Raw genomic sequence first — 55,477 nt, forward strand, 5'->3', positions numbered from 1 at the left:
GAGCCGGCGCGCCAGCAACGGGCCGCGGCGCAACCCGCGCGCCAGCCGCACGACGCGGCCCCGGCACCGGCGCGCAATCGCCGTCCCGCGCCGCAGGCCGCGCTGCTCGGCGGCAACCGCAAGCCGGCGCGCTGAGCGGGACAGGCTGACAACATGCACGCGTCCGACACCCCGGCCGACCCCGGCGTTCCCTACGCCGGCCTGACGCCGGAGCTGATGCTGGACGCGCTGGAAGGCGCTGGCCTGCGCCCCGACGGGCGCCTGCTGGCGCTCAACAGCTATGAGAACCGCGTCTGGCAGCTGGGCATCGAAGATGCCGCGCCGGTCATCGCCAAGTTCTACCGTCCGGGCCGCTGGACCGATGCGGCCATCCTGGAAGAACACGCCTTCGTGCAGCAGCTGGCCGATGCCGAGATCCCGGCCGTGCCGGCCATGGTGCTGGCACCGGGCGCGGCCGGCACGCTGCTGCATCACGCCGGCTTCCGTTTCGCGGTATTCCCCCGCTGCGGCGGCCGCGAGCCCGCGCTGGACCGTTCCGACACGCTGACCTGGCTCGGCCGCTTCATCGGCCGCATCCACGCGCTGGGGGCGACGCAGCCCTACCAGGCGCGCCCGGCGCTAAATCTTGAAACCTTCGGCGTTGTCCCACGCGACTGGCTGCTCGCCAGCGGCTGCATTCCCGCCGACCTGCTGCCCGCATGGCAATCGGTGACCGACCTGGCGCTGGACGGCGTGCGCTGCTGCTATGAGCGCGCCGGCGAGGTGCGCCTGCTGCGCACCCACGGCGACTGCCATCGCGGCAATGTGCTGTGGATCGGCGAGGACGACGCGCGCGGCGGCACTCATGGCGCACCGGGCCCGCATTTCGTTGACTTCGATGACAGCCGAATGGCGCCGGCGATCCAGGACATCTGGATGCTGCTCGAGGGCGACCGCGCGGCCATGCAGGACCAACTGGCCGACATCGTTGCCGGCTATGAGGACTTCGCCGAATTCCAGCCGCGCGAACTGTGGCTGGTGGAAGCGCTGCGCACGCTGCGGCTGCTCCATTACAGCGCCTGGCTCGCCAGCCGCTGGGCCGACCCGGCCTTTCCGGCCGCGTTCCCTTGGTTCGGCACGGCGCGCTACTGGCAGGATCGCATCCTGGAACTGCGCGAACAGGTGGCGCTGATGGACGAAGCGCCCCTGTGGGGCGCCTGAGGTCTACCGGTCGGCGCCGCCAGGGCGCCGGTTTTCCACTACTTTGCTCAACCCTTCTTTTCCGGCGCCTTGACCAGCAGCACCGGGCACTCGGCCTGCGCCAGCACGCGGCCTGCGACCGAACCGATCACCGCATCGAAGAACGAACCCCGGCCATGCGTGCCCATCACGATGGCTGCGGCGTCGACCGAGCGCGCACAGGCGACGATGCGCTCCGGCGCGAAGCCGTGCAGCGGGTGCCGCTCGAACGGCACCTTGGCTGCGGACAGAATCTCGCAGACCGTCGCCATGGCCTTGTCGCTGGCCTCCTTGTGCCAGTCATCGATGGTCTCCTTGCTGACAAAGGCGCGCACCTGGCCGCTTACTTCCGGCGCGACATGCACGACATGCACGGTGAAGCCGCTCTGCAGCAGCTTGCCTTCGGCGATAAAACGGGCCGCGGCGTCGCTGAAGGCCGAACCGTCGGTGGCGAGCACGATATTGGTCATGTTGGAAATCTCCTGGATGGGGGCTGTCGGCAGGCGGTGCACCATGAGGCGGCACCGCCATCTGGAACCATCATGGCACCTAGTGTCCTGCCAGGACCCGATTTAGATCAAGTCGGATCGGATTTATCCGATTTCGCCGTGCGATAGCCGGCCGGCTGACGGATTCCGTCAAGCCGGCTGAAGCATTTGGCCATTGCCCCGTCAACGCCGTGGCGCGTAGCATGCTCCCGAGCCCCGCGGCAGGCATTGGCACGCCCGCGCTGCCGCAGGCACAGCCCATCCCATACCAATTCAATGCAAGCTGTCCCCCGGCCATGGCCCGGGCGGGCGGCGATTCCGGAGACGACGATCATGAGTGAGCGTGGCAACCTGCTGCCCCTGCGCGGTATCAAGGTAGTGGAATTCGAAGGCATCGGCCCCGGCCCGTTGTGCGGTGCGATGCTGGCCGGCCTGGGCGCCGAGGTCACGCTGGTGACCCGGCCGGTCGCGCCGGATGCCCGCCGCATCCTGCGCGGCCAGCCCGTGCCGCCTGAGATGGAGCTGGAGCACGGCAAGCGCGTGGTGCAACTGAACCTGAAGTCTGCGGACGACGTGGCCGCCGCGCTGGACCTGGTGGCCGGCGCCGACGCGCTGATCGAAGGGCTGCGCCCGGGAGCGATGGAGCGCCTCGGCCTGGGCCCGAAGGCGTGCCATGCACGCAATCCGCGCCTGGTCTACGGGCGCATGACCGGCTGGGGCCAGACCGGCCCGCTGTCGCAGAGCGCCGGCCACGACCTCAACTACATCGCGCTGACCGGCCTCTTGTCGATGGCCGCGCGCGAGGGCGAGCTGCCGATGGTGCCGCCGACCGTGATGGGCGATGCCACCGGCGCGCTTGGCCTGGCATTCGGCATCACCAGCGCCATCCTGAGCGCGCGCGCAAGCGGCGAGGGCTGCGTGGTGGATGCGGCCATCACCGATATCGTCGCCATGCTGGGCTCGCTGGTGCAGGTGTCGCGCGCAGCCGGCACGCTGGGCGGCCCGCAACCGAGCCCCTTCCACGATTCGCCGTTCTATGACGTCTTCCCTTGTGCCGACGGCCGCGCCATCACGCTGGGCGCGCTCGAGCCGCAGTTCTACCGCGAGCTGCTCGAGCGGCTCGAACTGACCGACATCGACCCCGCCACGCAGTATGACCGCGCCCAGTGGCCCGCGGTGAAGGCACGCATTGCCGCTTGCATCGCAGGCAAGCCCAGCACCCACTGGGAGGCGGTGCTGGGCGGCACCGACGTGTGCTTTGCACGCGTGCTGACCCTGGACGAGGCCGCGCGCCATCCGCACAACCAGGCACGCGGCACGTATCGGCTGTACCAGCAGGGCGAGCGCGAGGTGCCGCGTTCGGCGCCGGCGCCGCGCTTCCTGCCCGCGGGCATGGAATGACCTTGGGGCCGCGGCACCGATGCTGCGGCCGCTCGAATCGGCTTGATCGGTTCGGCTACCATGCGGCATCCACCCAAACCGGAGACCCATGCCATGGCCGAACCCAGCCAACTTCCCGCCTACACTCCCACGCCGGCCTTCGAGGCCGGTCTTGACGTGCGCACCGAAGTGCTCGGCCCCGAGCACGTCCGGCGCGCGCTGGACGCCGCCGCACAGCAGGGCGACACCAGCCTGCAGCAACTGGTGACGGAGTTCGCCTGGGGCACGGTCTGGACCCGCGACGGCCTGGACCGCAAGCAGCGCAGCCTGGCCACGGTGTCGATGCTGATTGCGCTGAACCGGCCGCAGGAGCTGGCCGGCCACCTGCGCGGCGCGCTCGCCAATGGCGTTACGCCGCAGGAACTGCGCGAACTGATGGTGCACAGCGCGGTCTACTGCGGGTTCCCCGCGGCGCTGGATGCCAGCCGCAAGCTGACTGAAGTCCTCGACGCTGCCAACGGGTAACGCCGACCGCGGCATCGATACGAAAACAGCCATGCAGAAGAGTCTGACTCTGATGCAGATTTTGCCGCATCTGCGCGGCGAGGATTCGGCGCATCAGGATCTCTCCGGCCCCTTAACCTTGGCACCAGGCCAAGCCATGCAAGTCGTTAAGGAGCCTCAAATTGCATCTCGCGCTGATCGTCGATGAACCCTCCCGGTTCCGCACCACGCTGTCCGCTGAAATCCGCGCTGAGTTGGGCGCCGGTGAAGTACTGGAAATGGACGGCATGCAGGAAGCATTCCGGCTGGTCCGCGAGCAACGGCCGGGGCTGGTGCTGGTCGATATCGAGTGCTTCGGCAATCCCGGCATCGACTTTGTCCGGCGCGTCTCGGCGACGCAGCCCGCCGTGCCCTTGCTGGTACTGTCCGACAGCGACGCCACCCTGGCGTCGGTGCGGGCGCTGCGCGCCGGCGCCCATGGCTTCGTGGTCAAGCAGCGTGGGCTGGCCGAGGTGATGCAGGCCGTACGCGGCGTGCTCAGCGGCTACCTGGTATTTCCCATGCATACGCTGGAAACCGTGCGCCAGATCGGCGAGCAGCGGGAATCCGGCTTTGCGCGGCTGAGCAACCGCGAGATCACCATCCTGCAATACCTGGCGCGCGGCCATTCCAACAAGTCGATCGCGGCGCAACTGCTGATCAGCAGCAAGACGGTCAGCACGCACAAGGCCAACATCATGGCCAAGCTCAATGTCGGCTCCCTGGTCGAAATGGTGGACTACGCGCGGCGGCATCAGCTGGTGTGGTAACGCGCACCCCGGGCGGCTTGCGGCACCATGCCGCCATCGCGGGTAGACTGTTGGCGTGTGTGACGAATCCGAACTTTTCGCCCGATGCCACCGACCCTGAATGCCGCCGCACGCCGCCTGGGCGCTGTCGTGCTTGCCTGTGCCGCCGCATGCCTGGCCACGCCTGCCTTCGCCAACGAACCGATGTGGTTTGCGCAGGGCCGACCGGTGCCGGCGGCCCGCCAGGCCGTCGATGCGCTGGCCGCGGCCGCGGCCGACGGCCTCGACCCGCGCGACTACGATGCCGACGCCTTGCGCCAGGCCGTGGCCCAGGCCGCCAGCGGGCCAGCATTGCCGCCGGACGCGGCCGCACGCGTGGACGCGGCGCTGAGCGCCGCGATGGAGCGGATGCTGGCAGACCTGCACGGCGGGCGCGTCAACCCGCGCGCGGTCCATGCCAACTTTGCCCCGCAGGCGGAACGGCCCTTCGATGCCGCCGTCTGGCTGCGCGATGCCGTCAAGCAGCAGCGGCTGCCCGCCGCCATCCGCCAGGCAGCGCCCACCTTCCCGCTCTACGGCACGCTGCGGGACGCCCTGGCGCGGTACCGCGAGATCGCGAAGCAGCCGGTCTGGGGGCAGCCGCTGCCACCGTTGCCGGCGAGCAAGCTGACGCCGGGCCAGCCCTGGGCCGGTGCCGCGGCGCTGGCTGCACGCCTGGTTGCGCTGGGCGACCTGCCCGCCGGCACCCAGGTGCCGGCCCGCTACGAAGGCGCCCTGGTCGACGGCGTCAAGGCGTTCCAGTCGCGCCACGGCCTGGAGGCCGACGGCGTGATCGGCGCGGCCACGCTGGCACAACTCAACCCGCCCATCGCCAGCCGTGTGCGGCAAATCGAACTGACCATGGAGCGGCTGCGCTGGACGCCGCTGGACGGTCCGCGCATGATCGTGGTCAATGTGCCGGAGTTCATGCTGCGCGCCTATGAGATCCGCGACGGCAAGCTCGACATCAAGCTCGAGATGAAGGTGATCGTCGGCAAGGCACTGGATACGCGCACGCCGCTGTTCGAGGAGGATATGCGCTACATCGAGTTCAGCCCGTACTGGAACATCCCGCCCTCGATCGCGCGCCGCGAGACCGTGCCGCACCTGCGCAGCGATCCGGCCTATTTCAACCGGCAGGGCCTGGAGTTCGTTACCGGCGACGGCAAGGCCGTGACCACGCTGTCCGAGGAAAATCTCGAAGCAGTGCTGAATGGCCGCATGCGCATCCGCCAGCGGCCAGGCCCGCTGAACGCGCTGGGCGATATCAAGTTTGTGTTTCCCAACAACGAGAACATCTACCTGCACCACACGCCCTCGCCGCAGCTGTTCAAGCGCGGCCGGCGCGACTTCAGCCACGGCTGCATCCGCGTGGAATCCCCAGTAGCGTTGGCCCAGTTCGTGTTGCACGATATGCCGGACTGGAACGAAACCCGTATCCGCGAAGCGATGACGCGTGGCAAGTCCAATACGGTGCGCCTGGAGCAGCCCTTGCCGGTGGTGCTGGCCTACGGCACGGTCATTGCGCGCGCCGATGGTCGTGTATCCTTCTTGCCTGACATTTACGGTCACGACAAACTGCTGGACAAGGCACTGCGGCAACGCAACGGACGGCCCCAGCAACCAGCTATCGCAAGCGCCTCCGGCACCACCCGCTGAGGCGCCACTGGGACATTCAGAGGAAGTACCATGACTGATGCGACGCGCAAGGCACGCCGCCGCTTTCTTCATACCACCGGAGGCCTGGCCCTCGCCGCCAGCCTGATGCCGCTGGCACCGCGCCAGGCGCTGGCAAACCTGCCTGCAAACCAGGCCCTGGCAGGCCTGCCGGACGCCCGCACGCTGGCTTTCGACCACACCCATACCGGCGAACGCGTGTCGCTGGTCTATGCCGTTGGCGACCGCTTCGTGCCCGACGCGCTGACTACGCTCAACGGCTTCCTGCGTGACCATTACTCCGGCAAGGTCGGCATGATCGATCCGCAGCTGTTCGACCTCCTGTTCCAGGTCCGCCGCGAGCTTGGCACCGAGCAGCCGTTCCAGGTCATTTCCGGCTACCGCAGCCCGGCCACCAACTCGCGCCTGCGCAACTCGCGCGGCGGCGGCGTGGCCAGGCACAGCCTGCACATGGACGGCAAGGCCATCGACATCCGCCTGGCCGGCGTGCCGCTGGCGGACGTGCGCGACGCGGCCAAGTCATTGCAGGGCGGGGGCGTCGGCTTCTATGAGTCTGACCAGTTCGTGCACATCGATACCGGGCGCGTGCGTTACTGGTAGGCGTTGTCCGTGGCCGCCCGTGATGGGCGGCTCGCTTGCGCGCCCTGGTAATGACCCAAAGAAAAAAGCCGCGAACCCTTACGGGATCGAGGCTTTTAAAATGGATAGTAGCGAATCAGGGATTTGTCCCCATAATCAACCGCGATCGGTCGCCCGCAACCTCTCGATCGCGAGTCAAAAGTGCGCGGCTGGTACGTCGGCCCGCTACAATGCTAGCCAAGGCATGTGCCCGCGTGTGTGCATGGCTCCTCTTTCCTCGCCATGGGATTGCATCAATTGAACGATTTTCTACCGCGCCGCCTTAAAGCCAAAGCTCCGCCGATAAAGATTCAAGGCATCAAAACAAAGCTGGTTCCGTGGATTGCTGACGCCATCAGTTGGAGTGGACGCGGACGGTGGATTGAACCATTCTTGGGCTCGGGCGCTGTCGCGTTGAATATTGCCCCTCCTCGTGCCCTTCTTTGCGACACAAATGAGCACGTAATTCGCTTCTATAGCGCGATTCAGAGCGGGGAAATTTCCGCTGCGTCTGCCCGTCACTTTTTGGAGCAAGAAGGGGGAAAGCTGCTTTCGATCGGCGAGGAGCATTTTTACGCGATACGCGAGCGATTCAATCAGCGTAAGGGTGCTCTCGATCTGCTTTTTCTGAATCGTTCATGTTTCAACGGAATCATGAGATTCAACAAGAAGGGGGCGTTCAACGTACCGTTTTGCAGAAAACCAGAGCGATTCCGTCAAGCTCTCGTAACAAAAATCTGTAATCAAATCGCATGGGCGCAAAAAACCATGCATGGCAAAGATTGGCAATTCAAATGTCAGCCGTGGCGAGAGACCCTGGGAGATGCGCGTTCGGACGACTTTGTTTACCTGGATCCTCCATACTTCGGGCGCCATACTGATTACTACAATCAGTGGTCTGAAAGCGAAGCCGATGAGCTTTCCCACGCGATTAAAGCTTTGCCAGCTGGCTTCGCCTACTCAATGTGGAAGGGAAACAAATATCGGGAAAATAATCATCTGGCAGAACATTTTTCCGATTATCCAATGGAGACGTTCAGCCACTTCTATCACGTTGGCTCTACTGAAAGCCTGCGCGGTGAGATGGAAGAGGCTCTGATTATCAGCCCGCAGAATTTAGTGGATGAGTCGCGCCGACTTTCGCCCCCCGATCTGACTGAGGACGAAAGTGACGCCGAAATTGAGCAAAGGGAACTGTTCCCTGCCTAGATCGTCCTGCCGCGCCATGCGCGGTATTCGCTGATATTTTTGAACGTCGTACCTCGATCGGCTGCCGTGCGTCCGTAGTTGCGCCAATAATCCAAAAACTCGGCTTCATCGCGGAATGGACCATTGCCCGTCACAAATCGGTCCAGGCTTCCAGTGATGCTGCCGATGTTTGTGGTGTTGCCGCTACCCGCGCGGTCACTCGCAATACGCCATTTTTCCTGAACGAACACCCGGACATTTCGGTAAGGAAGTGGAATGTCTTTAATTTGATCGAGCGAGTAGACGGCATGCTCCGCTGCCTTTTTTTCGGCCACGCGTTCATATACGTAGCCGATTACCCAGTGCTCGGAGTAATCGGTGAAGGGAAATACTATGTTCTTGCGTTCATTGCCGGGGCGAATGAACGAGGTATAGCCTCCAAGCGTGAATCCGAAGGTGTCAGTTGGGCGGATGATATATGTAGTCTTAACGTCGACTGCGATCTTTCCTCCGCTGGCAGCATCTCGGCACAGAGTGAAATCAGGGTAATGATTTTGAACGGTCGGTTCAATTAGGTGAAATCCGTGTTCTGACGCCATTTCAAGCATCAACGGGCGCGTGAACAGTTCAAAAATGGTACTCAGGACCTTGGTATCGCTGCCAAGGGGGTAGACAGTTCCGTCGAGCCCCACAGCCCCACCAATCGCATATTTGTGAGTGTTTGCCGCGAGTTTCGCCTGAAGGGCTTCTCCGAAATTCACTTCCTGCTCCTCCTGAAATGGAAGTGTAACTTTATCGTATCGAAGGTGCTTGGTCGATAGGGTTTATTGTGTTCTGCTGATTATCCTGTTTCAGGAGGGCTGGGGAGATGCTGACCCCGAAGCTGGCCGTGTGTCGTTCTGGGAACTCCCCCCTGCGAGTCTGCACGTCCCCGACGCTGGATTGTGCCTCTCCGCTTTGACGCGTTTACTGGTCTGGTCGTGGGCTCTCGCATTCGACGCCAGAGTCTGCAACCGGATCAGATTTTCAGGCTATCTATTTTTGGCAGCAGATCCGCCGAGGTGGCAAAGGAATTTTCAATAGCAGGCGGCGCGCGATCGGCGAGGTGGTGTGCGGGGACGGGAGGGCTTGTGAGCGCCGTCGGGATGGCGGTATTGGCCGCTTCTTGCTCGTTTGGCCCGGCTTGGACGTGGACTCGCCTGGGCCGGCAGAACTCATCGAAGTCGATGGACGTGGTCCGGTCAACAATCTATGCCTCGTCCGGCTTGGCTTTCATCTCGCGCGCAATCCAAAGCAAAAAGCCGCGTTCTCTTGCGAGAACGCGGCTTTTCAAATAAATGGTGGCGAATCAGGGACTCGAACCCCGGACCTGCGGATTATGATTCCGTCGCTCTAACCGACTGAGCTAATTCGCCAACGAAGACTAAGATTATACCTGGGCTTTCGTTGCTGTCAACACCTTCGCGTGAAGATTTTGCACGAAGGGCCCATGCATAAAAAAACGGCAGGCCGGTGGGCCTGCCGTTTCCGTTAGTGCCGGACGACCGCTCAGTCGTTGGCGTAGATGTTCACGTCCTTGGTCTCGCGGATGAACAGCGCGCCGATCACGAAGGTGATGGCTGCGATGATGATCGGGTACCAGAGCCCGTAGTAGATGTTGCCGTTCTGGGCCACCAGCGCGAACGAGATGGTGGGCAGCAGGCCGCCGAACCAGCCGTTGCCGATATGGTAGGGCAGCGACATCGAGGTGTAGCGGATGCGGGTCGGGAACAGCTCCACCAGCATGGCGGCGATCGGGCCGTACACCATGGTGACGTAGATCACCAGGATGACCAGGATCACCAGCACCATGATCGTGTTCATCTGTGCCGGGTCGGCCTTGGTCGGGTAGCCGGCGGAGGCCATCGATTCACCCACCTCCTTCTTGAACGCCGCGATCTGCTTCTTGCTGGCGTCGTCGAAGCTGTGGCCGTTCACCAGCTGCGCGTCGAAGGCCTTGATCTCCTTGTCGCCGATCTTCACCGTGGCCACGGTGCCGGCCGGGGCCTCGACCACTTCATAGCTGGCCGATGCCTGGGCCAGCGTGCGCTTGGCGATGTCGCAGGAGCTGCGGAAGTCGATCTCTCGGGCGATCGGGCTGCCCTGGAACGAGCACTGCTTCGGGTCGGCGGTGACCACGATCTGGGCGCTCTGCTGGGCGCGCTCCAGCGCCGGGTTGGCGTAGTGGGTCATGGCCTTGAACAGCGGGAAGTAGGTCAGCACGGCCAGCGCGCAGCCCGCCATGATGATCCACTTGCGGCCGATCTTGTCCGACAGCGAGCCGAAGAAGATGAAGAACGGCGTGCCGAGCACCAGTGCGCCGGCGATCAGCAGGTTGGCCGTCTTGGCATCGACCTTGAGCACCTGGGTCAGGAAGAACAGCGCATAGAACTGGCCGGTGTACCAGACCACGGCCTGGCCAGCGGTCAGGCCGAGCAGGGCCAGGATCACGATCTTCAGGTTGCGCCACTGGCCGAAGGACTCGGTCAGCGGGGCCTTGGAGGTCTTGCCCTCTGCCTTCATGCGCTGGAACGCCGGCGATTCATTCATCGACAGGCGGATATACACCGACACGCCCAGCAGCAGGATCGACACCAGGAACGGGATGCGCCAGCCCCAGGTCTCGAAGTTGGGCCCGGTCATTTCGCGGCACAGCAGGATCACGATCAGCGACAGGAACAGGCCCAGCGTGGCCGTGGTCTGGATCCACGAGGTATAGGCGCCGCGCTTGCCGTGCGGTGCGTGCTCGGCCACGTAGGTGGCGGCACCGCCGTACTCGCCGCCGAGCGCCAGGCCCTGCAGCATGCGCAGTGCGATCAGGATGATCGGCGCGGCCCAGCCGATGGTGGCGTAGCCCGGCAGCAGGCCGACGATGAAGGTCGACAGGCCCATGAGCAGGATCGTCACCAGGAAGGTGTACTTGCGCCCGATCATGTCGCCCAGGCGGCCGAACACCAGCGCGCCGAACGGCCGCACGATAAAGCCGGCGGCGAATGCGAGCAGCGCGAAGATGAAGGCCGAGGTGGGATCCAGTCCGGCGAAGAACTGCTTGGCAATGATCGCCGCCAGCGAGCCGTAGAGATAAAAGTCGTACCACTCGAACACCGTGCCCAGCGATGAGGCAAAGATCACCTTGCGCTCTTCGGCTGTCATCGGTGCGTTCTGCGCGCCCCCTCCGGGCACCGCAACGTTTTGCACGTTTGCCATATTGTCTCCTCCGTCTGGAATGGATCTCGGGTGGGCGTGGCGCGGGAAAGACCGCGCGGCTGGCCGCTATGCCTGAGTTGCAGAGGATTGTGGGTGGCGAAACTTACTGCGTTCTGACAGAACGGGGGACGGAATCGTCAAAGAATATCGGGGTATACGCTAGCCGTGGGCGGGAGTTTGGATGCTGCGCTGCGGGGCGCAATTCACTTGTGTGGCTGAATGGCGCGCTTTGCAGGGGTGCGGCTATGCAGCATCGGTGCCTGTTCCACGCGAGGCGCCCTGCGAAGGCGCAGGGGCGGGCGCGGCCAGGCTGTCGGCGTCGGCTTCGCCGTCGGCGCGGTTCATGCGCCAGGCGTAGAGCGCGGCCATCAGCACGTAGACCACCAGCGCGCCTTGCGCGCCGACCCAGAACGAAAACGGCCAGCCAAAGAAGTCGAAGCGCAGGTCGCGCGCAAACCATGCCACCACGAAGGTGACGGTGAACCAGATCGCGAGCAGGCCGCAGATCCAGCGCAGGTTGCGCCGCCAGGCCTGGCGCTGGCGGGCTTCGGCACTGTCGGGGGCGGGGCTGTCGTTCATGCGGGCGGGAGGTAGTCGGGCCGGCGCAGCGTCACGCGGAAATGCGCGCCGGCCAGCCGTGGCGATTGCTGGTAGACGTGGTCGGAGATCTGGACGTCGCCGCCGTGCTGCTGCACGATCTCGCGCACGATGGCCAGGCCCAGGCCGCTGCCTTCGGTATTGGTGCCGAGCACGCGGTAGAAGCGCTCCATCACGCGCTCGCGCTCGGCCGGCGCAATGCCCGGGCCGGTGTCTTCCACATCCAGGTAGGCGAACGGCTCGAAGGCATCGGCGCTGACGCGCACCGTGGCGTGCCCGCCGCGCGGCGTGTAGCGGATGGCGTTGTCGAGCAGGTTGTTCAGCATCTCGGTCAGCATCAGGCGGTTGCCCTGCACCATCACCGGATGTTCGTCCGCGTCCAGCCCCAGGTCGATGTCGCGCGCCCAGGCCTGCGGCAGCCAGTCCTTGACCACCTCGCGCGCGAGCGCCGCCAGGTCCAGCGCGGCCATGCCGCCGGTGCCCGCCAGGTTTTCCATGCGTGCCAGCGACAGCAGCTGCGTGACCAGGTGCGCGGTGCGCTCAGAGCTGCCGGCGATCTGCGCCAGCGAGCGCCGCAGCTCTTCCGGCGACTGCTCTCGCTGCGCCAGCTCGGCCTGCATGCGCAGGCCCGCCAGCGGTGTCTTCATCTGATGCGCGGCATCGGCGATAAAGCGCTTCTGGGTCTGCACCGACTGGTCCAGGCGCGCCAGCAGGTCGTTGAACGAACCCACCAGCGGTGTGATCTCCTGCGGCGCGGCGCGTTCGTCGATCGGGCTGGTATCGCCGGGGTTGCGCGCGCGGATGCGCTGCTGGATCGCGGTCAGCGGCGCCAGCCCGCGCGACAGCCCGAACCACACCAGCACCACCGCCAGCGGCAGGATCACGAACTGCGGCAGGATCACGCCCTTGATGATCTCGTTGGCCAGGCGCGCGCGCTTGTCCAGGGTCTCGGCCACCTGCACCAGCACCGGCTGGGTGCCGCTGACCTGCTTCAGGTCGATATAGGTGTAGGCCACGCGCACGTCGTTGCCGGCCACGCGGTCATCGCGCAGGGACACCAGCCCCGCATGGCCCTGGTCTTCCTCGGATGGCAGCGGCAGGTCGTGGTCGCCGGCGATGTATTCGCCGCGCTTGCCGACCACCTGGTAGTAGATGCTGTCGGTCTCGTCGGCGCGCAGGATCTCGCGCGCCGACAGCGGCAGCTGCAGCGTAATGCGCCCGTTGACCTCGCGCACCTGCTGCGAAAGCACAATGGCGCTGGCTTCGAGCGCGCGGTCGAAGGGCCCGTTGGCGATCGACTTGGCCACCAGGTAAGTCACCGCGATGCTCATCGGCCAGAGCAGCAGCAGCGGCGCCAGCATCCAGTCGAGGATCTCGCCGAACAATGAGCGCGGCGACGGATGCGTGGTGCTTTCCTCCAGGTGCGGCAGCGCGTCGGCCAGGTCCTGGTCGGCGGCGTCCGGGCCCGGGGTGGCGGAAGGAGAGGGTGGCGCGGCGCGGGGCGCGCGCCGCCAGGGTAGTCGCAGCAGGCTCATCTCGGCGGTTTGCGCTCAGGTCGGTCGCTTGGCCTGCGGTGGCGTTGGACGGAGGTCAGTCGTGCGCGGCCACCGCCGGCTGGAATTTCTCCAGGCAGTAGCCAAGCCCGCGCACGGTGGCGATGCGGATGCCGCCGACTTCGATCTTCTTGCGCAGCCGGTGCACGTAGACCTCGATGGCGTTGTTGCTGACTTCCTCGCCCCACTCGCACAGGTGGTCCACCAGTTGCTCTTTCGATACCAGGCGGCCGCTGCGTGTGAGCAGGATCTCCAGCAACCCGATCTCGCGCGCGGACAGGTCCAGCATCTGGTCGTTGAGATAGGCGATGCGCCCGACCTGGTCGTAGGCCAGCGGCCCGTGCCGCATCAGCGTGGCGCCGCCGCCGGCGCCGCGCCGCACCAGCGCGCGCACGCGCGCTTCAAGCTCGGACAGGGCAAAGGGCTTGGCCATATAGTCGTCGGCGCCCAGGTCCAGGCCCTTGACGCGCTCGTCGACGCTGTCGGCGGCGGTCAGGATCAGCACCGGCAGCATGGCGCCGCGCGCGCGCAGGCGCTTGAGCACTTCCAGCCCGGACATGCGCGGCAGGCCCAGGTCCAGGATCAGCAGGTCGAAGGTCTGGGTCGACAGCGCGGAATCGGCTTCCAGGCCGTTGGTGACGTGGTCGACGGCATAACCCGAGTGGCGTAGCGAGCGCGTCAGGCCGTCGGCCAGCACGTCGTCATCTTCGGCGATCAGAATGCGCATGGTTGTCTCCACCCTGGCCGGCATAGCCGGCGCCGGCGGAATGGGGCGCGATGGGGCTTGCCAAGCATACTGTTTTTTTATACAGTACCCGCACGTTCCGCTGGGGCTGCCCGGGGAGACCCCCTGGAGAGCGGCCGCGCAGACAGCCGGGCCGGCGCTGGAGCCGGAAAATGCCGGTGCCGCGCCACATGCGGCCTATTTATACACCATTGATTCAAGGACGACCATGGACGACAAGAAGGCAGGTGCCGGCGTGAGCGCCGAGAAGCAGAAGGCGCTTGCCGCCGCGCTCTCCCAGATCGAGAAGCAGTTCGGCAAGGGCTCGATCATGCGCCTGGGCGACGGCGAGGTCGAGAAGGACATTCAGGTGGTATCCACCGGTTCGCTCGGCCTGGACATCGCGCTTGGCGTCGGCGGCCTGCCGCGCGGCCGCGTGGTCGAGATCTATGGTCCGGAATCGTCGGGCAAGACCACGCTGACGCTGCAGGTCGTGGCCGAGATGCAGAAGCTGGGCGGCACCTGCGCCTTTATCGACGCCGAGCACGCGCTGGACGTCAGCTACGCCAACAAGCTGGGCGTCAACGTCGGCGACCTGCTGATCTCGCAGCCGGACACCGGCGAACAGGCGCTGGAAATCACCGATGCGCTGGTGCGCTCGGGCTCGATCGACCTGATCGTGATCGACTCGGTGGCGGCGCTGGTGCCCAAGGCCGAAATCGAAGGCGAAATGGGCGATTCGCTGCCGGGCCTGCAGGCCCGCCTGATGAGCCAGGCGCTGCGCAAGCTGACCGGCACCATCAAGCGCACCAACTGCCTGGTGATCTTCATCAACCAGATCCGCATGAAGATCGGGGTGATGTTCGGCTCGCCGGAAACCACCACCGGCGGCAACGCGCTCAAGTTCTACGCCTCGGTGCGCCTGGATATCCGCCGCATCGGCTCGATCAAGAAGGGCGACGACGTGATCGGCAACGAGACCAAGGTCAAGGTGGTCAAGAACAAGGTCTCGCCGCCGTTCCGCGAAGCCTTCTTCGACATCCTGTACGGCCAGGGCATCTCGCGCCAGGGCGAGATCATCGACCTGGGCGTGGACGCCAAGATCGTCGAGAAGTCCGGCGCCTGGTACAGCTACAACGGCGACAAGATCGGCCAGGGCAAGGACAACGCGCGCGAATACCTGCGCGAGAACCCTGACATCGCCGCCGAGATTGAAAACAAGGTGCGCGCCGCGCTGGGCGTGGTGGCCATGAACCCCACGGCGGCTGCCACGCCGGTAGCGGTCGAAGACTGACCGCGCCAGCGGCCATTGCGCCATCAGGAAGGCCGGGGCATCGCCGATGCCCCGGCCTTTTTGCTTGGCGCGGACCCCTCCATCCACAGATTCCGGCAACCATGGCAACCCGTCCCCCGCTTTCGCTGAAGGCCCGCGCTGTCGGCTACCTGTCGCGCCGCGAGCACAGCCGCGCCGAACTGGCGCGCAAGCTGGCGCCGCATGCCGAGTCGGCCGAGCAGCTGGAGCAGTTGCTGGACGCGCTGGAGCGCGAGAACTGGCTGTCGAACCAGCGCTTTGCCGACAGCCTGGTGCACCGCCGCGGCGCCCGCTACGGCACCGCGCGCGTGATGCAGGAAGCCAAGACCCACAAGCTCGGCAGCGAGCAGCTGGGCGATCTGCAGGAGCGGCTGCGCGCCACGGAAGTGGCGCGCGCCCGTGAGGTCTGGCGCAAGCGCTTCGGCACCCCGCCGGACACGCCCGAGGCGCGGGCCAAGCAGATCCGCTTCATGGTGGCGCGCGGGTTTTCGCGTTCGGTCGTCAGCAAGATCATCCAGGGTGCGGACGAAGACTACGGCGACGACGGTGGCGAGGCCTGATGCGCCATGGTCGGCCGACAATCCCGCTGCGACAGTTGCTGCACAAGGATGTTCCCGGCCAAAGCGGCGCGGCATGTTAAACTCCCCCGGTTTTCGGTGCTCCGGCACCGCCGTTCCCCAGCCCCCCGTATTTCCAGCCTGGCCATGCCTCTGTCCCAGCCCGTCAACCGCTCCCAGCGTCACCGTCGCGCCATTACGGCCGAGGCGTACCAGAGAGAGGACGGCTTGTGGGACATCGAGGTGCGCCTGACCGACACCAAGCCTCGCGACATCGAACTGGCCGGCGACCGCGTCCGCCCGGTAGGCCAGCCCCTGCACGACCTGTGGCTGCGCGTCACCATCAATGAGGAAATGACGGTGCTGGATGCCGAGGCCTGCTCGGACTGGGTGCCGTATCCGTCCCATTGCGACACGATCGGCCCGGCTTACCGCAAGCTGATCGGCCTGAACCTGCGCAAGGGCTTTCGCAAGGCTGTGCGCGAGCGCCTCGGCGGCATGCATGGTTGCTCGCACCTGACCGAGGCCGCTGGCGTGCTGCCCAGCACGGCGATCCAGGCCTTTGCCGGTGAAGTCATCAATATCCGCGACAACGGCGAGGACGACCCGAATCCGGAGCCGCCCTATCAGTTGAACGGCTGCCACGCCCTGCGTTTCGATGGCGAGGTGGTTCGTCAGTTTTACCCGCGCTGGTATGGTCACCAGCCGACGCCCAAGGTACGGGCCGAGGCAGCACCTGCCGTCGCAACTGCGCCTCAGGCGCCGCCCGCGGCCAATGGCGACCGCGGCAATGATGGCAACGACGCTGTCCCAGCCGAGCGGCCGACCGGCACCTCCGGCTGATTCTCAGGATTGGCCAGCCAGACGAGAGAGTTCGTCTTCTTTCAGATTCTTCCCTTCTACCTTTTACGCCTACCCGAAAGGAAACACGCATGAATATCCATGAGTATCAAGGCAAGGAAATCCTGCGCAAATACAATGTGCCGGTTCCGCGCGGCATCCCCGCGTTTTCGGTTGACGAGGCCCTGAAGGCCGCAGAAACGCTCGGCGGCCCGGTGTGGGTCGTCAAGGCCCAGATTCATGCGGGTGGCCGCGGCAAGGGCGGCGGCGTGAAGGTTGCCAAGAGCATCGACGACGTCAAGACCTACGCCTCGAACATCCTGGGCATGCAGCTGGTCACGCACCAGACCGGCCCGGAAGGCAAGAAGGTCAACCGCCTGCTGATCGAAGAAGGCGCCGACATCAAGAAGGAACTGTACGTTTCGCTGGTGGTGGACCGTGTTTCGCAGAAGGTCGCGCTGATGGCCTCGAGCGAAGGCGGCATGGACATCGAAGAAGTCGCTGCCCACAGCCCGGAAAAGATCCACACCCTGATCATCGAGCCGTCGATCGGCCTGACCGACGCTGAAGCCGACGACATCGCCCGCAAGATCGGCGTGCCCGACGCGAGCGTGGCGCAAGCCCGCCAGGCCCTGCAAGGCCTGTACAAGGCGTTCTATGAAACCGACGCTTCGCTGGCCGAAATCAACCCGCTGATCCTGACCGGCGACGGCAAGGTCATCGCGCTGGACGCCAAGTTCAACTTCGACTCGAACGCGCTGTTCCGTCACCCGGAAATCGTCGCCTACCGCGACCTGGATGAAGAAGACGCCAACGAAATCGAAGCCTCGAAGTTCGACCTGGCCTACATCTCGCTGGACGGCAACATCGGCTGCCTGGTGAACGGCGCCGGCCTGGCCATGGCCACCATGGACACCATCAAGCTGTTCGGCGGCGAGCCGGCCAACTTCCTCGACGTGGGCGGCGGTGCCACCACCGAGAAGGTGACCGAAGCCTTCAAGCTGATGCTGAGCAACCCGAACGTGGAGGCCATCCTGGTCAACATCTTCGGCGGCATCATGCGTTGCGACGTGATCGCCGAAGGCGTGATCTCCGCTTCCAAGGCCGTGCACCTGACGGTGCCGCTGGTCGTGCGCATGAAGGGCACCAACGAAGACCTCGGCAAGAAGATGCTGGCCGACTCGGGCCTGCCCATCATCTCGGCCGACACGATGGAAGAAGCCGCCCAGAAGGTGGTGGCCGCTGCCGCTGGCAAGTAAGCCGTCGCACGAACGCAACCATACGCGAACGCGAGCGGTGCGCAGGCGCTCCCTTGAGCCCCTGTGCGCGCCGCTCGTAGCCAAGCAAAGGATTACAGCATGTCGATTCTGATCAACAAAGACACCAAGGTCATCACCCAGGGCATCACCGGCAAGACCGGCCAGTTCCACACCCGTGGCTGCCGCGACTACGCCAACGGCAAGAACGCCTTCGTAGCAGGCGTGAACCCGAAGAAGGCCGGCGAAGACTTCGAAGGCATTCCCATCTACGCCAGCGTCAAGGACGCCAAGGCCCAGACCGGCGCCACCGTGTCGGTCATCTACGTGCCGCCCGCAGGCGCTGCTGCCGCGATCTGGGAAGCCGTTGAGGCCGACCTGGACCTGGTGGTCTGCATCACCGAAGGCATCCCCGTGCGCGACATGATGGAAGTCAAGGACCGCATGCGCCGCGAGAACAAGAAGACCCTGCTGCTGGGACCGAACTGCCCGGGCCTGATCACGCCGGACGAAATCAAGATCGGCATCATGCCGGGCCATATCCACAAGAAAGGCCGCATCGGCGTGGTGTCGCGCTCGGGCACGCTGACGTACGAAGCCGTGGGCCAGCTGACCGCGCTGGGCCTGGGCCAGTCGTCGGCTGTCGGCATCGGTGGCGACCCCATCAACGGCCTGAAGCACATCGACGTGATGAAGATGTTCAACGACGATCCGGAAACGGACGCCGTGGTCATGATCGGTGAGATCGGCGGTCCGGACGAAGCCAACGCGGCCAACTGGATCAAGGACAACATGAAGAAGCCGGTGGTTGGCTTCATCGCTGGCGTGACCGCGCCTCCGGGCAAGCGCATGGGCCACGCCGGCGCGCTGATCTCGGGCGGTGCCGATACCGCCCAGGCCAAGCTGGAAATCATGGAAGCCTGCGGTATCAAGGTGACCAAGAACCCGTCGGAGATGGGCCGCCTGCTGAAGGCAATGCTGTAAGTTGTACCTCCTCATTCCCGCTAGCGCGGGGATGAAGAACCAGACAATGCCCCCGCCCGTGCGGGGGCATTGTCGTTCTGGAGGACGGTTCGGCGTGGCTTCCGGCACGAAACATTACAAGATTGAAATCTAATCGAAAGGTTCGTGCGGTAAACAGTCATGTCCGTGTTTCGAGACATCCGAAATCCCGTCAGATGACGGGTGTGCCACCTATAAAATTCGAGGAGCCCTCCCGTGGAACTGCTGTCTTCCACCACTTTCTGGATTGCGTTGGGATCGATCATCCTGACCAATATCGTCCTGTCCGGCGACAACGCGGTGGTGATCGCGCTCGCCTCGCGCAACCTGCCGCCCGCCCAGCAGAAGAAAGCCATCTTCTGGGGCAGCGCCGCCGCCATCATCATGCGCGTGGTGCTGACCGTGGCCGCGGTCAAGCTGCTGAGCCTGCCGTACCTGAAGATCGTCGGCGCCGTGCTGCTGGTCTACATCGGCGTGCAACTGCTGACCGGCGATGACGACGAGGAAGGCCACGACGGCAAGGACAATATCTGGGCCGCGATCCGCACCATCCTGATCGCGGACCTGGTGATGTCGCTCGACAACGTGGTGGCCGTGGCCGCCGCCGCGCAGAAGGGCCCTGAGGGCAGCCAGCTGATGCTGCTGATCATCGGCCTGGGCCTGTCGATCCCGCTGATCGTGTTCGGCAGCACGCTGCTGCTCAAGGTCATGGAGCGCTTCCCGGTCATCATCGTGCTGGGCGCCGCGCTGCTGGGCTACCTGGCCGGTGAAATGCTGGTCAGCGACCCGGTCGACGCCGCCTGGTTCGAAGTCCACGTGCCGCACGCCCACCTGGTATTCGGCGCCGCCGGCGCGATCCTGGTGGTGATCATGGGCAAGCTGCTGAGCCGCCGGTCGGCGCAGGCCGCCTGACGAGGTTCCTCCCAGGCGAGAAGGGCGGCCAGCTGGCCGCCCTTTTTCGTTGGCGCGCCGGCAAGGCGGTCGTCGGTGCCTTGGCCAACTAACTCATGTGAGTGATCGCACATTTTGTCGCTTCGCGCCGTGGTAGCGAGCGCAAGTGACAAATTTTGGCGCATACGGCATGCATCCCCCTGACGGGTGACGAAATTTGTCGCTTTTCACCCCCTGCGGATGGGGGATGCCGCTGGCACGCTTACTGCTCAATGGTCCCCGCGTCACGAAACCGAAGACGTGCAACGCTCAACCAAAATCTCTTCGAGGGGTCAAATCATGCAACGGGTACAACAACTGAAGAAACTGGGCCGTCGGGTTCAGAAGGGCTTTACGCTGATTGAACTGATGATCGTGGTGGCGATCATTGGTATTTTGGCGGCAATTGCAATTCCCGCATACCAGGATTACGTTGCAAAGAGCAAGGCTGCAGCGGCTTATGCAGATATTGCGGGTGGTAAGACCAACTATGAACTCGGGGTAGTCAATAGCACGGCGCTGGCTGTTCCTGGCGACATTGGACTCGGGGTTTCGTCGGGTAACTGCACCACCATTGCGATTAATGCGCCCATTGCCGATGGTTCGACACCGGCTGCGAACCCCGCAATTCAGTGCACGATCTCTTCCCCGGGTCGGATCGGTGCCGCTCCTACTATTCAGCTCGTTCGGACTGCTACTGGCCTGTACAACTGCACGACTACAGGCTTCGGCGCTGCGGCGTACAAGCCGACCGGTTGCTCCTGATGGTTACAGGGCCAAGCGCCTTGTGATATTGCTTTGGGAAGCGCCTTCGGGCGCTTTTTCTTCGCCTGTACCACGGCTATCATGCGCCTTTCCCTTTAACCAGGCGCCCAAATGCCCCTGTCCAAGTTCTTCCTTTCGTCGGCTTCCCTTGGCACAGCTATAGTTTGCGCGCTGCTGGTCTCCCGCCACACCCTGCCACTGGCCACCTTCTATGGCGAATGGACAGCCGCGCTCTGTGCCGCGGCAGTGCTGGCGATTTATGCTGTTCGCTGTTCTGCTACCTCCCCCTCTATACGACTGCCTTGGGTGCTTCTGCTTTGCCTCTGGCTAGTCGCTGTAAGCCTGGTGCAGGATGCATTCGGGTATGCTGACACCACTGGCAGCCGCCTGATCACCATCCTCACACTGCTCCTCGGCGCAGTGGTGGCCTGTGCGGCCTGGTCGTGCCGAAACACGCGAGATTCAGGGACATTGTATATCGGCGATGCCCTCGCCACGGCCTTCCTCATCGCCGGCCTGCTGGGCACCCTCACGCAATGGGTGCAACTCTTCCACCTCGAACCCCGCGCCTTCGGCCTCGTCTCCACCTACTTCTACGACAATAACCGCCGCCTCTGGGGCAACCTGAACCAACCCAACCACCAGGCCACCGTCGAAGGCCTGGCGTTGGTGGCGTCAGTATGGCTGGCCTCGCGGGGCCGCTTGCGTTTCCCGATGTGGCTCGCGGCGGTGGCCTTGCTGGAGGGCGGCATTGTGCTGTCCGGTTCGCGAACCGGCGTGCTGCATGTTGGCCTGGCTGCGGTCTATGCACTGGTCGCGGCATGGCTGGCGCGAGGCGCTCGACGTGACTCGGATCCAATGCAGCGACCAGTCGGTCTGCTCGTCGCAGCAGTAGCGATGGTGGCAATGCTACTGATCCTGCAACCCGCAATCCGCGCAGCAGGGCAAGCCTTCGACTGGCGCCTGTTCGACACCATCGCCCAACTCGAAGCCGAAGACCAGATGTCCGCGCGCGGCGCGCTGTGGACCCACGCGCTGGCAATGTTCCGCTCCCACCCCTGGTTCGGCGTCGGCTGGGGCGAGTTCGGCTGGGCCCAATTCCAGCAAATGCAGCAAGTCGGCGTGAAGGTGGAGATGTCCCTGCACGCCCACAACGCGATCCTCGACCTGCTGGCGAAGACGGGCATCGTCGGCACCGCCGGCGTAGGCCTGATCCTGCTGGCGTGGCTATGGCGCGTCGTTCGCGTTCGCTTGTGGCACGGCGATAGCGAAGAGCGCAAGCAGACCGTGCTGGTTCTCACCTGGCTGGCGATGCTGTGCGCGCATTCGATGCTCGAATACCCGCTGCATTATCTCTATTTCTTCCTGCCGTTCTGCTTCATGCTCGGCTGGCTGGAGCCGTCGGGTTTCGGGCGGTGGCGTGTGCCGATGCCAGTGGCACGTGGGCTGGCGATCGCGTTTGTCGTGGTAGCCGCGATCGTGCTGGCCACCATGTGGCAAGACTACCGCCGCGCCGAAGCGCGCGAATACGCCAGCAGCGAAGGCCGCAGCGCCTTGCCGATGCCGCGCTTCTGGTTCCGCCAGCACGCGCAGGCCGATGCTGCCGGCCTGGCCACGATTACGCCGGCCAATGCGGCCGAGTTGTTGCCCGCCCACATCGCCGCCGTCCACCTGCTGCCTACGCCGACCATGATCGCGCGCACCGCATGGCTGCTGGCGCTGACCGGCGATCCTGCGCAAGGCCGCCAGTGGATGGAACGGCTGCGCTGGTACTACCTTGGCGATGAAGTTGCGCAATACGCCGAGATTGCGAAGGCATGCCGCGATCTGGCAGCAGACCAACGCCCGCAGGGATTCTGCGCATGGGTCGGCGACCGTTCGCGTCGGTACTCCGAATGGCCCCGGGACTGACCTAGTAGTACGGGTACGGGCTGTAGTAGACCGGCGGCGGAGGCGGCGGATAGTAGTAGTACCGAGGTGCCGGCGGCGCAGCGGCTACGCGTCCGGGGGCCGGCACGCGGTTGCCGCTGGCGTACATGCACTGAACGTAGGCGGCATCGTATTGCTGTTGCGTGCCGTAACCCGCGTACTGGGCATTGCCAGCGCCGACCGCCGCGCCAGTCAGCAGGCCGACGCCTGCACCCACCGCCGCACCCGAACCGCCATTAAAGGCCGCGCCCGCGGCAGCGCCGAGGGCGGTGCCGACCACCGCGCTGCCGACGGCCGCATTGTTGGCGGCCTGCGCGGACGAGACACCGCCCACCCGCCCGAAGGCGAACTGGCGGCAGTTGTAGTCGTCGGCGCGGAACTGGTCGAAGCTCTTGCCGGTGCCCGGCAGCACCATCACGCTGGGGCCGGCAGGCATCACGGCGCAGGCGCCGAGGGTCAGGGTGGCCACGGCCAGCGTGGCGCGGGTCAGGGCATGCATGGTGTCACCCCGCATCAGAAGTTGGCCGGCGGCTGTGCCGGTATGCGTTGCCAGCCGCCGGGGCAGGACTGCACATAGGGGTAGTAGCCTTCGGGCTGGTTGCAGTGGTACCACCAGCCCTGCTGCGGCGCTACGCCGTCCGGGCCGGGGACCGGCACGGGGCCGTTCGGACCCTGTTCGATATACTGCGGCGGCGCCGCGGGTGCGGTGACCACGGCGGGCGGGTAGTAGTACGGGGCGGGGTAGCCATACGGGTAGCCGCCGTAGAACACGCCGGGCCCGAAATAGAGGCCCACGCCGACGCTTGTGCGCGTCTTGATGAAGCCGCCGCGTGCGTCGCTATCGTGTAAAGCGGTATCGGGGAAATCGGCCCGCCCGGCGAGGGCGGCGCCGCTTGCGGCCGTGGCCGCGAGTGCCAGGGCGATCTGGCAGAGCATGCGCCCGTTCATGGTATCCACCTCATCCCCGCGCGCACCGCATGGCACGCCACGGACAGGGTCAGCAGGCCCCAACCAGCGCGGGGCCTGCAATCATATTGAATACCAAATTGTCCCGCGCCGGCGCCACGGCGGCCCGGCTGGAAATGCGGCGTTACCTTTATTACCGGGGAACGACCCTGGCGTAAGACATCGTGACACAGCCCATCGCGGCGCGTGTTGCAGGCGTCACGTGCGGAGGTCAGCCGGCCGCGACCCAATCCCCTGACTTGCCCCCATGCTTTTCCAGCAACTTCACATTGCCGATCACCATGCCGCGGTCCACTGCCTTGCACATGTCGTAGATCGTCAGCAGCGCCACCTGCACGCCGGTCAGCGCTTCCATCTCCACGCCGGTCTGGCCGCGGGTTTCGGTGCGCACGGTGCAGGCGACGGTGGCGGTGGCCTCGTCCAGCGCGAACTCGACCGCCACCTTGGTCAGGCCGATCGGGTGGCATAGCGGGATCAGGTCGGCGGTGCGCTTGGTGGCCATGATCGCTGCCACGCGGGCGATGCCGATCACGTCGCCTTTCTTGGCGCTGCCGTCGCGCACCAGCGCGAAGGTGGCGGGCTGCATGGTGATGGTGCCGGTGGCCACGGCGACGCGGTGGGTGCTGGCCTTGTCGCCGACGTCGACCATGTGGGCCTGTCCGGCGGTATCGAAATGGGTGAGCTGGGTCATGATCGAGAGCTTCAGTGCGAACTGCGTGCTGGTGGCCGCCGGCGTCCCTGGGAAGCATCCGATGGGAACGGCCACGGGAGGCCGCTATCATAGCAACATGCCAAAACACCCATCGCTTCGCAGGTCTGCCGCACGCGGCCCCGGCGCCGTGGCGGACGCTGTTCCCGCCGGCTCTGCGTCACATCGCGCAGGCGCCGGCCATTGCCGCGCTGGCGGCGCATGGACGCCATGGCGGCGGCCGCTGGCGGCGCTGCTGGCGCTGACGTTGGCGGCGCCGGCCTGGCCCCAGGGTACGCCGCGCACGGCCACGGCGCCAGCCACGCCGGCAGCGGCCGTGCCTGCCAGGCCCCCACAGCCGGTGCCCGCCATCTCGGGCGAGGCCAGCGACCAGGTCTATGACAACCTGAACCGCAGCGTGAAGGCGGGCCAGAAGTCCGAGTTTGGCCTGCGCACCAACAACGCGGTGGTGGAGGCCGGCGGCATGCAGCTGCCGGACCTGGGCGACCCGTCCACGGCGTCGCTGTCGCCCGACATGGAAAAGCGCCTGGGCGACCGCATCATGCGCGATATCCGCCGCGACCCGCTGTACGTGCCGGATCCGCTGCTGTCCGATTACCTGAATGCGCTGGGCTACCGGCTGGTGCAGGCGGCGCGGCGCCAGAATATCTCCGGCTCGACCGGTGCGGGCACCTTTGCCACCGGCTTTGACCTGTTCGCGGTGCGTGACCGCAGCATCAACGCGTTTGCGCTGCCGGGCGGCTATATCGGCGTGCATACCGGGCTGCTGGTGCAGTCCGATACGGAATCGGAACTGGCCTCGGTGCTGGGCCATGAAATCGGCCACGTGATGCAGCGGCATATCGCGCGCGGCATCACCTCGCAGGACCAGTCGATGTGGATCGCGCTGGCCTCGATGGTGCTGGCGGGCCTGGCCGCCACGCGCAGCCCGGACGCCGCGGCGGCGCTGGCCATGGGCGGGCAGGGCGCGGCCATCGCCAACCAGCTGTCGTTCTCGCGCGGGGCCGAGCGCGAGGCCGACCGGGTCGGCTTCCAGATCCTGACCGCGGCGGGGTTTGACCCGCAGGGCATGCCCGATTTCTTCATGCGGCTGCAGCGCGCATCGGGGACCGCGGAAAACTCGGTCCCGTCTTATGTGCGGACTCACCCGCTGACCTCCGAGCGGATTGCCGACATGCAGGACCGCGTCAGCCATGCCAGCAAGCGCAAGGTCGCCAACACGCCTGAATACGAGTTTGCGCGGATGCGGGCCCGCGTGATCCAGGAATCTTCGCCCAGCGACCTGCAGAACCTGCGCGCGGCGCTGCGCACGCAACTGCCGGGAGCAACGGCACTGCGCGCTCCGGCGCTGCACTACGGCCTTGCCTTTACCGAGCAGCGGCTGGGCCGCTACCCGGCCGCCGAGCAGGAGTTGGCCGAGGCGCGCCGACTCTACGGCAATATCCCCGGCGCCACCTCGGGCAGCCCCATGCTGGACGTGATGGCGGTGGAACTGGCGCGCGCGCAGGGCCGCGTGCCCGAGGCACTGTCCCAGGCCAGCGCGTCGATGAAGGTGTTCCCGCTGTCGCATGCGGTGGCGATTGCCTATGCCGACACCCTGGTCGGCTCAGGCCGCTATGAAGAGGCCGTGCGCTTCCTGCGCGAACGCACGCGCCAGGAGACCAGCCGCGGCGAATGGTGGGAGCTGCTGGCGCGCGCCTACGCGGGCCAGGGCAAGCGCTTGCAGCAGCACCAGGCGCTGGCCGAGAAGTATGCGATGGACGGCGCCTACCAGGCCGCGATCGAGCAACTGCAGATCGCGCGCAAGGCCGGCGATGGCGACTTCTACACGCTGTCCGAGGTCGATGCGCGCCTGCACCAGCTGGAGCGCCAGTACCGCGAGGACAAGCAGGACAGCAAGGGCATGCCTAACTGAGGCAGGCGTTCAGCCAGCCGGCGGCGCCGGCTGGCGCACGAAGCCAAAGCGCCCGGGCACCTCGCTCTCGGCAATCGGCTCGATCGGGATGTCGCGGCCATCATGGTGGAATACGCCCAGGTCAGTGCCGCAGGCTTCGCCATGCCAGGTGCTGGCGCCGCTGAACAGTTCCAGGTCGTGGTCGTGCAGCAGGGCGGCCTGCTGTGCCGGCGGGCTGCCTTGCGCCATGCCCTCGACCGTGCCGGCCAGCACCACGTTGCCGTGCTCGTCGGCGTAGCAGGCCTGCAGCGTGAAGGGCTGCTGCGTGGTCGTGCGCAACGCGCCTTCATGCAGCCGCGCGACCCACGGCGCATAGCCCAGTGATACGAACACCCGCTGCGGGCCGTTCTGGAAGTACCAGGCGCCGCGCTCGTCGCACAGGTAGTTGCGTTCGATAAAGCCGATCAGCGCTTCATGGCGGATGGGGTCGCCCGACAGCCCGTGCTGCTGGGCGTACTCATTGCGCAGGCGCCACTGGCCGCGGCGGTCCAGTGCCAGCCAGCCGTAGGCGTTGGGCACGTTGGGCCAGCGTGCCATGGCTTGCCTGACGATCTCGTCCATCTCTGTCTCCTCGGCGGGCCGTGGGGGGACTGCGCCCGCCTCACATCATGCCGTCAAAAAATCTCAGGATCCGTGCCGGCAACCATTCGATGTCGCCGCTGAAGCGCCCGTCGGGCAGCAGGGGCAGGTGCCGGCGCCAGCCCTCGGGCGGGGTCATGAAGCCGACATGGCCGCCGTGCTCGGGCTGTTCCAGCCATACCTGGGGGCTGGCGTCGGCCGGGCCGGGCAGGTGCCGGGCCGGCAGGAAGGGATCGTTGCGCGCATTGAGCACCAGCGTGGGCACGGCGATGTCGCGCAGCACGGGTTTGCTGGCGGCGCGGCGCCAGTAGTCGTCGGTATCGACAAAGCCGTGCAGCGGCGCGGTGACGACGTTGTCGAAGGCGTACAGGTCGCGGCTGGCCAGCATCGTGTCGCGGTCGAACAGCCCCGGGAACTGCCCCAGCTTGGCCAGCGACTTGCGCTTGAGCGTCTGCAGGAACATGCGCGTGTAGACCAGGTTGAAGCCGGCTGATAGCGCCGCGCCGCCGGCAGCCAGGTCCAGCGGCGCGGAGATCGCCGCGGCCGCATGCACGTGGGCGGCGCTGGCGCCGTCTTCGCCCAGGAAGCGCAGCAGTGCGTTGCCGCCCAGCGAGATCCCCACCACCAGCAGCTTGCGCCCGTTGGCGCAATGGCGCTGGCGCATGCGCTCCAGCACCCAGCGGATCTCGGCCGAATCGCCCGAATGGTAGAAGCGCGGCGCCAGGTTGAGCTCGCCCGAGCAGCCGCGGAAATGCGGGACCACGCCCTGCCAGCCGCGCAGGGACAGCGCATGCATCAGCGCCTGCGCGTAGTGGCTGCCGGAATCGCCCTCCAGGCCGTGGAACATCACCACCAGCGGCGTGTCCGGGCGCACCGGGTGGGTGGTCCAGTCGAGGTCGATGAAGTCCTGGTCGGGGGTATCCCAGCGCTCGCGGCGGAAGCTCACGCGCGGTGGGCGGCGCGTGAAGCGCGCGGGGATGATGGTCTGGGCATGGCCGCCGCGCAGCCACCAGGGCATCGGCACGCCTTCGCCGTAGCCATGGCCGGGCGCCGTGGCGGGATCAGCCTGGGCGGCGTGGACGGCCTGGGGAAGGCGGTGGTGCGGAAGCAGCGTCATGCCGGCGTGGTGTTGCAGCAGGCCGCGGCGCGGCGGCCATGCGGGTTCAGTGCAGCGCCTGCCCCGGCGCGGCGGCCACGGCGGCAACCTGCACCGCGTTGGCCGGGCTGCAGTGGATATGCGCCAGGCGCCAGCCTTCGTGGTTCTGCATCAGCACATAGGTGGTGTGCACGTACAGGTCGGCCTCGACGCGGTCGCCGCCGAAGCGCAGCGCCTCGGTCACGTCGAAGATCGACACGGCCATCGACGCATGGCTGCTGGTCTCGATTGCATCGACCAGCACCGGCTGTTCTTCCAGCAGTTGCAGGAAGGCCTGGCGCAGCTGTTCGTGGCCGATCAGGCGCTGGCCGTCGGGCAGCACGCAGGTGATCGAGTCTTCGTCCAGCCACAGGCGCAGCGCGCCGTCTGCGTCGCGCAGCTTCAGCGCTTCGCGAAAGGCTTCGACGATGTCTTCGGCGGAATCGAACAGGCGGGCAAAGCGAGGCATGGTGGCAGTAGAAGTGGCGAGGGCAGTGAGGTCAGGGCCGGTGCAGCAGCTTGCGCAGCTCGACGAACACCATTTCAGGTTCGATCTCTTTCAGGCAGCGCAGGTGGCCCAGCGGGCACTCGCGCTTGAAGCAGGGACTGCACTCCAGCTGCAGCCACATGATACTCGCTGCCTGTGACAACGGCGGCGTGTGGCGCGGGTCGCTCGAGCCGAACACCGCCACCTGGGGCCGGTTCAGCGCCGCGGTGACGTGCATCAGGCCGGAGTCGTTGCAGACCGCGGCTTCGGACAGCGCCAGCAGGTCCACGGCATCATCCAGCGAGGTCTGGCCGCAAAGGTTGCGCACGAACGGGGCCTCGCTGACGATCTCGGCGGCGATCTCGGCGTCCTTGGCAGAGCCCAGCGTGATCATCTGCGCATACGGGTAGGAACGCCGCAGCATCTGCGCGAGCCTGGCGAAATGCCCGGCCGGCCAGCGCTTGGCCGGGCCGAACTCGGCACCCGGGCAGAACGCGATCACGCGCGTGTGCGGGGCGATGCCAAAGCGCTCGGCGGTGGCCGCCATGCGCGTCGGGTCGACGCGCAGGCGCGGCTCGGGCAGGTCTTCGGGCAGGCGCGCGCCGGGCTTGAGCGCCAGGCGGGCGTAGTGCTCCACCATCGGCGGGCGCTTGTCGCGCGGCGGGTTGGCGTGGCGCACGTTGAGCAGGCCGAAGCGGGCTTCGCCGCGGTAGCCTATGCGCAGCGGGATGCCGGCCAGCCAGGGGACCAGTGCCGACTTGAGCGAGTTCGGCAGCACGTAGGCGAGGTCGTAGCCTTCGTTCTTGAGCTGCTGCGCGAACATCAGCCGTGCCGACAGCTGCAGCTTGCCGTGCGCGAGGTCGGACGGGAACACGCGGCCGATCTCCGGCATGCGCGCGAGCACGGGCGCGACCCACTTGGGCGCGAGTGCGTCGATGACCAGGCGCGGATGGCGCGCCTTGAGCAGCGCAAAGAGCGGCTGCGCCATCAGGGCGTCGCCGATCCAGTTGGGGGCGATGACGAGGGCTTTCTTCATGGGCGGGGCGCTTGGAGCCGGCACGGGTGCGTCGGCGCGGACGCCGGCAATGCCGACGCTCCGGGGCGCCTGCAAGCGGCCCGGAGCGTCGGGATCGTGCGCATGCGGGCGGCTCGGGTCAGTGGTGGCCCTTCAGCACGGTGCCCGGCTTGAGCTTGTAGACGGTGCCGCAGTAGGGGCACTTGGCTTCGCCGGTGTCTGCCACGTCGAGGAACACGCGCGGATGGTAGTTCCATGCCGGGGTGTTGGCGGTCGGGCAATGCAGCGGAATGTCTTCAGCGCCGATTTCGATGATGGTGGCGGTTTGCGTCATGGTGTTGCAGGGAGTGATGCTTATTGTTCGATGAAAACAGCGGGTGTGCCGCGCCCGGCAGTGCCGGGCGCGCGCAACAGGGGCTGGCGGCCGGTACTCAGACCAGCGTCAGCCACTTCTTGTACTTTTCGTTGGTGCCGCCCACGGCGGCAAAGAACGCGTCCTGGATCTGCTTGGTCACCGGGCCGCGGCGGCCTTCGCCGATGACGCGGTCGTCCAGTTCGCGGATCGGCGTCACTTCGGCGGCGGTGCCGGTGAAGAAGGCCTCGTCGGCGCAATACATCTCGTCGCGGGTGATGCGCTTTTCACGCACCTCGATGCCCAGGTCGCGCGCGATGGTCAGGGTGGCGTCGCGGGTGATGCCGTCCAGGCACGAGGCCAGGTCCGGCGTGTAGATCACGCCGTTGCGCACGATAAACACGTTCTCGCCCGAGCCTTCGCTGACATAGCCCTCGGTGTCGAGCAGCAGCGCTTCGTCGTAGCCCAGGCCGGTGGCTTCCTGGTTGGCCAGGATCGAGTTGATGTAGTAGCCGCTCGCCTTGGCGCGCACCAGCGACACGTTGACGTGGTGGCGCGTGAACGACGAGGTCTTCACGCGGATGCCGCGCTCCATGCCTTCCTCGCCCAGGTAGGCGCCCCACGGCCAGGCCGCGATTGCCACGTGGATGGTGTTGCCCTTGGCCGAGACGCCCAGTTTCTCGTCGCCGACCCACACGATCGGGCGGATGTAGCAGGATTCCAGCTTGTTGGCGCGCACCACTTCGCGCTGCGCCGCTTCCAGCGTGGCCTCGTCGAAGGGCATGACCATCTGGAAGATCTTGGCCGAATTGAACAGGCGGCGGGTGTGCTCCTTCAGGCGGAAGATGGCGGTCCCTTCGGGGGTCTTGTAGGCGCGTACGCCCTCGAACACGCCCATGCCATAGTGCAGCGTATGCGTCAGCACGTGGATCTTGGCGTCGCGCCATTCGATCAGCTTGCCGTCCATCCAAATCTTGCCGTCGCGATCCGCCATCGACATGTCTGTTCTCCCTGCGCCGTGGAAATAGCAAAAACGACATTGTAAGCCCGGGGGACATGGGTCACAACGCGGCGCGGGCGCCGCTGCGGTCTAGAATCCTCTTTTTCGGGCATTCTTGCCCTGTAACGCGCACCGTGCCGCCGCGCTGGCGGCCTTGATTCCCACACTCGCCGTGCCTTTGACCCCACATCCCGGACCCGATGTCCCGCCTGACAGGGCTTCCGACCCCGGCGGCGCGTCCGCGCCGCAGACCGGCTGGCAGCAGGCGCTGGAGGCGCTGCGCGCGCTCGCCGGCAGCGAGCCTGCCGCCGGGGCCGAAGGCGGCAGGCGCCTGCTGTGGGCGCTGACGCTGGATGCCGACGGCGCGCCCGGCACGATCGAGCCGCTCGAGCAGGTGCGCGGCGCGCGCGGCTGGGGCAAGCCCAGGCCGGTGCCGCTGGCGCGCGTGGCCGAGGACGACCGGCTGGAGCCGTGGGACGCCCGCGTGGCCCGCGCCATCCGCCGCGACCAGTCGCACAACCGGCGCTACGTGCTCGACCGCGCCGCCGCGGCGATGGCGCTGGTGGGGCACCCCGGCGTGGTGCTGGCGCATGCGCCGTCGCAGACGCTGGAGGTGGTGGAGGACGCGCCCGCGCTGGAAGCGGTGCGCAGCGCCGGCCGCTACGTGCTGCGCATGTTCCCGCCGGCGCGCGAGGCGCCGGCGATGGAAGCCTTGCTGCCGGCCGCCGCGCGCCAGGAGGCCGAGGCGCTGCGCCAGCTCACGGTGGTGCGCGACGGCCCGCACCGGCTGCGGCTGATCCGCTTTACGCCGGCGCAGTTCGAGGCTGCCCGGCTGATCGGCGATGGCCTGGCGATCCCTGAGGACGGCCACGCCCAGCTCGACCAGACCTTGCGCGCGCTGGCCGGCCAGTTCCAGGTCCAGGCCGACCAGGCGGGCGGATCGCGCGCGGTGGAGGCTGACGCGCGCCTGCGCGCCGAGGTGGCACCGTTGGGCGGGCTGGCGGGGCGCGGCATTTCGCTGCGGCTGGTGGTGACGCCGCTGGGGCCGCTCGGCCCGCGGCTCGCGCCCGGCGCCGGGCGCGAGCGCCTGATGGCCGCGGTGCGCGGCGAGACCCTGGCCACGCAACGCGACCTGGATGCCGAGCTGGCCAGCGTGGCCGAGGTCTTCGCGGCATTGCCGCAGCTGGTGGCGCTGGCGCCGCCGGGCGGCGAATACACCTGGATGCTGGACGATCCGGAGGACGCGCTCGCGGTGGTCGAGGCGCTGCCCGGCCTGCCCGCGGTGCAGGCCGTGGAATGGCCGCGCGGCAAGGAACTGCGGGTGCTGCCGGCCGACCTGGCGCAGCTGGGCGTGCACATCGAGAGCCGCGGCGCATGGTACCGGCTGGCCGGCGAGCTGCGCGTGGCCGAGGGGCTGGTGCTGGAGCTGGGCAAGCTGATCGACTGGACCGGCAGCCACGCCGGGCGCTTCGTGCCGATGGGGCAGGGCGTCTACGTGGCGCTGACGCGCACGCTGCGCGGCCGGCTGCGCGACCTCGCCGGCGTCGGTGAGCATGTGCCCGACGGCATTCGCGTCCCGCAGATGGCGACGCCGTGGCTGGATGACGTGCTGGCCGGCGCCGGCGTCGATCCCGATGCGCATTTCCGCCAGCGCATCGCCCGGCTGCGCGCCGCGCGCGAGGCTGACATCGCGCTGCCTGCCACGCTGGCGGCTGAGCTGCGGCCCTACCAGGAGGCCGGCTACCGCTGGGCCATGACGCTGGCGGCCTCGGGCCTGGGCGCCTGCCTGGCCGACGACATGGGCCTGGGCAAGACCCTGCAGGCGCTGGCGGTGCTGGTGGCGCGCGCCGGCGGCGGCGCCGCGCTGGTGATCGCGCCGACTTCGGTGTGCGGCAACTGGGCAGCCGAGGCGCGGCGCTTTGCGCCCACGCTCAACGTCCATGTCTATGCCGAGGGCGATCGCGAGACGCTGCTGGCGCAGGCCGGGCCGCATGACCTGGTGATCGTCTCGTACACGCTGCTGCAGCAGGCCAGCAAGGCGTTCTGCGCGCGCGCATGGCATACCGTGGTCGCGGACGAGGCGCAGGCCTTCAAGAACGCGGTCACGCGGCGGGCGCAGGCCATGTTCGCGCTGCCGTCGGGCTTCCGCATGGCGCTGACCGGCACGCCGGTGGAGAACCGGCTGGCCGAGCTGTGGTCGGTGATGCGGTTCTGCAATCCGGGTTTGCTGGGCTCGCTGGCCCGCTTCAACGAACACTTTGCCAACCCGATCGAGCGCGGCGGCATGCGCGAGGCGCGCCAGCGGCTGCGCCGCATGATCGCGCCGTTCGTGCTGCGCCGGACCAAGGCGCAGGTGCTGGACGAACTGCCGCCGCGCACGGAGCTGGTGATCCGGGTCGAGCCCGAGCCGGTCGAAGCCGCGCACTACGAGGCCCTGCGCCGCCAGGCCCAGACCGAGGCCGAGGCCGCGCTGGCGCGCGTGGAAGCGGCACGCAAGGCCACCAAAGGCGCGCCTGCCGGGGCCCGCGCGCGCGCCCTGGCGCAGGCCCAGCACCAGGCCCAGGCGCGCATCCACGTGCTGGCGCAGCTGATGCGGCTGCGGCGCGCCGCGTGCGATCCGCGCCTGGTCACGCCGGAACTCAGCGGCCAGCTGTCCGAAGGCGCCAAGGTGCGCGCCTTTGTCGAGCTGGCCAGCGAGCTTGCCGCGAGCGGCCACAAGACCCTGGTGTTCAGCCAGTTTGTCGACTTCCTGCAGTTGCTGCGCCAGGGGCTGGAGCGCGCCGGGCTGGCGCTGCAGTACCTGGACGGCGCCACCCCCGCGGCCGAGCGCACCCGCCGCGTGGCCGCCTTCCAGGCCGGCGAGGGCGATGTCTTCCTGATCAGCCTGAAGGCCGGCGGCTTCGGCCTGAACCTGACCGCGGCCGACTACGTGATCATTGCCGACCCCTGGTGGAACCCCGCCGCCGAAGACCAGGCCATGGGCCGCGCGCACCGCATCGGCCAGCAGCGTCCGGTGACGGTGTACCGGCTGATCAATGCCGGCACCATCGAAGAGCGCATCGTCGACCTGCACCGCGACAAGCGCGCGCTGGCCGACGGGCTGCTGGAGGCGGACGAAGAAGGCGCTGCCGGCACCGGCGCGCCCTTGCCGGAGATCGACGAACTGGTAGGCCTGCTGCGGCGCTGAGCGGCCATATGCCCGCATGGCATACCTTCAAGCGAACTCGGTCGTTTGGTTTTGGCAGGATCCTTGCTATCTTGTGGGGCTGGCCCGAGGCTCAGATCCCGGCCGGCCCCATGTTCAGTCCTGACTCTCTCCGACGGTGCCCCCATGCCTATTTCGTCCCGCCTGCTTCCGCGCTTGTCCTTCCGTTCCGCTACCGGCCTGGCCGCGCTGTGCGCCGCCGCTGCCGTCAGCACGGTCAGCATGCCCGCCCGCGCGCAAGGGGAGTGGCCGACGCAGCCGGTGACGATCCTGATGGGCTTTGCTGCCGGCTCCGGCGTCGACATCGTCGGCCGCACGCTGCAGGAGTCGCTGCAGAAGTCGCTGAAGACCACCATCATCTACGACTACCGGCCGGGCGCCGGCGGCAACGTGGCCTCCGAGGTGGTCGCGCATGCCAAGCCGGATGGCTACACGCTGCTGCTGGGCACTGCCGCCACGCACGGCATCAACCCGGCGCTGTACAAGAACCTGCCGTTCGACGCCGAGGCCGATTTCACCCCGATCGCGCCGCTGGTCGAGGTCTCCAACGTGCTGACCGTCAACCCGGCGGTGCTGGACGTGAAGTCGGTCAAGGAGTTTATCGAGAAGGTCAAGGCCAACCCGGGCAAGTACAACTTCGCCTCCACCGGCAACGGCACCGGCACGCACCTGGCCTTTGCCGAGTTCAACGCGCGCGCCGGCCTGGACATGGTCCACGTGCCCTACAAGGGCGGCCCCGACGCGCTGCAGGCGGTGGTGAAGGGCGAGGTCTGCTGCATCTTCAACCAGGTGCAGAGCGTGCTGCCGCAGTACCGCGCCGGCAAGGTGCGCCTGCTGGGCGTGACCACCAAGCAGCGCGTGCAAGTGATTCCCGACGTGCCGACCATTGCCGAGAGCGGCCTGCCCGGCTTCAACAGCACCATCTGGTTCGGCTTCTTCGGGCCCAAGGGGCTGGATCCGAAGATCGCGCGCAAGGTCAACGATGCGGTGAAGGTGGCGCTGGAAACGCCGGCGATCCGCCAGAAGCTGATCGATGCCGGCAACACGCCGCGGGTCGAGACCGTGGATCAGTTCAAGGCTACGGTGAAGGGGGATCGGCAGAAGTGGGCGGGGGTGGTCAAAACCGTGGGCGCGTCGATCGACTGACGCGCGCTGGCCTCGGTCAGATCCGTACCCCCAGCCGCGTGAGCAGGTGCGCCAGTTGCGCCTGCGTGCCCGTCCCGGTCTTGGTGAAGATTGCCTTGAGTTGGGTGCGTCCGGTCTCGCGCCGGATGCCGATCAGCTCGCACGCCTCGGGCAGGCCGATGCCCGATGACAGCTGCAAGGCCAGCCGGGTCTCGGCCGGCGTGAGGCCGTAGAGGTCGCGCAAAACGGCTGGCAGCGTCATCGGCGCGGTGCCGGGCTCGTGGATCGCCACCAGCACGCTGGGGCGCTGCCAGTCCATCGCCAGATGGTGCGCCGGCGGCAGCGGCAGCAGGACGACCTGGGCCTGGCGGCCGGCGCTGTCAGCCGCGCGCAGCGCCTGCGCCGGCTGCGGGTTGGCGGGGTTGCATGCCGCCCGCAGCGCCTCGGCAAACGGGCGCGACAGCTGCCAGTCGGCTTCCTCGCGCACGGCTATGGCGGGCGGCGCCACGGCGCGGGTTTCGACCGACACCGCCGGCAGCAGCCGGCGCACCCAGGTCTCGCCAATGCTGTTGGCCATCAGCGGCTTGCCGTCGTCGCGGAACACGATCACGCCGAACGGCAGCCGCTCCATCAGTTGCGCCGACGCATGCGCCAGTGCCGACACCTGGTGGGTGCGGTCGCGCAGCGCCATCGCATGGCGCACGTGCGGGATGGCCCAGTCGAGCGCGCGCGCGTCTTCGGGCGAATAGTGGTCGTGGCCCTGCGGGCGCTGCAGCGACAGGAACACGTCGTAGTGCGGCTGGCGCTCGATCAGGCAGGCCATCACCGATGACTGTTCGAATTGCCGCAGGAACTCGCCGTAGAAGGGCGACTTGCGCATCGCCTGCGCGCCCAGCTCGCGTGAATCGATATACCAGTTGCCCACCGACATGCGCCTGGCGAACGGCAGGGCCGGGTCGATGGCTACGTACTGTTCGCTGTAGGCGGCCACCGCCTCCGGCATGGGGTTGACCTCCTGGTTCACCAGCACGCGCTCGTTGACGGTGTCGAGCACCAGCAGATGGGCATGCGTGCTGCCGCTGGCCTGGCACAGCGCGCCCAGGCTGCGCTGCCAGGCATCGGCATCGAAGATCCCCTCGTACAGCGCGCGAATGGTGTCGTGCATCTGTGTGTCGCTCATGGCTTCCCTTCTTTTTACTTCTTTTATTTTTAGCACTTTCTTCGCGGGGCAACGGGCGGGCCGCGGGCGCGGCGCCGGCCCGCTGCCGGGCGCGTGGTGTTCAGGCCTCGTCCAGCGCCGCGCCCAGGCGCGAGAGCAGATGCGTCAGCTGGGCCTGGCTGTTGCAGCCGGTCTTGTGGAATATGGCCTTGAGCTGGGTGCGCGCGGTTTCGTGGCGGATGTTCAGCTGCTGGCTGGCTTCGGGCAGGCCCTGTCCGGTGGCCAGCTGGGTGGTCAGCCGGGTCTCCGCCGGGGTCAGTCCGTACAGGTCGCGCAGCACCGGCGCCAGCAACAGCGGCGCGCTGTCCTGCTCATGCACGATCACCAGCGCCGCCGGTTCCTGCCATTGCGCGGCAAACGCGTGCGAGGGCGGCAGCGGCAGCACGATCACCTGCGCGCAGGCGCCGTTGCCGTCGGTGGCGCGGGCGGCCTGCGCGGCGACCGCGCGCTGCGGGTCGCAGGCGGCCTGGACCATGTCGGCGAACGGGCGCGACAGGGTCCAGTCCGACACCTTGCCGGCCGGGTCCAGGCGCCGCGCCCAGCGCTCGCCGGCGCGGTTGCTCAGCAGCACCTGGCGCTGCGGCGAGAACACCAGCAGGGCAAAATTGAGCCGCTCCACCAGCTGCGTCGACAGCCGCGCCAGCACCGTCAGCCCCAGCGTGCGGTCGCGCATGGCCATGGCGCTGCGCATATGCGGGATGATCCAGTCCATGCCGCGGGTGTCGTCGGGCGAGAACAGCGGCTGCGTGCGCGCGCGCTGCATCGAGAAATAGACTTCGTAGTGGGGCTGGCGCTCGACCAGGCAGGCCACGTAGGAGCGCAGGTCGTAGCGGTGGAAGAAGTCACGGTAGAACGGATGGCGGGCCATGGTGCCTTCGCCCAGTTCGCGCGCGTCGATATACCAGTCGCCCGGCCGCAGGCGCGGCGCGAACTGCTTGGCCGGATCGATGGCCTGGTAGTCCGATTCGTACTCGGTAAACAGTTCCACCACCGGATTGACGATCTCATTGACGGTGACCTGGTCGCGGACAGTGTCCCAGACCATCATCGAGGCGTGTGCCGTGCCCGCCAGATCCGTCAGGGTGCGCAGGCTCTGCTGCCAGGCACCGGGATCGAGAATGCCCTCGTACAAGCCACGGATTGCTCCGTGCATGTCGGCTTCTTTCATCTGACTCACCCCCTGCATTCGCGACAAGGAAATGCGCGGCGCCGGCGGTGCGTCTGATCGCACACCGGCTGCTTTCTTTTTGGCTGCTTGTTATTTTGGCCGCCTGTTGTCATGGCCGTTTCAAGACCGGCTCTGGCGCTTTTTGCGTGTCTGTTGTAGCAGACGTTGCATACATTACCGCACTCGGGGGTCAAGAGGGGCATGGAGCTGACCCTTCTTTCGTGGGGAGGGGCGCCACCTGGCTTGTGCGGGATTGCGCATAATGTGCTGCAAGAGGCATATCACATGTGCGTAACGGTCCGGAATCGGCAAAGCGTTGACCACGATCAGGTAAAATGCCCGTTTCCCCGAATTCCAGCGAAATCTCGCGCCATCCATCGCCATGACCTCTGTCCTGCGTCTTTCCGACCTGATTTCCCAAGGCAAAATCTCCGGCAAGCGGGTGTTTATCCGCGCCGACCTGAACGTGCCGCAGGATGACGCCGGCAACATCACCGAGGACACCCGCATCCGCGCCTCGGTGCCGGCGATCGAGGCCTGCCTGGCTGGCGGCGCTGCGGTGATGGTCACCTCCCACCTGGGCCGCCCGACCGAGGGCGAGTTCAAGCCCGAGGACTCGCTGGCGCCGATCGCCACGCGCCTGTCCGAGTTGCTGGGCAAGCCGGTCAAGCTGGTGCAGAACTGGGTCGACGGCGTCGAGGTGGCGCCGGGCCAGGTGGTGCTGCTGGAAAACTGCCGCGTGAACAAGGGCGAAAAGAAGAACAGCGACGAACTGGCCCAGAAGATGGCCAAGCTGTGTGACGTCTACGTGAACGATGCCTTCGGCACCGCCCACCGTGCCGAAGCCACCACGCATGGCATCGCCAAGTACGCGCCGATCGCCTGCGCCGGCCCGCTGCTGGCCGCAGAGATCGACGCGCTGGGCAAGGCGCTGGGCCAGCCGGCGCGCCCGCTGGTGGCGATCGTGGCCGGCTCCAAGGTCTCGACCAAGCTGACCATCCTGAAGTCGCTGGCCGACAAGGTCGACAACCTGATCGTCGGCGGCGGCATTGCCAATACCTTCATGCTGGCCGCCGGCCTGAAGATCGGCAAGTCGCTGGCCGAAGCCGACCTGGTCGGCGACGCCAAAACCATCATCGACATCATGGCCAAGCGTGGCGCCTCGGTGCCGATCCCGGTCGACGTGGTGTGCGCCAAGGAATTCAGCGCTACCGCCGCGGCCACCGTCAAGGACGTCAAGGACGTGGCCGACGACGACATGATCCTGGACATCGGCCCCAAGACCGCCGCGATGCTGGCCGAGCAGCTCAAGGCCGCCGGCACCATCGTCTGGAACGGCCCGGTAGGCGTGTTCGAGTTCGATCAGTTCGGCAACGGCACCAAGGTGCTGGCCCAGGCCATCGCCGAATCGAAGGCGTTCTCGATCGCCGGCGGCGGCGACACGCTGGCGGCCATTGCCAAGTACGGCATCGCCGACCGCGTGGGCTATATCTCCACCGGCGGCGGCGCGTTCCTGGAATTCCTGGAAGGCAAGAAGCTGCCCGCATTCGAAGTGCTGGAGCAGCGCGCCGCAGGCTGACGCATCCGCCGGGCCCGGCGGTGTTGCCGGGGCCCTGAACCAGGAATTCCGCGCATGACTCGTTCCACCAAGATCGTCGCCACCATCGGCCCCGCCTCCAGCTCGCTGGAAATCCTGACCCGCATGATCGCGGCGGGGGTCGACGTGGTGCGGCTGAATTTTTCGCACGGCACCGCCCAGGACCATCTCGACCGCGCCCGCCTGGTGCGCGAAGCCGCGCAGGCATGCGGGCGCGAGGTCGCCATCATGGCCGACCTGCAGGGCCCCAAGATCCGCGTCGGCAAGTTCGAGCATGGCAAGATCACGCTCAAGGCGGGCGACCCGTTCATCCTGGATTCGAGCTGCCAGCTAGGCAACGAGCAGCGCGCCGGCCTGGACTACCAGGACCTGCCGCGCGACGTCGGCCCGGGCGACCTGCTGCTGCTCAACGACGGCCTGATCGTGCTGGTGGTGGACCGTGTGTTCGGCAGCGAGATCTTCACCACCGTGCGCGTGGGCGGCGAGCTGTCCAACAACAAGGGCATCAACCGCCAGGGCGGCGGGCTGTCGGCGCCGGCGCTGACCGCCAAGGACATGGACGACATCAAGACCGCCATGGCCCTGGGCGCCGACTACGTCGCGGTCAGCTTCCCCAAGAACGCCACCGACATGGAAATGGCGCGCCAGCTGACCGCGGTGGCCGGCCAGCCGCACGGCCACAAGGCCCGCATGATCGCCAAGATCGAGCGCGCCGAGGCGATCCGCCCGGGCGTGCTGGAAGAGATCCTGCAGGCGTCCGACGGCATCATGGTGGCGCGCGGCGACCTGGCCGTGGAAGTCGGCAATGCCGCCGTGCCGGCGCTGCAGAAGCGCATGATCAAGCTGGCGCGCGAGGCCAACAAGCTGACCATCACCGCCACCCAGATGATGGAGAGCATGATCGTCAACCCGGTGCCCACGCGCGCCGAGGTCTCGGACGTGGCCAACGCCGTGCTGGACGGCACCGACGCGGTGATGCTGTCGGCCGAAACCGCCGCCGGCCGCTACCCCGTGGAGACGGTCGAGGCCATGGCCGCGGTCTGCATCGAAGCCGAGAAGTCCGAGGTGGTGCAGCTCGACACCGATTTCCTGAACCAGACCTTTTCGCGCATCGACCAGTCGGTGGCGATGGGTGCGCTGTTCACGGCCTATCATTTGCAGGTGAAGGCGATTGCCGCGCTGACCGATTCCGGCGCCACCGCATTGTGGATGAGCCGTCACCGCATCCATGTGCCGATCTATGCGATGACGCCCAACCTGGCCTCGCAGCGCAAGATGCAGCTGTACCGCAACGTGGTGCCGCTGCCGCTGCAGTCCAGCGCCGACCGCGACACCGCGCTGGAGCAGGCAGAAGAACTGCTGCTGGCGCAGGGCGTGGTGCAGCGCGGCGATTTCATCGTGCTGACCATCGGCGAGCCGATGGGCCAGCCGGGCGGCACCAACACCCTGAAGATCGTCAGGGTGGGCAGCTGAAAGTGAGATGAAGCAATGCGTGCCATGCCGGACGGAGCGCCAGCGCGGAATGCGCAAGGCTGACGGAGCCGGCAGGCACGGGCAGCGCCACGTAAGTCGATGCACTGCGTAAGCGCCGATTAGAAGAATACGCGGAAGACACCCCATTTTTTATTAGGAGTTAGACATGCCACTCGTATCGATGCGCCAGCTGCTGGACCACGCGGCCGAGAACAGCTACGGCCTGCCGGCCTTCAACGTCAACAACCTCGAGCAAGTGCAGGCCATCATGCAGGCTGCCGACGAGGTCAACGCCCCGGTGATCATGCAAGCCTCGGCCGGCGCGCGCAAATACGCCGGTGAGCATTTCCTGCGCCACCTGATCGAAGCCGCGGTAGAGGCTTATCCCCATATTCCGGTGGTGATGCACCAGGACCACGGCCAGTCGCCGGCGATCTGCCAGGGCGCGATCGACCTGGGCTTCTCGTCGGTGATGATGGACGGCTCGCTGCGCGAAGACGGCAAGACCCCGGCCGAGTATGAGTACAACATCGACGTCACCCGCAAGGTGGTGCAGCTGGCCCACGCCGTCGGCGTGACCGTGGAAGGCGAACTGGGCTGCCTGGGCTCGCTGGAAACCGGTGAAGCCGGCGAAGAAGACGGCATCGGCGCCGTCGGCGTGCTGGACCACTCCATGCTGCTGACCGATCCGGAGCAGGCCGCCGACTTCGTCAAGGCCACCCAGCTGGATGCCCTGGCCATCGCCATCGGCACCTCGCACGGCGCTTACAAGTTCACGCGCAAGCCCACCGGCGATATCCTGGCGATCAGCCGCATCAAGGAAATCCACGCCCGCATCCCCAACACCCACCTGGTGATGCACGGCTCGTCGTCGGTTCCGCAAGAGCTGCTGGAAGAGATCCGCAAGTTCGGCGGCGACATGAAGGAAACCTACGGCGTGCCGGTCGAGGAAATCCAGGAAGCGATCAAGTACGGCGTGCGCAAGATCAACATCGACACCGACATCCGCCTGGCCATGACCGGCGCGATCCGCCGCTTCTTCGCCGAGAACCCGAGCAAGTTCGACCCGCGCGAATACCTGAAGCCGGCTCGCGAAGCCGCCAAGCAGGTGTGCAAGGCGCGCTACATCGCCTTCGGCTGCGAAGGCCAGGCCGGCAAGATCAAGCCGATCGGCCTGACCGACATCGCGCAGCAGTACAAGGCGGGCAAGCTGTCGCAGGTCGTGCAGTAAATGTCCCTAGTCCGCCTTCCGCGCAAGGGGAAGGCGGATTGCAGTTCCGGCCGCCGCGGCACGCATCCAGCGCCCGGCGGCTTCGCCGTTTTATCGGAACCATCATGTCCAACGCTCTCTACCAGTCCTCCATCAACTCGCTGCCGCTGCTGGGCCACGGCAAAGTGCGCGACAACTATGCCGTCGGCAATGACAAGCTGCTGATCGTCACCACCGACCGCCTGTCGGCGTTCGACGTCATCATGGGCGAGCCGATTCCCGACAAGGGCCGCGTGCTGAACCAGATGGCGAACTTCTGGTTCCGCAAGCTCGCGCACATCGTGCCGAACCACGAGACTGGCATCGCGCCCGAGACCGTGGTCGCGCCGGAGGAAGTGGAGCAGGTCAAGGGCCGCGCCGTGGTGGTCAAGCGCCTGCGGCCGATCCTGGTCGAAGCCGTGGTGCGCGGCTATCTCGCCGGCAGCGGCTGGAAGGACTACCAGGCCACCGGCAAGGTGTGCGGGATCGAGCTGCCCGCCGGCCTGCAGAACGCGCAGAAGCTGCCCGAGCCGATCTTCACCCCGGCCGCCAAGGCCGAGATGGGCGAGCACGACGAGAACATCTCGTTCGCCGAAGTCGAGGCCCGCATCGGCATCGCGCTGGCGCGCCAGATGCGCGAGATCTCGATCCGCCTGTACAAGGAAGCGGCCGAGTTTGCGGCCACGCGCGGCATCATCATCGCCGATACCAAGTTCGAGTTCGGCCTGGACGACAATGGCGTGCTGACGCTGATGGACGAGGTCCTGACCGCCGATTCGTCGCGCTTCTGGCCGGCCGATTCCTACCAGGTGGGCACCAACCCGCCGTCGTTCGACAAGCAGTTCGTGCGCGACTGGCTGGAAGCCGTGCGCATCGACGGCAAGCCCTGGCCCAAGACCGCGCCGGCGCCGCAACTGCCGGACGAGGTGATCGAAAAGACCGCCGCCAAGTACCGTGAAGCGCTGACGCGCCTGACGGGCGAAGAACTGCAGTAACCAAAATGTGTTCCCCTCTCCCCTCATGGGGAGAGGGCAGGGTGAGGGGTGGTTCAGCAAGGCGCCACGCGTCAAGAGGCGCCGGCCCTCACCCCCGCCCCTCTCCCGCAAGCGGGAGAGGGGCGCAAACAAGGAAGGATCAAACGTGAGCAAGCAAGACAAGCCGCTGGTCGGCGTGGTGATGGGCAGCAGTTCCGACTGGGACGTGATGCAGCACGCAGTGGCCATGCTGAAGGATTTCGGCGTGCCGTTCGAAGCCCAGGTGGTGTCGGCGCACCGCATGGCGGACGACATGTTCCGCTATGCCGAGAGCGCGCGCAGCCGCGGCATCCGCGCCATCATCGCCGGGGCCGGCGGGGCCGCGCACCTGCCCGGCATGATCGCCGCCAAGACCATCGTGCCGGTGTTCGGCGTGCCGGTGCCGTCCAAGTACCTGCGTGGCGAGGATTCGCTGCTGTCGATCGTGCAGATGCCCAAGGGCGTGCCGGTGGCCACCTTTGCCATCGGCGAGGCCGGTGCCGCCAATGCCGCGCTGCACGCGATCGCCACGCTGGCCACCACCGACGAGGCGCTGGCCGGCGCGCTGGAAGCGTTCCGCGCGAAGCAGACCGAAGCCGCGCGCGCGATGACGCTGCCGCTGTAATCATCCGGACATCCCACGGAACCTAGCAATGCCTACCGATATCCATCCCTACCTCTCCGAAGCCCACACGCCGGAATCGCGCGCCGAGTTCGGCGTCGACCGTCCCGACGCGCCCATCCTGCCCGGTGCGTGGCTCGGCATGCTGGGTGGCGGCCAGCTCGGCCGCATGTTCACGCATGCGGCGCAGGCGATGGGCTATCGCGTATGCGTGCTCGATCCGGACCAGGACAGCCCGGCCGGCTCGGTGGCGGACAAGCATATCTGTGCGCAATACACCGACGAGGCCGCGCTGGCCGAAATGGGCAAGCTGTGCCAGGCGGTAAGCACCGAGTTCGAGAACGTGCCGTCGCTGTCGCTGGACCGGCTCGAGCAGCTGGGCGCCTTTGTCGCGCCGCGCGGCTACTGCGTGTCGATCGCGCAGAACCGCATCGGCGAGAAGAAGTTCTTTGCCGCGTGCGCCGAGCGCACCGGCGTGTCGCCGGCCCCGCACTGGGTGATCCAGCACGATGCCGATGTCGACCAGTTGCCCGACCACGTGCTGCCCGGCATCCTCAAGACCGCGCGCATGGGCTACGACGGCAAGGGCCAGGCGCGCGTGAAGACGCGCGACGACGTGCGCGCCGCCTGGAATGCCATGCAGCACGTGCCGTGCGTGCTGGAGCAGATGCTGCCGCTGGCCTATGAGGTCTCGGTGCTGGCCGCGCGTGCCGCGGACGGCTCCACCGCCACCTGGCCGCTGGCCGAGAACGTGCACCGCGACGGCATCCTGTTCTCGACGGTGATGCCGTCGACCAGCGTGTCGCCTGACATTGCCGACCGCGCGCGTGCTGCAGCGGCTGCCATCGCTACGGAGATGGGCTACGTCGGCGTGCTGTGCATCGAGTTCTTCGTGCTGACCGACGGCTCGCTGGTCGCCAACGAGATGGCGCCGCGCCCGCACAACTCCGGCCATATCACCATGGATGCGTGCGAGACCAGCCAGTTCGAACAGCAGGTGCGCGCCATGGCGCGGCTGCCGCTGGGCAGCACGCGCCAGCACTCGGCTGGCAAGATGCTGAACCTGCTGGGCGACGTGTGGTTCGAGTTCGGCCTGGAGCGCACGCCGTCCTGGGACGAGGTGGTGGCGCAACCCGGCGCCAAGCTGCACCTGTACGGCAAGGGCGATGCGCGCCCGTCGCGCAAGATGGGCCACGTCAACTGCGTGGGCGAGCATGCCGAAGCGGCCGACGCCGCCTTTGCCGCCGCCGCGCAGGCGCTGCATATCCCGCTCTGAAGCCATAGCTCCAAGGAACACGATGTCGCCGCGCATGCCCACGGCCGCTGAACTGGACGAAGCCGTCCGCCTGCTCGAGGCCGGGCAACTGGTCGCCTTTCCCACCGAAACCGTCTACGGGCTCGGTGCGGACGCCGAGAATCCCGAGGCGGTCGCCCGCATCTTCGCGCTCAAGGGCCGGCCGTCGAACCATCCGGTGATCGTCCACGTGGTGGACGGCGCCGATATCGGCTACTGGACCGACGAGGTCCCCGAGGCCGCGCAGCAGCTGATCGACGCCTTCTGGCCCGGCCCGCTGACGCTGATCCTGAAGCGCGCCGCGCATATCCATCCGGCCGTCGCCGGCGGCCAGGACAGCATTGGCGTGCGTTGCCCCTCGCACCCCGTGGCGCAGGCGCTGCTGGCCCGCTTCAAGCGCGGCCGCGGCGGCATTGCCGCGCCGTCGGCCAACAAGTTCGGCCAGGTCAGCCCGACCACCGCGCAGCATGTGCGCGACGAGTTCGGCGATGCGGTCTATGTGCTGGAAGGCGATGGCGTGGAGGTCGGTATCGAATCGACCATCGTCGACCTGTCGCGGCTGGACCAGGGCATCGGCCCGGTGCTGCTGCGGCCGGGGGCGATCACCGCGGCGATGATGGCGCAGGTATTGGGCGCGGCCCCGCTGCCGCCCGATGCGGCCGCGCCGCGGGCTTCAGGCACGCTCAAGGCCCACTACGCGCCGCACACACCGCTGCTGCTGGCCGATGCGCAAGCAGCATCGGCGCAGCTAGCCTCGCTGCCGGACGATGCCCGCGTGGCGTGGGTCGGCCGGGCGCCGCTGGTGGACCAGCGTTGTACCTGGGTGCAGGCGCCTGCGGACGCGGCGGCCTATGCGCGCGAGCTTTACCGCTTGCTGCGCAAGCTCGACAAGCAGGGCTATACGCAGCTGATGTTCGAGGTGTTGCCTGAAGGGCAGGATTGGGCCGGGGTGCGGGATCGGCTGGAGAGGGCGGCGGCGGCGTTTGGAGGATGAGGCGGGCGGTGGCTCGCCGCTGGCCTTACTTCGTCGACGCGCCGGCCCTCACCCCAGCAACCTCAACGCCGTATACACCGCCATCCCCACCATGATCATCCCCACCATCTTCCGCGTCAGCAGGTAGAACAACGTGGCCGCAATCCCGGCCATCAGCTTGTCGTTGGAGAACGCCACCGTGAAATGCCCCTGCCAGGTCATCAGGTCCGGCAGGATGATCGCCGCCAGTGCCGCGGCCGGCGCATAGCGCAGCGCCCGCGCGATGCGGTCGGGCACGGTGACATGCTCGCCGGCCATCAGGAACAGCGCGCGCGTGACGATGGTGACGACCGCCATGCCAAGGATGGCAATCCAGATTTCAAGATGGCTCATGCGCGGTCTCCCGGCGGCGTTTCCGGCGCGGCGGCGTTGGTGACCTCGGGGGCCTTGGGCTTGCGCCGGCGGATGCCGCGCAGCGCCGCGCGCGCGGCCAGGTCGTCGCTGGCCATGCCGGCGGCAATCGCGCCCACCACTGCCACCACCAGGCTGAGGCGGTACGGCAAGTCGAAGCAAAGCAGCGCCAGCACCGCCGACACCACCACGGCCAGCAACGTGGAGCGCGAGTTGATGGTGGCGATCATCACCGGGATCAGCGCCATGGTGCCCGCCAGCCCCAGGCCCCAGCTGTCGGGGAACAGGCTGGCCAGCACGATGCCGATGATCGACGACAGCTGCCACATGCAGAAGTTGGTCAGCGCCATGCCCCAGAAGTAGCCTTCCTTGCCAGGCTCGTAGCCGGGCGTGCTGTACTTCTGCAGGAAGTAGACGAAGTGCAGGTCGCCGTTGAACGAGCCCAGGATGGTGCGCCGCCATAGCGGCATGTAGCTGAAGTGCGGCTGCATGCCGGCGCTGAAGATCACGAAGCGCAGGTTGACCACGGCCGCGGTCAGCCAGATGGTCCACAGCGGCAGGCCCGCGGCGAACAGCGGCAGCACCGCCAGCTGCGCCGAGCCGGCATAGACCAGCAGCGACATGCCGATGGCTTCGGGCACGGTCATTACGGATTTGCTCATCGCCACGCCGGTCACCAGGCCCCAGGAGAAGACCGCGGGCAGGGACGGGGCAAAGTAGCGCGCGCCGTCGATAAAGCCGGCGCGTTCGGCCGGTGCGAAGCGATGCCAGAGGCGCAACCACACCGGGGGTTGTCGGGAAGTCATGTCAGAGGGCGAGGGGGCAATGCAGGCCCGGGGCCGAGGGCCGGCCCGGAAGGCTGCCGCCGCAGGACGCGGCCGGCACCCTGGCATTATAGGGGCGGATCGGACGCTGGTAAGTGTCCGCTTAACAAAATGCGGCCGCGGCGTTGGCGCCAGGCCACGGCGCCGCGCCGCAGCCTGCCCGGCGCGGACTCAGGGTGCGCCGCGGTACACCCATTGCAGCAGGGCGTCGTGCGCTTCCTGCGCCTGCGCGGCGTTGGGGTGGTTGATCATGCTGACCACCACGTAGCGGCCACCCTCGGCAGCATCCACAAAGCCGGCCAGCGCGCGCACGTCGGCCAGCGTGCCGGTCTTCAGGTAGCCGTTGCCGGCCGCGTTGGCGCGCGTCAGGCGGTTGCGCAGCGTGCCGTCGACGCCCAGCACCGGCAGTGAATCGATCAGCACCGGCCCCACGCTGCTGGCCGCGGCCTGCTGCAGCAGGCGCGCCATGTCATAGGCGCTGATGCGTTCCTCGCGCGACAGCCCCGAGCCGTTGTCCAGCACCAGGCCGGGCATGTCCAGCCCCTGGCGTGCCAGCCAGCGCTGCACCACGCGGATCGAGCGCCCGGTGCTGGCCGGGCCGCCGCGGTCCATTTCGGCGCCGATGGTCAGGAACAGCTGCCGCGCCATCACGTTGTTCGAGAACTTGTTGATGTCGCGCACGATATCCGCGAGCGGCAGGCCGTAGTGGCGCGCCAGCAGCACCGCGCCGCGCGGCACCTTGCCGCTGCGCAGCCCGGGCATGTGGGCAAAGCGTCCGCCGGCGCGCTGCCATTCGGCGACGAAGCCGCCCCAGGTGAACTCCGCATGCGACAGCGTGGCGATATTGAGCACGTGCTCGCCGCAGTCGCTGGCATAGTCGCCCGAGAACGACGCCAGCACGGTGCCGTCCGCCTGCGGCAGCACGCTCGGGCTGGCGCTCGACTGCCAGTCGCCGCAGCGGCCGTTGGTCAGCGTGAGCCGGTTGTCCAGCTTGAGCTGCGCCAGCTCGGGCGTGACGCTGACTGCCACGGTCTGGCTGGCCGGGTCCGGCGTCAGCGTGAACGACAGTGTCTTGAACGCATAGAGCAGCGCATCCGGGCCGACGTTGTAGGCGCGCTGCACCTCGCCGTCGATGGTGCCGTTGCCGTCCAGGCCATCGGCAAAGTAGCTGCGGTCCAGCACCAGGTCGCCGTTGATGCCGGTGGCGCCCCCGGCGCGCGCCTTCGCCACCAGCTTGGCCATTTCCTCGGGCACCAGCTTGGGATCGCCGTGGCCGCGCAGGTAGACGTTGCCGTTGACGGTGCCGTCGAAGCCGGGCTGGGCGTCGGCGTAGAGCGAGGTCTGCCAGCGGTAGTCGGGCCCCAGCAGCTGCAGCCCGGCAAAGGTGGTGACCAGCTTCATGGTCGAGGCCGGGTTCATCGGCTGCTGCGCATTCCAGCTGGCGCGGGCGGTGCCGGCGCCCAGCCTGACCACGTAGAAGCTGGCGGCGGACGCCGGTACGCCGGCTCGGCGCAGCGCCGCGGCCACCGGGGCCGGCACGCCGGCACTCACCAGTGCGGGATCGGCAGCGGCTTTTGCGGCGGTGGCGGCCTTGGCCGCTTTGGCCGCCTTGACCGTCTTGGCGGGCGCTTTGGCTTGCGCCGGGGTGAGCGCGGGACCGCCGGCCAGCAGCACGGCGGCAAGGATGGGCGAGAGCAGTGGCGACAGGCGGCGCAGCAGGGCGCCGGGTCGCGATGCAGTAGGCGCGGCGATTGTTCTTGGCATGGCGGCCATGTTAACGCATGGCCACTGGCAGGCGGGTGACAGTCTTGCCGGCTGCCCTCAGCCGGCGCGCGGCGGCGCCAGCCGTGCCAGCAGCGACTTCAGCGTGGCCTGCTCGGCCTCGCTCAGCGCCGAGCCGACGTGCGCGTCGTGCGCCACCACCGCCTGCGTGGCGGCTTCCAGCGTGCGGCGGCCGGCTGCCGTCAGCACCAGGCTGTAGGCGCGGCGATCGCCGGCTGCCGGGCGGCGCGCCACCAGGTTCATCTCTTCCAGCGCGTCGACCAGCAGCACCGCCCCCGAGCGCGCGATGCCGAGGATCTGCGCCAGCTCGGTCAGCTTCAGGTGCGGGTTGCGCGAGATGATGATCAGCGCCGAAAAGCGCGGCGGCGTGATCTGCCATTGCGCCAGCGACAGCACAAAGTCTTCATAGATGCGGATCTGCGCGCGGCGGATGGCGTAGCCGATCAGGTTGTCGAGCACGCCATAGTCGATATTCGGCACATGCGGGTCGAAACCGGCATCGGCACCGGCGCTTGCGGCCGGATCCGGCGCGAGCGGGTCGCGCGCCTTGCGCCGCGCGGACGTGGCGGTGGTGCTGCGCGGGCGCGGGGGTGCGGCGGGCGGTGTGCCGGATGCTTCGGGATTCATCAGACTTGCTCCGAGAAACCCCGGCTTTCAGTGCGGGGAGTGAAAGGAGTGCTGCCGGCAGCAAGCAATCCCAATTTAGAATGACCGGCATGCTTCTCGTCTACGCGTACAAGGTGATTGCGCATGGCGCGTGGTACGAGGAAGTCGACGGACGTTTCACCACCCAGGTCTGCTCTTCTTGCGACGCGATGTCGCCGGAGAGGCCGAAAGGTATCGCAGACCTTGGAATAAGGCAATGGGTATGCAGTGAATGCGGTGCTGTACATGATCGCGATGTGAACGCTGCGCTAAATATCCTTGCCCGATCGGGACATCGATCGCCTGCAGAGGGAATCCCCTCTCTTTCGAGAGGGGGGATGTCAATGCAGCAGTTTCCAGTTGCCGTTGTCGATGGTCAGCATAACCCGCCCGCGCTGGTCGAAGCCATAGTGGTCTTGCCCACTGTAATTCAGCACGCCGTGCGAGACCACGATGTCGCGCTCGGTCTCCAGTGCCTGCCGCAGCGCCTGGCGGAATGCCGGCGTCCCCGGCTTGGCGTGCCTGAGCGCCACCGGCACGATGCGCTCAAGCACCAGCCCGGCGTCGTAGGCATGGGCGCCGAACTGCGTGCGGCTGTCGGCCCCGTATTGCTTCTCATAGCGGGTGACGTAGTCCAGCCCCGGCTTGCGCACCGGGTCGCCCGCGGGCAACTGCTCCGGCACGATCACCGGCCCGGCCGGCAGGATCGCGCCATTGACCATGCGCCCGCCGATGCGGATCAGGTCCTTGGTGGCCGCGCCATGGGTGTGGTAGATGGTGCCGCCGTAGCCGCGCTCGCGCAGCGTGGTGTGCGGCAGCGCGGCGCCGGTGCCGGCGCCGGCGATCAGGATGGCATCGGGTTTGGCGGCGATCAGCTTGATGGCCTGCGCGGTCACGCTGGTATCGGCGCGGCCGTAGCGCTCGGTGGCGATCAGGCGGATGCCGTTGGCGCTGGCGGCGGCGGTGAAGTCCTTCAGCCAGGTCTCGCCGTAGGCATCGGCAAAGCCGATAAAGCCGATGGTCTTGACGCCGTTGGTCTTGGCGGTGGCGGCCACGGCATTGGCCATCAGCCGCACCGGCTGCGCCAGCCGGAAGGTCCAGGCACCGCGCCCGGGCTTGAGTTCGATCGGCGAGAACGCCAGCTGCACGGTCTGGGCCTCATCGGCCACCTCGGCAATGGCGATTGACGGCGCCACCGCGGACGAGCCCAGGATGATGTCGACCTTGTCCTCGGAGACAAAGCGGCGCGCCACCTTGGCGCCCTGGGTGGGGTCCGAGGCATCGTCCAGCACGATGTAGCGTACCGCCTCGCCGCCGATCTTCTGCGGCAGGTAGGCCAGCGAGTTCTTCTGCGGGATGCCCAGCGACGCCGACGGGCCGGTGGTGGACAGGCTGACGCCGACGGTGATGTCGGCCAGCGCACTGCCGGCGCTGAAGGCGAGGGCCGCGGCCAGTGCGAGGCGGGCCAGCTTGGTGGTGGTCAGGGGCGCCATGGTGTCTCCTCTCTCGATGGTCTTGTTCTGCATTGTCAAACCTGCCGGATCCTACCGCGTGCCCTGCATCGACTGCCGGTCGAATCCCGCCAGTTGCTTGTACCGCAGCGAGATCGCCTCCAGTTCCGCGCGCGGGATCACCTGGTCGATGTCGGCAAAGCCCTGCGGCGCGCGTTCCTCGGCCAGCTGCATCACCTGCTCGGGCCCGTTCATGCGGTTGCGCAGCACGATGCCGGCGGTGCGCGGCAGGCGCTCGGCCTCGTATTCGCGCAGCGCGTAGCCGGTGTCGGGCGTGCCGAGCAGGCTGTCGAGCAGGTAGCGCGCGTCCAGGATGGCCTGGGCGCTGCCGTTCGAGCCGATCGGGTACATCGGGTGCGCGGCGTCGCCCAGCAGCGTGACGCGGTCGAAGGTCCAGCGCGGCAGCGGGTCCTTGTCGACCATCGGGAATTCGTAGATCGCCTCGGCACCGTCGATCAGCGCGGGGATGTCGATCCAGTCCCACCGCCAGTCGGCAAACGCGGCGCAGAACACGGATTTGTCGACCTGCTTGTTCCAGTCGCTGCGCGGCGGGGTGTCGGGCACGCTGTCGGGCACGCGCAGCTCGGCGATCCAGTTGACCAGCGAGCGGCCCTGGCGGCGCAGCGGTTCCGAGATCGGATAGGCCACGAACTTCTGGTCCTGGTGCCCGGCCATGAACATCGAGCGGCCGTCCAGGTAGGGCGGCGCCTCGGTGACCGCGCGCCACAGCAGGCGGCGCGAAAAACGCGGCAGGTCGCCGGTGGGGTAGAAATGGCGGCGCACCGCCGAGTGGATGCCGTCGGCGCCGACCAGCACATCGGCGCTGGCCTCGACCTCGGCATTGTCGCTGCGGCGGCGCAGGCCAAAGCGCGCCTGTCCGCCCGCGCCGGTGTCCAGCACGGTCTCGAAGCTATGGCCGGTATGCACGGCGCCGGCGCCGAGGCGCTCCACCACGGTACGGTGCAGCAGCATCTGGAATTCGCCGCGATGGATCGAGAACTGCGGCCAGTCATAACCGGCCGCCAGCCCGCGCGGCTCATGCCAGATGCGCTGGCCGCGCTTGTTGTAGTAGGACAGCGACGAGGTCTCGATGGCGACATCCGCGAGCGCGTCGCGCAGTCCCAGCTCTGACAGGATGCGCACGGCGTGCGGCAGCAGGTTGATGCCCACGCCCAGCGGGCGCAGCGTTTCGCTGGCCTCCCAGACCTCGGCCTCGAGGCCGTGGCGGTGGCATAGCAGCGCCAGCGTCAGTCCGCCGATGCCGCCACCGGCGATTGCGATCTTCATGGTGTCTCCCCCGCGTGCAGGATGCGCCGGTACGCAAGCGCGGGCGCGCTGCCTCCGGTCGAATTGGATTTGTTATGGAGTATAACAATTCGACCGGATGCGGCAAGACGGGGAAGACCCCGGAGTGACGCCTCCGGGGTCAGGAAAAACCGCGCTTAGCCAAGTGCGGCGCCTTCCGGCTTGGGCTGTGCTTTCAGCGACGGCACCGGGAAGACAGTGTCGTAGAGCCAGTTGTACACCAGCGCGTAGACCATGTAAAAGACGGCCACGGCGATGTCCATGATGAGCGCGTCGACCAGGCTGATGTCCAGGTACCAGGCCACCAACGGCAGAAACACCACCAGCAGGCCCAGTTCGAAGAGCACGGCGTGCAGCACGCGCACCGGCACCGACTTGCGCAGCTGGCCGGTGAAACGCAGCATGCCCTTGTCGAACAGCACGTTGTACAGGTAGTTCCAGCCGGTGGCGATCAGCGAGGCGACGATGCCGATTAGGCCCATCTCGTGCAGTTCATAGCCGAAGGCCCAGCTGGCCAGCGGCGCGAAAATCAGCAGGCCGACCACCTCGAAGCCGATGGCGTGGCGAATTCGGTCCCAGGTCTTGCGCATCGTTGTTCCTCCTTGCGTGTCAAACGCGATGGGAGCTAGTCTATCTGTTGGGTAGGGATTGCCAAGTTGGATACTATCTGCAAAACAGATAGATGAACATGGAAAGTACTTTATGAGCCTCTCCATCGAGCAATTGCAGGCATTCGTCGCCGCAGCTGAGACCGGCTCGTTCTCGGCCGCCGCGCGCCGGCTGGGCAAGGCGCAGTCGGTGGTCAGCGCGGCGGTGTCCAACTTGGAAATCGACGCCGGCAACGCGCTGTTCGACCGCTCCGCCCGTTACCCGGTGCTGACCCCCGCGGGCGAGCGGCTCCTGGCCGAGGCGCGTGTGATCCTGGAGCGCTGCGAGCACTTCCGCGGCGTGGCCAAGAGCCTGGGCGAGGGCGTGGAGACGCGGCTGGTGCTGGCGGTGGATGAGCTCTATCCGGAAGAGACGCTGGGCATGCTGCTGGAAGAGTTCTCCAGCCGCTTCCCGGCGGTGGAGCTTGAGCTGCTGTTTCCGCTGATGGAGGACGTCAGCCGGCTGGTCCTGGAGGGCGGCGCCGACCTCGGCATCATGTGGCGGCAGGAGGTGCTGCCGCCGGCGCTGGGCTTCCATGCGCTGGGCTGGGTGCCGATGCAGATCCTGTGCGCGCCCGAGCATCCGCTGGCCGGCCAGCGCGTGGACTGGGAGGAACTGAAGCGCTATCGCCAGCTGATGGTCGCCACCCGCTCAGACAGCGAAGAGAAGATGCGCCTGCGCGTGGCCGCCGACGTGTGGTGGGTGGAAAGCCAGTGGGTGATCGTGGAACTGGTCAAGCGCGGGCTGGGCTGGGCCTTCGTGCCGTGGCACGTGGTGGCCAATTCGCCGGCGGCGGCGCGGCTGGTGACGCCGCCGCTGGCATTCCAGCAGCAGGACTGGCCGGTGGCGATGGAACTGGTCTGGCACAAGCAGCGGCCGCTGGGCAAGGCCGCCACCTGGCTGCGCGAGCGCATCTGCCAACAGCCGCTGCCGCGCGCGCCTGCGGCTAGCGCTGGCTGACGGCCTGGTTCGTACCGGCCTGTGCCGGCGCAGCCTCCGCACCGGGCGCATGCCAGCCGCCGCCCAGCGCCTTGATCAGCACCACCGCCGCCGTGTACTGACGGCCGGCGATCGACAGCGCGGTGCGCTCGGCGGTGTAGGCGCTGGTCTGCGCCGTCAGCACGTCGAGCAGGCCAGCGGTGCCGGCGCGGTAGCGGTTGTTCACCAGCGCCAGCGCCTCGCGCGCCGAGCGCAGTGCGTCGTTCTGCACCACCGCTTCCTGTTCCAGCAGCCGCTGCGCGGCGAGGTTGTCCTCGACTTCCTGGAACGCGCCCAGCACGGTCTGGCGGTAGTTGGCCACGGTCTGGTCGTAGGCGGCCACCGCCTGCGCCTTGGCCGCGCTGCGCAGGCCGCCGTCGAACAGCGTGCCGGCCAGGCCGCCGCCGATCGACCAGATCCGGTCCGGCAGCGACATCCAACGCGCCAGCGTGCTGGCGGTCAGGCCGCCGCTGGCCGACAGCGACAGGGTCGGGTAGTAGGCCGCCTGCGCCACGCCGATCTGCGCATTGGCCGAGGCCATGCGGCGCTCGGCCGCGCCGATGTCGGGGCGGCGTTCCAGCAGTTGCGACGGCACCGCGGCCGGCACGCGCGGCGGCGCGGTGCGGAAGTCGTCGGCGGCCAGCGTCAGCGCCGCGGGCGGCTTGCCCACCAGCACCGCGATGGCGTGCTCCAGCTGTGCGCGCGTGATCTGGATGTCGATCTGCTGCGCCTGCGCGCTCTTGAGCTGGGTCTCGGACTGCAGCACGTCCGAGCGCTGCGCGGTGCCCGCCGCATACTGGTTCTGCACCAGCTGCAGCGACTTCTGGTAATCGGCTACGGTGCGGTCCAGCAGGGCCTTCTGCGCATCGGCCACGCGCAGCAGGAAGTAGCTCTGCGCCAGCGTTGCCTGCGTCGACAGCAGCATCGAGGCCAGGTCGGCCTGGCTGGCCTGCGCGCTGGCCTCGCTGCTTTCCACCTGGCGCCGCACGCGGCCCCAGACGTCGATTTCCCAGGTTGCGCCCAGGGTCGCGCTCTGCCCGTTGAGCGTGCTGCCGCTGGCGCCGCGCGCGCGCGAGGCGCCGGCCTGTGCGTCAACGGTCGGGAAGAAGCCGGCGCGTGCGGCCTGCAGCGACGCCACTGCCTGGCGGTACTGCGCCTCGGCGGCCTTGATGTTCTGGTTCGAGATCTGCACCTCGGACATCAGCGCGTCGAGCTGCGCATCGCCGAACACGGTCCACCAGTCGGCGCGCGCCAGCGCATCCTGCGGCTCGGCGGGCTTCCAGTCGCCGGTCCAGTCGGGGGTGGCGGCATCGGCCTCCTTGAAGGATGCGGAGACCGGCGCGTCGGGGCGCTGGTAGTCGGGGCCGACGGCGCAGCCGGCCAGCAGCAGCGCACAGGCAAGCGGCACCGGCAGGGCATGGGTCAGGAAGCGGGAAAGAACTGTCATGTCGAGTCTTCGCAAATCTAGACGGCGGCCGGCTGGTCCGGCGTGCCGGCACCACGGCGGCGCTGGCGCCAGGCCTTGACCTTCAGGCGCCAGCGGTCCAGCGTCAGGTAGACCACCGGCGTGGTGTACAGCGTCAGCAACTGGCTTACCACCAGCCCGCCGACAATGGAGATGCCCAGC

The 55,477-nt window shown here is 67.3% G+C and carries 52 protein-coding genes, 1 tRNA gene and 2 pseudogenes (1 of these 55 cut by a window edge); 28 read left to right on the forward strand and 27 right to left on the reverse strand.

The features are described 5' to 3' along the window. The first annotated feature begins 153 nt into the window (after positions 1 to 153). On the forward strand, positions 154 to 1,200 hold the full coding sequence (locus tag AC3WLF_RS28705; protein WP_492355807.1) for a serine/threonine protein kinase: 1,047 nt from the start codon (positions 154 to 156) through the stop codon (positions 1,198 to 1,200). Between the two features lie 47 nt (positions 1,201 to 1,247). On the opposite strand, the gene AC3WLF_RS28710 is transcribed toward AC3WLF_RS28705, so the two are convergent. Beyond that, a complete protein-coding gene (locus tag AC3WLF_RS28710) occupies positions 1,248 to 1,688 on the reverse strand; it encodes a universal stress protein (protein WP_492351635.1) in 441 nt (146 codons plus the stop codon). A 351-nt stretch (positions 1,689 to 2,039) separates the two neighbouring features. Between AC3WLF_RS28710 and AC3WLF_RS28715 the strand changes: the two genes are divergently transcribed. The 6 genes from AC3WLF_RS28715 (at position 2,040) to AC3WLF_RS28740 (ending at position 7,921) form a co-directional block, all read left to right on the forward strand. Continuing rightward, entirely contained in the window at positions 2,040 to 3,107 is a 1,068-nt protein-coding gene (locus tag AC3WLF_RS28715) for a CaiB/BaiF CoA transferase family protein (RefSeq protein WP_492317654.1), read from the forward strand. A gap of 93 nt (positions 3,108 to 3,200) precedes the next feature. Next, positions 3,201 to 3,611, forward strand: a complete 411-nt coding sequence (locus tag AC3WLF_RS28720) for a carboxymuconolactone decarboxylase family protein (protein ID WP_492317653.1) — start codon at positions 3,201 to 3,203, stop codon at positions 3,609 to 3,611. Between the two features lie 161 nt (positions 3,612 to 3,772). Continuing rightward, complete coding sequence (locus AC3WLF_RS28725) at positions 3,773 to 4,399, forward strand: LuxR C-terminal-related transcriptional regulator (protein ID WP_492317652.1); 627 nt, start codon at positions 3,773 to 3,775, stop codon at positions 4,397 to 4,399. Positions 4,400 to 4,483: 84 nt separating this feature from the next. Next, positions 4,484 to 6,076, forward strand: coding sequence for a L,D-transpeptidase family protein (locus AC3WLF_RS28730; protein WP_492351634.1), 1,593 nt, complete (start codon positions 4,484 to 4,486; stop codon positions 6,074 to 6,076). A 30-nt stretch (positions 6,077 to 6,106) separates the two neighbouring features. After that, complete coding sequence (mepK, locus tag AC3WLF_RS28735; RefSeq protein WP_492355806.1) at positions 6,107 to 6,694, forward strand: peptidoglycan L,D-endopeptidase MepK; 588 nt, start codon at positions 6,107 to 6,109, stop codon at positions 6,692 to 6,694. A 276-nt stretch (positions 6,695 to 6,970) separates the two neighbouring features. Further along, positions 6,971 to 7,921: a DNA adenine methylase gene (locus AC3WLF_RS28740; RefSeq protein ID WP_492355805.1), complete on the forward strand. Its 951-nt coding sequence runs from the start codon at positions 6,971 to 6,973 to the stop codon at positions 7,919 to 7,921. Here AC3WLF_RS28740 and AC3WLF_RS28745 read toward each other — a convergent pair. The 6 genes from AC3WLF_RS28745 to AC3WLF_RS28770 form a co-directional block, all read right to left on the reverse strand. Further along, a complete protein-coding gene (locus tag AC3WLF_RS28745) occupies positions 7,918 to 8,661 on the reverse strand; it encodes a type II restriction endonuclease (protein WP_492355804.1) in 744 nt (247 codons plus the stop codon). The genes AC3WLF_RS28740 and AC3WLF_RS28745 overlap by 4 nt on opposite strands. Positions 8,662 to 9,238: 577 nt before the next feature. Further along, positions 9,239 to 9,315 (reverse strand) — tRNA-Met (locus tag AC3WLF_RS28750). A gap of 133 nt (positions 9,316 to 9,448) precedes the next feature. Further along, positions 9,449 to 11,146: an MFS transporter gene (locus AC3WLF_RS28755; protein ID WP_492317649.1), complete on the reverse strand. Its 1,698-nt coding sequence runs from the start codon at positions 11,144 to 11,146 to the stop codon at positions 9,449 to 9,451. A 243-nt stretch (positions 11,147 to 11,389) separates the two neighbouring features. Continuing rightward, a complete protein-coding gene (locus AC3WLF_RS28760) occupies positions 11,390 to 11,725 on the reverse strand; it encodes a DUF4212 domain-containing protein (protein WP_010812225.1) in 336 nt (111 codons plus the stop codon). Continuing rightward, on the reverse strand, positions 11,722 to 13,278 hold the full coding sequence (locus AC3WLF_RS28765) for a sensor histidine kinase (RefSeq protein ID WP_492359144.1): 1,557 nt from the start codon (positions 13,276 to 13,278) through the stop codon (positions 11,722 to 11,724). Before AC3WLF_RS28765 ends, AC3WLF_RS28760 begins: the two co-directional genes overlap by 4 nt. Positions 13,279 to 13,333: 55 nt before the next feature. Beyond that, positions 13,334 to 14,023, reverse strand: coding sequence for a response regulator (locus tag AC3WLF_RS28770; RefSeq protein WP_456803113.1), 690 nt, complete (start codon positions 14,021 to 14,023; stop codon positions 13,334 to 13,336). 226 nt (positions 14,024 to 14,249) lie between these two features. On the opposite strand from AC3WLF_RS28770, the gene recA reads away from it, so the two are divergent. The 9 genes and pseudogenes from recA to AC3WLF_RS28815 all read left to right on the forward strand — a co-directional run bounded on the left by recA (position 14,250) and on the right by AC3WLF_RS28815 (position 22,593). Beyond that, the gene (gene recA / locus AC3WLF_RS28775; RefSeq protein WP_492351631.1) at positions 14,250 to 15,314 is read left to right on the forward strand and encodes a recombinase RecA; all 1,065 of its coding nucleotides are present in this window, start codon (positions 14,250 to 14,252) and stop codon (positions 15,312 to 15,314) included. 101 nt (positions 15,315 to 15,415) lie between these two features. Further along, positions 15,416 to 15,892 (forward strand): recombination regulator RecX, encoded by a 477-nt coding sequence (gene recX, locus AC3WLF_RS28780; protein WP_492317645.1) that lies wholly within the window; start codon positions 15,416 to 15,418, stop codon positions 15,890 to 15,892. Between the two features lie 144 nt (positions 15,893 to 16,036). Then, a complete protein-coding gene (locus AC3WLF_RS28785; protein ID WP_011614567.1) occupies positions 16,037 to 16,732 on the forward strand; it encodes a DUF2889 domain-containing protein in 696 nt (231 codons plus the stop codon). An 89-nt stretch (positions 16,733 to 16,821) separates the two neighbouring features. Further along, positions 16,822 to 17,988, forward strand: coding sequence for an ADP-forming succinate--CoA ligase subunit beta (gene sucC / locus AC3WLF_RS28790; protein ID WP_492359145.1), 1,167 nt, complete (start codon positions 16,822 to 16,824; stop codon positions 17,986 to 17,988). A 99-nt stretch (positions 17,989 to 18,087) separates the two neighbouring features. Next, entirely contained in the window at positions 18,088 to 18,969 is an 882-nt protein-coding gene (gene sucD, locus AC3WLF_RS28795) for a succinate--CoA ligase subunit alpha (RefSeq protein ID WP_492359146.1), read from the forward strand. A 234-nt stretch (positions 18,970 to 19,203) separates the two neighbouring features. Next, positions 19,204 to 19,899 carry a TerC family protein gene (locus tag AC3WLF_RS28800; RefSeq protein ID WP_058698367.1) on the forward strand — a complete coding sequence of 232 codons (696 nt, stop codon included), beginning with the start codon at positions 19,204 to 19,206 and terminating at the stop codon, positions 19,897 to 19,899. Between the two features lie 318 nt (positions 19,900 to 20,217). Next, a pseudogene (locus tag AC3WLF_RS28805) lies at positions 20,218 to 20,362 on the forward strand (prepilin-type N-terminal cleavage/methylation domain-containing protein); the annotation flags it as partial. Between the two features lie 23 nt (positions 20,363 to 20,385). Beyond that, the gene (locus tag AC3WLF_RS28810) at positions 20,386 to 20,682 is read left to right on the forward strand and encodes a pilin (RefSeq protein WP_492317689.1); all 297 of its coding nucleotides are present in this window, start codon (positions 20,386 to 20,388) and stop codon (positions 20,680 to 20,682) included. 111 nt (positions 20,683 to 20,793) lie between these two features. Beyond that, complete coding sequence (locus AC3WLF_RS28815) at positions 20,794 to 22,593, forward strand: PglL family O-oligosaccharyltransferase (RefSeq protein WP_492359147.1); 1,800 nt, start codon at positions 20,794 to 20,796, stop codon at positions 22,591 to 22,593. 1 nt (position 22,594) lies between these two features. Here AC3WLF_RS28815 and AC3WLF_RS28820 read toward each other — a convergent pair whose 3' ends face one another. From AC3WLF_RS28820 to moaC, 3 genes are all read right to left on the reverse strand, one after another. Further along, positions 22,595 to 23,110, reverse strand: coding sequence for a hypothetical protein (locus tag AC3WLF_RS28820; RefSeq protein WP_492351627.1), 516 nt, complete (start codon positions 23,108 to 23,110; stop codon positions 22,595 to 22,597). A 14-nt stretch (positions 23,111 to 23,124) separates the two neighbouring features. Then, positions 23,125 to 23,559: a hypothetical protein gene (locus AC3WLF_RS28825; RefSeq protein WP_492351626.1), complete on the reverse strand. Its 435-nt coding sequence runs from the start codon at positions 23,557 to 23,559 to the stop codon at positions 23,125 to 23,127. Between the two features lie 229 nt (positions 23,560 to 23,788). Continuing rightward, on the reverse strand, positions 23,789 to 24,268 hold the full coding sequence (moaC, locus tag AC3WLF_RS28830) for a cyclic pyranopterin monophosphate synthase MoaC (protein ID WP_035816150.1): 480 nt from the start codon (positions 24,266 to 24,268) through the stop codon (positions 23,789 to 23,791). A 97-nt stretch (positions 24,269 to 24,365) separates the two neighbouring features. Here moaC and AC3WLF_RS28835 point away from each other — a divergent pair, with 97 nt between their 5' ends. After that, positions 24,366 to 26,201: a beta-barrel assembly-enhancing protease gene (locus AC3WLF_RS28835; RefSeq protein ID WP_492359148.1), complete on the forward strand. Its 1,836-nt coding sequence runs from the start codon at positions 24,366 to 24,368 to the stop codon at positions 26,199 to 26,201. A gap of 9 nt (positions 26,202 to 26,210) precedes the next feature. On the opposite strand, the gene AC3WLF_RS28840 is transcribed toward AC3WLF_RS28835, so the two are convergent. From AC3WLF_RS28840 to AC3WLF_RS28865, 6 genes are all read right to left on the reverse strand, one after another. Next, a complete protein-coding gene (locus AC3WLF_RS28840) occupies positions 26,211 to 26,801 on the reverse strand; it encodes a DUF2946 family protein (RefSeq protein ID WP_492359149.1) in 591 nt (196 codons plus the stop codon). A 40-nt stretch (positions 26,802 to 26,841) separates the two neighbouring features. Continuing rightward, positions 26,842 to 27,936, reverse strand: coding sequence for a YheT family hydrolase (locus tag AC3WLF_RS28845; RefSeq protein ID WP_492359150.1), 1,095 nt, complete (start codon positions 27,934 to 27,936; stop codon positions 26,842 to 26,844). A gap of 46 nt (positions 27,937 to 27,982) precedes the next feature. Next, positions 27,983 to 28,423: a YybH family protein gene (locus AC3WLF_RS28850; RefSeq protein ID WP_010812207.1), complete on the reverse strand. Its 441-nt coding sequence runs from the start codon at positions 28,421 to 28,423 to the stop codon at positions 27,983 to 27,985. 31 nt (positions 28,424 to 28,454) lie between these two features. Next, the gene (gene waaF / locus AC3WLF_RS28855; protein ID WP_010812206.1) at positions 28,455 to 29,477 is read right to left on the reverse strand and encodes a lipopolysaccharide heptosyltransferase II; all 1,023 of its coding nucleotides are present in this window, start codon (positions 29,475 to 29,477) and stop codon (positions 28,455 to 28,457) included. A 118-nt stretch (positions 29,478 to 29,595) separates the two neighbouring features. Further along, positions 29,596 to 29,790: a zinc-finger domain-containing protein gene (locus AC3WLF_RS28860; RefSeq protein WP_010812205.1), complete on the reverse strand. Its 195-nt coding sequence runs from the start codon at positions 29,788 to 29,790 to the stop codon at positions 29,596 to 29,598. A 97-nt stretch (positions 29,791 to 29,887) separates the two neighbouring features. After that, on the reverse strand, positions 29,888 to 30,808 hold the full coding sequence (locus tag AC3WLF_RS28865) for a branched-chain amino acid transaminase (protein WP_010812204.1): 921 nt from the start codon (positions 30,806 to 30,808) through the stop codon (positions 29,888 to 29,890). 172 nt (positions 30,809 to 30,980) lie between these two features. Between AC3WLF_RS28865 and AC3WLF_RS28870 the strand changes: the two genes are divergently transcribed. Together AC3WLF_RS28870 and AC3WLF_RS28875 are read left to right on the forward strand one after the other, a co-directional pair. After that, positions 30,981 to 33,995, forward strand: a complete 3,015-nt coding sequence (locus AC3WLF_RS28870; protein ID WP_492359151.1) for an SNF2-related protein — start codon at positions 30,981 to 30,983, stop codon at positions 33,993 to 33,995. Between the two features lie 144 nt (positions 33,996 to 34,139). Then, a complete protein-coding gene (locus AC3WLF_RS28875; RefSeq protein ID WP_492359152.1) occupies positions 34,140 to 35,159 on the forward strand; it encodes a Bug family tripartite tricarboxylate transporter substrate binding protein in 1,020 nt (339 codons plus the stop codon). Positions 35,160 to 35,175: 16 nt separating this feature from the next. On the opposite strand, the gene AC3WLF_RS28880 is transcribed toward AC3WLF_RS28875, so the two are convergent. Both AC3WLF_RS28880 and AC3WLF_RS28885 read right to left on the reverse strand, forming a co-directional pair. After that, the gene (locus tag AC3WLF_RS28880; RefSeq protein ID WP_492351621.1) at positions 35,176 to 36,318 is read right to left on the reverse strand and encodes a helix-turn-helix transcriptional regulator; all 1,143 of its coding nucleotides are present in this window, start codon (positions 36,316 to 36,318) and stop codon (positions 35,176 to 35,178) included. A 100-nt stretch (positions 36,319 to 36,418) separates the two neighbouring features. Further along, positions 36,419 to 37,525: a helix-turn-helix transcriptional regulator gene (locus AC3WLF_RS28885; RefSeq protein ID WP_492359153.1), complete on the reverse strand. Its 1,107-nt coding sequence runs from the start codon at positions 37,523 to 37,525 to the stop codon at positions 36,419 to 36,421. 382 nt (positions 37,526 to 37,907) lie between these two features. Between AC3WLF_RS28885 and AC3WLF_RS28890 the strand changes: the two genes are divergently transcribed. From AC3WLF_RS28890 to AC3WLF_RS28920, 7 genes are all read left to right on the forward strand, one after another. Further along, positions 37,908 to 39,104, forward strand: a complete 1,197-nt coding sequence (locus AC3WLF_RS28890; protein ID WP_492317633.1) for a phosphoglycerate kinase — start codon at positions 37,908 to 37,910, stop codon at positions 39,102 to 39,104. 54 nt (positions 39,105 to 39,158) lie between these two features. Next, positions 39,159 to 40,595: a pyruvate kinase gene (pyk, locus tag AC3WLF_RS28895; RefSeq protein ID WP_492317632.1), complete on the forward strand. Its 1,437-nt coding sequence runs from the start codon at positions 39,159 to 39,161 to the stop codon at positions 40,593 to 40,595. Positions 40,596 to 40,761: 166 nt separating this feature from the next. Further along, positions 40,762 to 41,826, forward strand: a complete 1,065-nt coding sequence (fba, locus tag AC3WLF_RS28900) for a class II fructose-bisphosphate aldolase (protein ID WP_010812197.1) — start codon at positions 40,762 to 40,764, stop codon at positions 41,824 to 41,826. A gap of 104 nt (positions 41,827 to 41,930) precedes the next feature. Further along, positions 41,931 to 42,839 carry a phosphoribosylaminoimidazolesuccinocarboxamide synthase gene (locus tag AC3WLF_RS28905; RefSeq protein ID WP_492317630.1) on the forward strand — a complete coding sequence of 303 codons (909 nt, stop codon included), beginning with the start codon at positions 41,931 to 41,933 and terminating at the stop codon, positions 42,837 to 42,839. A gap of 145 nt (positions 42,840 to 42,984) precedes the next feature. Next, positions 42,985 to 43,482, forward strand: coding sequence for a 5-(carboxyamino)imidazole ribonucleotide mutase (purE, locus tag AC3WLF_RS28910; RefSeq protein ID WP_010812195.1), 498 nt, complete (start codon positions 42,985 to 42,987; stop codon positions 43,480 to 43,482). 28 nt (positions 43,483 to 43,510) lie between these two features. Then, complete coding sequence (locus AC3WLF_RS28915) at positions 43,511 to 44,755, forward strand: 5-(carboxyamino)imidazole ribonucleotide synthase (RefSeq protein WP_492317629.1); 1,245 nt, start codon at positions 43,511 to 43,513, stop codon at positions 44,753 to 44,755. Between the two features lie 22 nt (positions 44,756 to 44,777). Beyond that, positions 44,778 to 45,767 (forward strand): L-threonylcarbamoyladenylate synthase, encoded by a 990-nt coding sequence (locus AC3WLF_RS28920; protein WP_010812193.1) that lies wholly within the window; start codon positions 44,778 to 44,780, stop codon positions 45,765 to 45,767. Between the two features lie 48 nt (positions 45,768 to 45,815). On the opposite strand, the gene AC3WLF_RS28925 is transcribed toward AC3WLF_RS28920, so the two are convergent. From AC3WLF_RS28925 to AC3WLF_RS28940, 4 genes are all read right to left on the reverse strand, one after another. After that, positions 45,816 to 46,139 (reverse strand): AzlD domain-containing protein, encoded by a 324-nt coding sequence (locus AC3WLF_RS28925; RefSeq protein ID WP_492317628.1) that lies wholly within the window; start codon positions 46,137 to 46,139, stop codon positions 45,816 to 45,818. Continuing rightward, positions 46,136 to 46,963: an AzlC family ABC transporter permease gene (locus AC3WLF_RS28930; protein WP_041687155.1), complete on the reverse strand. Its 828-nt coding sequence runs from the start codon at positions 46,961 to 46,963 to the stop codon at positions 46,136 to 46,138. Before AC3WLF_RS28930 ends, AC3WLF_RS28925 begins: the two co-directional genes overlap by 4 nt. Positions 46,964 to 47,152: 189 nt before the next feature. Then, a complete protein-coding gene (gene dacB / locus AC3WLF_RS28935) occupies positions 47,153 to 48,754 on the reverse strand; it encodes a D-alanyl-D-alanine carboxypeptidase/D-alanyl-D-alanine endopeptidase (protein WP_492351620.1) in 1,602 nt (533 codons plus the stop codon). 48 nt (positions 48,755 to 48,802) lie between these two features. Further along, positions 48,803 to 49,390 carry a MarR family winged helix-turn-helix transcriptional regulator gene (locus AC3WLF_RS28940; protein ID WP_492351619.1) on the reverse strand — a complete coding sequence of 196 codons (588 nt, stop codon included), beginning with the start codon at positions 49,388 to 49,390 and terminating at the stop codon, positions 48,803 to 48,805. Between the two features lie 89 nt (positions 49,391 to 49,479). On the opposite strand from AC3WLF_RS28940, the pseudogene AC3WLF_RS28945 reads away from it, so the two are divergent. Then, positions 49,480 to 49,674: pseudogene (locus AC3WLF_RS28945) on the forward strand (zinc ribbon domain-containing protein); the annotation flags it as partial. Between the two features lie 75 nt (positions 49,675 to 49,749). On the opposite strand, the gene AC3WLF_RS28950 reads toward AC3WLF_RS28945, so the two are convergent. The 3 genes from AC3WLF_RS28950 to AC3WLF_RS28960 all read right to left on the reverse strand — a co-directional run bounded on the left by AC3WLF_RS28950 (position 49,750) and on the right by AC3WLF_RS28960 (position 52,814). Beyond that, on the reverse strand, positions 49,750 to 50,901 hold the full coding sequence (locus AC3WLF_RS28950) for an ABC transporter substrate-binding protein (protein ID WP_492351618.1): 1,152 nt from the start codon (positions 50,899 to 50,901) through the stop codon (positions 49,750 to 49,752). 51 nt (positions 50,902 to 50,952) lie between these two features. Continuing rightward, a complete protein-coding gene (locus AC3WLF_RS28955; RefSeq protein ID WP_492359154.1) occupies positions 50,953 to 52,206 on the reverse strand; it encodes a flavin-dependent oxidoreductase in 1,254 nt (417 codons plus the stop codon). A gap of 155 nt (positions 52,207 to 52,361) precedes the next feature. Continuing rightward, the gene (locus tag AC3WLF_RS28960) at positions 52,362 to 52,814 is read right to left on the reverse strand and encodes a PACE efflux transporter (protein WP_492359155.1); all 453 of its coding nucleotides are present in this window, start codon (positions 52,812 to 52,814) and stop codon (positions 52,362 to 52,364) included. Positions 52,815 to 52,926: 112 nt separating this feature from the next. Here AC3WLF_RS28960 and AC3WLF_RS28965 point away from each other — a divergent pair, with 112 nt between their 5' ends. Continuing rightward, complete coding sequence (locus AC3WLF_RS28965; RefSeq protein WP_492359156.1) at positions 52,927 to 53,832, forward strand: LysR family transcriptional regulator; 906 nt, start codon at positions 52,927 to 52,929, stop codon at positions 53,830 to 53,832. On the opposite strand, the gene AC3WLF_RS28970 is transcribed toward AC3WLF_RS28965, so the two are convergent. Together AC3WLF_RS28970 and AC3WLF_RS28975 are read right to left on the reverse strand one after the other, a co-directional pair. Then, a complete protein-coding gene (locus AC3WLF_RS28970; protein WP_492359157.1) occupies positions 53,819 to 55,297 on the reverse strand; it encodes an efflux transporter outer membrane subunit in 1,479 nt (492 codons plus the stop codon). The genes AC3WLF_RS28965 and AC3WLF_RS28970 overlap by 14 nt on opposite strands. A gap of 17 nt (positions 55,298 to 55,314) precedes the next feature. Next, positions 55,315 to 55,477: the 3' portion of an efflux RND transporter permease subunit gene (locus AC3WLF_RS28975; RefSeq protein WP_492359158.1), read on the reverse strand. Its footprint extends 3,137 nt past the window's final position; only the last 163 of its 3,300 coding nucleotides appear in the window; the start codon falls outside the window, past its right edge — the gene reads right to left on this strand; the stop codon is at positions 55,315 to 55,317.

The organism is Cupriavidus sp. FW306-01-F10A, assembly GCF_058782785.1.

Bases quoted from the DNA above. Each gene is read 5' to 3' on its own strand.
- AC3WLF_RS28920 (WP_010812193.1), top strand. From the start codon at position 44,778: ATGTCGCCGCGCATGCCCACGGCCGCTGAACTGGACGAAGCCGTCCGC.
- AC3WLF_RS28965 (WP_492359156.1), top strand. From the start codon at position 52,927: ATGAGCCTCTCCATCGAGCAATTGCAGGCATTCGTCGCCGCAGCTGAG.
- recX (WP_492317645.1), top strand. From the start codon at position 15,416: ATGGCAACCCGTCCCCCGCTTTCGCTGAAGGCCCGCGCTGTCGGCTAC.
- AC3WLF_RS28755 (WP_492317649.1), bottom strand. From the start codon at position 11,146: ATGGCAAACGTGCAAAACGTTGCGGTGCCCGGAGGGGGCGCGCAGAAC.
- AC3WLF_RS28970 (WP_492359157.1), bottom strand. From the start codon at position 55,297: ATGACAGTTCTTTCCCGCTTCCTGACCCATGCCCTGCCGGTGCCGCTT.
- AC3WLF_RS28715 (WP_492317654.1), top strand. From the start codon at position 2,040: ATGAGTGAGCGTGGCAACCTGCTGCCCCTGCGCGGTATCAAGGTAGTG.
- AC3WLF_RS28925 (WP_492317628.1), bottom strand. From the start codon at position 46,139: ATGAGCCATCTTGAAATCTGGATTGCCATCCTTGGCATGGCGGTCGTC.
- AC3WLF_RS28845 (WP_492359150.1), bottom strand. From the start codon at position 27,936: ATGACGCTGCTTCCGCACCACCGCCTTCCCCAGGCCGTCCACGCCGCC.
- AC3WLF_RS28840 (WP_492359149.1), bottom strand. From the start codon at position 26,801: ATGGACGAGATCGTCAGGCAAGCCATGGCACGCTGGCCCAACGTGCCC.
- AC3WLF_RS28765 (WP_492359144.1), bottom strand. From the start codon at position 13,278: ATGAGCCTGCTGCGACTACCCTGGCGGCGCGCGCCCCGCGCCGCGCCA.
- AC3WLF_RS28770 (WP_456803113.1), bottom strand. From the start codon at position 14,023: ATGCGCATTCTGATCGCCGAAGATGACGACGTGCTGGCCGACGGCCTG.
- AC3WLF_RS28730 (WP_492351634.1), top strand. From the start codon at position 4,484: ATGCCACCGACCCTGAATGCCGCCGCACGCCGCCTGGGCGCTGTCGTG.
- AC3WLF_RS28815 (WP_492359147.1), top strand. From the start codon at position 20,794: ATGCCCCTGTCCAAGTTCTTCCTTTCGTCGGCTTCCCTTGGCACAGCT.
- AC3WLF_RS28915 (WP_492317629.1), top strand. From the start codon at position 43,511: ATGCCTACCGATATCCATCCCTACCTCTCCGAAGCCCACACGCCGGAA.
- waaF (WP_010812206.1), bottom strand. From the start codon at position 29,477: ATGAAGAAAGCCCTCGTCATCGCCCCCAACTGGATCGGCGACGCCCTG.
- AC3WLF_RS28710 (WP_492351635.1), bottom strand. From the start codon at position 1,688: ATGACCAATATCGTGCTCGCCACCGACGGTTCGGCCTTCAGCGACGCC.
- sucC (WP_492359145.1), top strand. From the start codon at position 16,822: ATGAATATCCATGAGTATCAAGGCAAGGAAATCCTGCGCAAATACAAT.
- pyk (WP_492317632.1), top strand. From the start codon at position 39,159: ATGACTCGTTCCACCAAGATCGTCGCCACCATCGGCCCCGCCTCCAGC.
- AC3WLF_RS28860 (WP_010812205.1), bottom strand. From the start codon at position 29,790: ATGACGCAAACCGCCACCATCATCGAAATCGGCGCTGAAGACATTCCG.
- AC3WLF_RS28820 (WP_492351627.1), bottom strand. From the start codon at position 23,110: ATGCATGCCCTGACCCGCGCCACGCTGGCCGTGGCCACCCTGACCCTC.
- AC3WLF_RS28705 (WP_492355807.1), top strand. From the start codon at position 154: ATGCACGCGTCCGACACCCCGGCCGACCCCGGCGTTCCCTACGCCGGC.
- sucD (WP_492359146.1), top strand. From the start codon at position 18,088: ATGTCGATTCTGATCAACAAAGACACCAAGGTCATCACCCAGGGCATC.
- moaC (WP_035816150.1), bottom strand. From the start codon at position 24,268: ATGACCCAGCTCACCCATTTCGATACCGCCGGACAGGCCCACATGGTC.
- AC3WLF_RS28850 (WP_010812207.1), bottom strand. From the start codon at position 28,423: ATGCCTCGCTTTGCCCGCCTGTTCGATTCCGCCGAAGACATCGTCGAA.
- mepK (WP_492355806.1), top strand. From the start codon at position 6,107: ATGACTGATGCGACGCGCAAGGCACGCCGCCGCTTTCTTCATACCACC.
- AC3WLF_RS28960 (WP_492359155.1), bottom strand. From the start codon at position 52,814: ATGCGCAAGACCTGGGACCGAATTCGCCACGCCATCGGCTTCGAGGTG.
- AC3WLF_RS28865 (WP_010812204.1), bottom strand. From the start codon at position 30,808: ATGTCGATGGCGGATCGCGACGGCAAGATTTGGATGGACGGCAAGCTG.
- AC3WLF_RS28825 (WP_492351626.1), bottom strand. From the start codon at position 23,559: ATGAACGGGCGCATGCTCTGCCAGATCGCCCTGGCACTCGCGGCCACG.
- fba (WP_010812197.1), top strand. From the start codon at position 40,762: ATGCCACTCGTATCGATGCGCCAGCTGCTGGACCACGCGGCCGAGAAC.
- AC3WLF_RS28880 (WP_492351621.1), bottom strand. From the start codon at position 36,318: ATGAGCGACACACAGATGCACGACACCATTCGCGCGCTGTACGAGGGG.
- recA (WP_492351631.1), top strand. From the start codon at position 14,250: ATGGACGACAAGAAGGCAGGTGCCGGCGTGAGCGCCGAGAAGCAGAAG.
- AC3WLF_RS28930 (WP_041687155.1), bottom strand. From the start codon at position 46,963: ATGACTTCCCGACAACCCCCGGTGTGGTTGCGCCTCTGGCATCGCTTC.
- AC3WLF_RS28785 (WP_011614567.1), top strand. From the start codon at position 16,037: ATGCCTCTGTCCCAGCCCGTCAACCGCTCCCAGCGTCACCGTCGCGCC.
- AC3WLF_RS28835 (WP_492359148.1), top strand. From the start codon at position 24,366: ATGCCAAAACACCCATCGCTTCGCAGGTCTGCCGCACGCGGCCCCGGC.
- dacB (WP_492351620.1), bottom strand. From the start codon at position 48,754: ATGGCCGCCATGCCAAGAACAATCGCCGCGCCTACTGCATCGCGACCC.
- AC3WLF_RS28760 (WP_010812225.1), bottom strand. From the start codon at position 11,725: ATGAACGACAGCCCCGCCCCCGACAGTGCCGAAGCCCGCCAGCGCCAG.
- AC3WLF_RS28890 (WP_492317633.1), top strand. From the start codon at position 37,908: ATGACCTCTGTCCTGCGTCTTTCCGACCTGATTTCCCAAGGCAAAATC.
- AC3WLF_RS28905 (WP_492317630.1), top strand. From the start codon at position 41,931: ATGTCCAACGCTCTCTACCAGTCCTCCATCAACTCGCTGCCGCTGCTG.
- AC3WLF_RS28950 (WP_492351618.1), bottom strand. From the start codon at position 50,901: ATGGCGCCCCTGACCACCACCAAGCTGGCCCGCCTCGCACTGGCCGCG.
- AC3WLF_RS28940 (WP_492351619.1), bottom strand. From the start codon at position 49,390: ATGAATCCCGAAGCATCCGGCACACCGCCCGCCGCACCCCCGCGCCCG.
- AC3WLF_RS28955 (WP_492359154.1), bottom strand. From the start codon at position 52,206: ATGAAGATCGCAATCGCCGGTGGCGGCATCGGCGGACTGACGCTGGCG.
- AC3WLF_RS28875 (WP_492359152.1), top strand. From the start codon at position 34,140: ATGCCTATTTCGTCCCGCCTGCTTCCGCGCTTGTCCTTCCGTTCCGCT.
- AC3WLF_RS28885 (WP_492359153.1), bottom strand. From the start codon at position 37,525: ATGAAAGAAGCCGACATGCACGGAGCAATCCGTGGCTTGTACGAGGGC.
- AC3WLF_RS28720 (WP_492317653.1), top strand. From the start codon at position 3,201: ATGGCCGAACCCAGCCAACTTCCCGCCTACACTCCCACGCCGGCCTTC.